This window comes from Phytobacter sp. MRY16-398 (assembly GCF_003925915.1).
Taxonomy (GTDB): domain Bacteria; phylum Pseudomonadota; class Gammaproteobacteria; order Enterobacterales; family Enterobacteriaceae; genus Phytobacter; species Phytobacter diazotrophicus.
In genome coordinates this window covers 747,718-805,388 of the sequence record NZ_AP018756.1, presented here as the reverse complement: position 1 = coordinate 805,388, position 57,671 = coordinate 747,718, and the positions used below count along the sequence as shown (strand labels likewise).

Annotated in this window: 52 protein-coding genes (2 of these 52 only partly in view); 25 read left to right on the top strand and 27 right to left on the bottom strand. The window is 52.9% G+C overall.

From position 1 onward, the window contains the following. Positions 1-565: the 5' portion of a tol-pal system-associated acyl-CoA thioesterase gene (gene exbB, locus MRY16398_RS03860; protein ID WP_039078076.1), read on the bottom strand. 170 nt of this gene lie to the left of the window's left edge; the window shows 565 of its 735 coding nt (coding positions 1-565); the start codon lies at positions 563-565; the stop codon falls past the left edge of the window. Positions 566-817: 252 nt separating this feature from the next. Between exbB and metC the strand changes: the two genes are divergently transcribed. Together metC and yghB are read left to right on the top strand one after the other, a co-directional pair. After that, positions 818-2,005, top strand: coding sequence for a cystathionine beta-lyase (gene metC, locus MRY16398_RS03855; RefSeq protein WP_039078077.1), 1,188 nt, complete (start codon positions 818-820; stop codon positions 2,003-2,005). A gap of 131 nt (positions 2,006-2,136) precedes the next feature. Next, entirely contained in the window at positions 2,137-2,796 is a 660-nt protein-coding gene (yghB, locus tag MRY16398_RS03850) for a DedA family general envelope maintenance protein YghB (protein ID WP_039078078.1), read from the top strand. A 39-nt stretch (positions 2,797-2,835) separates the two neighbouring features. Here the strand turns inward: yghB and MRY16398_RS03845 are convergent, their stop codons facing one another. Further along, a complete protein-coding gene (locus tag MRY16398_RS03845; RefSeq protein ID WP_039078079.1) occupies positions 2,836-3,735 on the bottom strand; it encodes an AraC family transcriptional regulator in 900 nt (299 codons plus the stop codon). 193 nt (positions 3,736-3,928) lie between these two features. Here MRY16398_RS03845 and yqhD point away from each other — a divergent pair, with 193 nt between their 5' ends. The 3 genes from yqhD to MRY16398_RS03830 all read left to right on the top strand — a co-directional run bounded on the left by yqhD (position 3,929) and on the right by MRY16398_RS03830 (position 7,682). Then, positions 3,929-5,092: an alcohol dehydrogenase gene (gene yqhD, locus MRY16398_RS03840; protein ID WP_079497102.1), complete on the top strand. Its 1,164-nt coding sequence runs from the start codon at positions 3,929-3,931 to the stop codon at positions 5,090-5,092. 101 nt (positions 5,093-5,193) lie between these two features. Then, on the top strand, positions 5,194-6,021 hold the full coding sequence (gene dkgA, locus MRY16398_RS03835; protein WP_039078081.1) for a 2,5-didehydrogluconate reductase DkgA: 828 nt from the start codon (positions 5,194-5,196) through the stop codon (positions 6,019-6,021). 206 nt (positions 6,022-6,227) lie between these two features. After that, complete coding sequence (locus MRY16398_RS03830; RefSeq protein ID WP_039078082.1) at positions 6,228-7,682, top strand: DASS family sodium-coupled anion symporter; 1,455 nt, start codon at positions 6,228-6,230, stop codon at positions 7,680-7,682. Positions 7,683-7,728: 46 nt separating this feature from the next. Here MRY16398_RS03830 and MRY16398_RS03825 read toward each other — a convergent pair whose 3' ends face one another. Continuing rightward, positions 7,729-8,199 (bottom strand): carboxypeptidase-like regulatory domain-containing protein, encoded by a 471-nt coding sequence (locus tag MRY16398_RS03825; protein ID WP_079497101.1) that lies wholly within the window; start codon positions 8,197-8,199, stop codon positions 7,729-7,731. A gap of 105 nt (positions 8,200-8,304) precedes the next feature. Here MRY16398_RS03825 and MRY16398_RS03820 point away from each other — a divergent pair, with 105 nt between their 5' ends. After that, positions 8,305-8,838, top strand: a complete 534-nt coding sequence (locus tag MRY16398_RS03820) for a DUF3828 domain-containing protein (RefSeq protein ID WP_079497100.1) — start codon at positions 8,305-8,307, stop codon at positions 8,836-8,838. Positions 8,839-8,934: 96 nt separating this feature from the next. Here the strand turns inward: MRY16398_RS03820 and MRY16398_RS03815 are convergent, their stop codons facing one another. The 5 genes from MRY16398_RS03815 to MRY16398_RS03795 all read right to left on the bottom strand — a co-directional run bounded on the left by MRY16398_RS03815 (position 8,935) and on the right by MRY16398_RS03795 (position 17,101). After that, positions 8,935-11,223, bottom strand: a complete 2,289-nt coding sequence (locus MRY16398_RS03815) for a YgiQ family radical SAM protein (protein ID WP_169038818.1) — start codon at positions 11,221-11,223, stop codon at positions 8,935-8,937. A 184-nt stretch (positions 11,224-11,407) separates the two neighbouring features. Then, positions 11,408-12,820, bottom strand: coding sequence for a cell division protein FtsP (ftsP, locus tag MRY16398_RS03810; protein WP_039078083.1), 1,413 nt, complete (start codon positions 12,818-12,820; stop codon positions 11,408-11,410). Positions 12,821-12,889: 69 nt separating this feature from the next. Further along, the gene (locus MRY16398_RS03805; RefSeq protein ID WP_039078084.1) at positions 12,890-13,627 is read right to left on the bottom strand and encodes a 1-acylglycerol-3-phosphate O-acyltransferase; all 738 of its coding nucleotides are present in this window, start codon (positions 13,625-13,627) and stop codon (positions 12,890-12,892) included. A 175-nt stretch (positions 13,628-13,802) separates the two neighbouring features. After that, on the bottom strand, positions 13,803-16,061 hold the full coding sequence (gene parC, locus MRY16398_RS03800) for a DNA topoisomerase IV subunit A (protein WP_039078085.1): 2,259 nt from the start codon (positions 16,059-16,061) through the stop codon (positions 13,803-13,805). Between the two features lie 173 nt (positions 16,062-16,234). Next, positions 16,235-17,101: an AraC family transcriptional regulator gene (locus tag MRY16398_RS03795; RefSeq protein WP_071194544.1), complete on the bottom strand. Its 867-nt coding sequence runs from the start codon at positions 17,099-17,101 to the stop codon at positions 16,235-16,237. A gap of 200 nt (positions 17,102-17,301) precedes the next feature. Here MRY16398_RS03795 and MRY16398_RS03790 point away from each other — a divergent pair, with 200 nt between their 5' ends. Together MRY16398_RS03790 and MRY16398_RS03785 are read left to right on the top strand one after the other, a co-directional pair. After that, positions 17,302-17,883 (top strand): NAD(P)H-dependent oxidoreductase, encoded by a 582-nt coding sequence (locus MRY16398_RS03790; RefSeq protein ID WP_039078087.1) that lies wholly within the window; start codon positions 17,302-17,304, stop codon positions 17,881-17,883. Positions 17,884-17,913: 30 nt separating this feature from the next. Next, the gene (locus tag MRY16398_RS03785; protein ID WP_039078088.1) at positions 17,914-18,228 is read left to right on the top strand and encodes a putative quinol monooxygenase; all 315 of its coding nucleotides are present in this window, start codon (positions 17,914-17,916) and stop codon (positions 18,226-18,228) included. A gap of 183 nt (positions 18,229-18,411) precedes the next feature. Here the strand turns inward: MRY16398_RS03785 and MRY16398_RS03780 are convergent, their stop codons facing one another. The 3 genes from MRY16398_RS03780 to uxuA all read right to left on the bottom strand — a co-directional run bounded on the left by MRY16398_RS03780 (position 18,412) and on the right by uxuA (position 20,423). Then, positions 18,412-18,750, bottom strand: coding sequence for a DUF1869 domain-containing protein (locus tag MRY16398_RS03780; RefSeq protein ID WP_039078089.1), 339 nt, complete (start codon positions 18,748-18,750; stop codon positions 18,412-18,414). A gap of 11 nt (positions 18,751-18,761) precedes the next feature. After that, positions 18,762-19,094: a DUF1971 domain-containing protein gene (locus MRY16398_RS03775; protein WP_039078090.1), complete on the bottom strand. Its 333-nt coding sequence runs from the start codon at positions 19,092-19,094 to the stop codon at positions 18,762-18,764. A gap of 258 nt (positions 19,095-19,352) precedes the next feature. Continuing rightward, positions 19,353-20,423: a mannonate dehydratase gene (uxuA, locus tag MRY16398_RS03770; protein WP_039078091.1), complete on the bottom strand. Its 1,071-nt coding sequence runs from the start codon at positions 20,421-20,423 to the stop codon at positions 19,353-19,355. Positions 20,424-20,748: 325 nt separating this feature from the next. On the opposite strand from uxuA, the gene uxaC reads away from it, so the two are divergent. After that, positions 20,749-22,155 carry a glucuronate isomerase gene (gene uxaC, locus MRY16398_RS03765; protein ID WP_125123856.1) on the top strand — a complete coding sequence of 469 codons (1,407 nt, stop codon included), beginning with the start codon at positions 20,749-20,751 and terminating at the stop codon, positions 22,153-22,155. A gap of 20 nt (positions 22,156-22,175) precedes the next feature. Beyond that, a complete protein-coding gene (locus MRY16398_RS03760) occupies positions 22,176-23,708 on the top strand; it encodes an MFS transporter (protein WP_110295737.1) in 1,533 nt (510 codons plus the stop codon). A gap of 48 nt (positions 23,709-23,756) precedes the next feature. Here the strand turns inward: MRY16398_RS03760 and parE are convergent, their stop codons facing one another. Genes parE through nudF form a run of 5 tightly spaced genes read right to left on the bottom strand, consistent with a single transcriptional unit; the run spans position 23,757 to position 28,169 of the window. Then, entirely contained in the window at positions 23,757-25,649 is a 1,893-nt protein-coding gene (parE, locus tag MRY16398_RS03755) for a DNA topoisomerase IV subunit B (protein WP_039078188.1), read from the bottom strand. 41 nt (positions 25,650-25,690) lie between these two features. Further along, positions 25,691-26,266 carry an esterase YqiA gene (gene yqiA, locus MRY16398_RS03750; RefSeq protein ID WP_039078094.1) on the bottom strand — a complete coding sequence of 192 codons (576 nt, stop codon included), beginning with the start codon at positions 26,264-26,266 and terminating at the stop codon, positions 25,691-25,693. Further along, on the bottom strand, positions 26,266-27,093 hold the full coding sequence (cpdA, locus tag MRY16398_RS03745; protein WP_039078095.1) for a 3',5'-cyclic-AMP phosphodiesterase: 828 nt from the start codon (positions 27,091-27,093) through the stop codon (positions 26,266-26,268). Before cpdA ends, yqiA begins: the two co-directional genes overlap by 1 nt. Before the next feature lie 24 nt (positions 27,094-27,117). Beyond that, positions 27,118-27,540 carry a DUF1249 family protein gene (locus MRY16398_RS03740; protein WP_039078096.1) on the bottom strand — a complete coding sequence of 141 codons (423 nt, stop codon included), beginning with the start codon at positions 27,538-27,540 and terminating at the stop codon, positions 27,118-27,120. Next, a complete protein-coding gene (gene nudF / locus MRY16398_RS03735) occupies positions 27,537-28,169 on the bottom strand; it encodes an ADP-ribose diphosphatase (protein WP_039078097.1) in 633 nt (210 codons plus the stop codon). The genes MRY16398_RS03740 and nudF overlap by 4 nt, the downstream gene beginning before the upstream one ends. Positions 28,170-28,374: 205 nt before the next feature. Between nudF and tolC the strand changes: the two genes are divergently transcribed. From tolC to MRY16398_RS03720, 3 genes are all read left to right on the top strand, one after another. Then, positions 28,375-29,820: an outer membrane channel protein TolC gene (gene tolC / locus MRY16398_RS03730; RefSeq protein WP_039078098.1), complete on the top strand. Its 1,446-nt coding sequence runs from the start codon at positions 28,375-28,377 to the stop codon at positions 29,818-29,820. Positions 29,821-29,979: 159 nt separating this feature from the next. Further along, a complete protein-coding gene (locus tag MRY16398_RS03725) occupies positions 29,980-30,654 on the top strand; it encodes a DUF1190 family protein (RefSeq protein ID WP_039078099.1) in 675 nt (224 codons plus the stop codon). A 5-nt stretch (positions 30,655-30,659) separates the two neighbouring features. After that, a complete protein-coding gene (locus MRY16398_RS03720; protein ID WP_039078189.1) occupies positions 30,660-31,820 on the top strand; it encodes a glutathionylspermidine synthase family protein in 1,161 nt (386 codons plus the stop codon). A 51-nt stretch (positions 31,821-31,871) separates the two neighbouring features. On the opposite strand, the gene ygiD is transcribed toward MRY16398_RS03720, so the two are convergent. Next, positions 31,872-32,660 carry a 4,5-DOPA-extradiol-dioxygenase gene (ygiD, locus tag MRY16398_RS03715; protein ID WP_039078100.1) on the bottom strand — a complete coding sequence of 263 codons (789 nt, stop codon included), beginning with the start codon at positions 32,658-32,660 and terminating at the stop codon, positions 31,872-31,874. 197 nt (positions 32,661-32,857) lie between these two features. On the opposite strand from ygiD, the gene zupT reads away from it, so the two are divergent. Then, complete coding sequence (gene zupT / locus MRY16398_RS03710) at positions 32,858-33,637, top strand: zinc transporter ZupT (protein WP_039078101.1); 780 nt, start codon at positions 32,858-32,860, stop codon at positions 33,635-33,637. A gap of 22 nt (positions 33,638-33,659) precedes the next feature. Here zupT and MRY16398_RS03705 read toward each other — a convergent pair whose 3' ends face one another. The 3 genes from MRY16398_RS03705 to ribB all read right to left on the bottom strand — a co-directional run bounded on the left by MRY16398_RS03705 (position 33,660) and on the right by ribB (position 35,359). Beyond that, positions 33,660-33,872, bottom strand: a complete 213-nt coding sequence (locus MRY16398_RS03705; protein ID WP_125123855.1) for a hypothetical protein — start codon at positions 33,870-33,872, stop codon at positions 33,660-33,662. A 219-nt stretch (positions 33,873-34,091) separates the two neighbouring features. After that, positions 34,092-34,526, bottom strand: coding sequence for an IS200/IS605 family transposase (gene tnpA / locus MRY16398_RS03700; protein WP_107224832.1), 435 nt, complete (start codon positions 34,524-34,526; stop codon positions 34,092-34,094). Between the two features lie 179 nt (positions 34,527-34,705). Further along, positions 34,706-35,359 (bottom strand): 3,4-dihydroxy-2-butanone-4-phosphate synthase, encoded by a 654-nt coding sequence (ribB, locus tag MRY16398_RS03695; protein ID WP_125123854.1) that lies wholly within the window; start codon positions 35,357-35,359, stop codon positions 34,706-34,708. Between the two features lie 489 nt (positions 35,360-35,848). Here ribB and ubiK point away from each other — a divergent pair, with 489 nt between their 5' ends. The 4 genes from ubiK (at position 35,849) to MRY16398_RS31215 (ending at position 38,993) form a co-directional block, all read left to right on the top strand. Next, entirely contained in the window at positions 35,849-36,154 is a 306-nt protein-coding gene (ubiK, locus tag MRY16398_RS03690; protein ID WP_039078104.1) for a ubiquinone biosynthesis accessory factor UbiK, read from the top strand. A gap of 183 nt (positions 36,155-36,337) precedes the next feature. Continuing rightward, positions 36,338-36,967, top strand: coding sequence for an OB-fold-containig protein (locus tag MRY16398_RS03685; RefSeq protein WP_125123853.1), 630 nt, complete (start codon positions 36,338-36,340; stop codon positions 36,965-36,967). 17 nt (positions 36,968-36,984) lie between these two features. Further along, positions 36,985-38,688, top strand: a complete 1,704-nt coding sequence (locus MRY16398_RS03680; RefSeq protein WP_232034374.1) for a flotillin family protein — start codon at positions 36,985-36,987, stop codon at positions 38,686-38,688. A gap of 245 nt (positions 38,689-38,933) precedes the next feature. After that, positions 38,934-38,993 (top strand): type I toxin-antitoxin system Ibs family toxin, encoded by a 60-nt coding sequence (locus MRY16398_RS31215; protein WP_115464832.1) that lies wholly within the window; start codon positions 38,934-38,936, stop codon positions 38,991-38,993. A 124-nt stretch (positions 38,994-39,117) separates the two neighbouring features. On the opposite strand, the gene hldE is transcribed toward MRY16398_RS31215, so the two are convergent. From hldE to MRY16398_RS03660, 3 genes are read right to left on the bottom strand one after another with little or no spacing between them, the layout of a single operon-like run. Continuing rightward, complete coding sequence (gene hldE / locus MRY16398_RS03670; RefSeq protein WP_039078107.1) at positions 39,118-40,551, bottom strand: bifunctional D-glycero-beta-D-manno-heptose-7-phosphate kinase/D-glycero-beta-D-manno-heptose 1-phosphate adenylyltransferase HldE; 1,434 nt, start codon at positions 40,549-40,551, stop codon at positions 39,118-39,120. 46 nt (positions 40,552-40,597) lie between these two features. Beyond that, a complete protein-coding gene (gene glnE / locus MRY16398_RS03665; protein WP_125123852.1) occupies positions 40,598-43,450 on the bottom strand; it encodes a bifunctional [glutamate--ammonia ligase]-adenylyl-L-tyrosine phosphorylase/[glutamate--ammonia-ligase] adenylyltransferase in 2,853 nt (950 codons plus the stop codon). Between the two features lie 20 nt (positions 43,451-43,470). Further along, positions 43,471-44,772 (bottom strand): CYTH domain-containing protein, encoded by a 1,302-nt coding sequence (locus MRY16398_RS03660; RefSeq protein ID WP_125123851.1) that lies wholly within the window; start codon positions 44,770-44,772, stop codon positions 43,471-43,473. 237 nt (positions 44,773-45,009) lie between these two features. Between MRY16398_RS03660 and MRY16398_RS03655 the strand changes: the two genes are divergently transcribed. After that, positions 45,010-45,630, top strand: coding sequence for a TIGR04211 family SH3 domain-containing protein (locus MRY16398_RS03655; RefSeq protein ID WP_039078109.1), 621 nt, complete (start codon positions 45,010-45,012; stop codon positions 45,628-45,630). A 116-nt stretch (positions 45,631-45,746) separates the two neighbouring features. Continuing rightward, positions 45,747-46,988, top strand: a complete 1,242-nt coding sequence (locus MRY16398_RS03650; RefSeq protein ID WP_125125628.1) for a multifunctional CCA addition/repair protein — start codon at positions 45,747-45,749, stop codon at positions 46,986-46,988. 11 nt (positions 46,989-46,999) lie between these two features. Here MRY16398_RS03650 and bacA read toward each other — a convergent pair whose 3' ends face one another. Next, the gene (gene bacA / locus MRY16398_RS03645; protein ID WP_125123850.1) at positions 47,000-47,818 is read right to left on the bottom strand and encodes an undecaprenyl-diphosphate phosphatase; all 819 of its coding nucleotides are present in this window, start codon (positions 47,816-47,818) and stop codon (positions 47,000-47,002) included. A gap of 106 nt (positions 47,819-47,924) precedes the next feature. Further along, positions 47,925-48,293, bottom strand: coding sequence for a bifunctional dihydroneopterin aldolase/7,8-dihydroneopterin epimerase (gene folB, locus MRY16398_RS03640; RefSeq protein ID WP_079497094.1), 369 nt, complete (start codon positions 48,291-48,293; stop codon positions 47,925-47,927). Positions 48,294-48,400: 107 nt separating this feature from the next. Here folB and plsY point away from each other — a divergent pair, with 107 nt between their 5' ends. Continuing rightward, complete coding sequence (plsY, locus tag MRY16398_RS03635; RefSeq protein WP_039078113.1) at positions 48,401-49,003, top strand: glycerol-3-phosphate 1-O-acyltransferase PlsY; 603 nt, start codon at positions 48,401-48,403, stop codon at positions 49,001-49,003. A 210-nt stretch (positions 49,004-49,213) separates the two neighbouring features. Next, entirely contained in the window at positions 49,214-51,010 is a 1,797-nt protein-coding gene (locus tag MRY16398_RS03630; protein WP_125123849.1) for a thiamine pyrophosphate-requiring protein, read from the top strand. A 47-nt stretch (positions 51,011-51,057) separates the two neighbouring features. Here the strand turns inward: MRY16398_RS03630 and MRY16398_RS03625 are convergent, their stop codons facing one another. Next, the gene (locus MRY16398_RS03625; RefSeq protein WP_071194532.1) at positions 51,058-52,284 is read right to left on the bottom strand and encodes a zinc-dependent alcohol dehydrogenase; all 1,227 of its coding nucleotides are present in this window, start codon (positions 52,282-52,284) and stop codon (positions 51,058-51,060) included. A 200-nt stretch (positions 52,285-52,484) separates the two neighbouring features. After that, entirely contained in the window at positions 52,485-53,498 is a 1,014-nt protein-coding gene (gene tsaD, locus MRY16398_RS03620; protein ID WP_125123848.1) for a tRNA (adenosine(37)-N6)-threonylcarbamoyltransferase complex transferase subunit TsaD, read from the bottom strand. A gap of 237 nt (positions 53,499-53,735) precedes the next feature. Here tsaD and rpsU point away from each other — a divergent pair, with 237 nt between their 5' ends. The 3 genes from rpsU to rpoD all read left to right on the top strand — a co-directional run. Further along, a complete protein-coding gene (rpsU, locus tag MRY16398_RS03615) occupies positions 53,736-53,951 on the top strand; it encodes a 30S ribosomal protein S21 (RefSeq protein WP_001144069.1) in 216 nt (71 codons plus the stop codon). 239 nt (positions 53,952-54,190) lie between these two features. After that, complete coding sequence (gene dnaG / locus MRY16398_RS03610; RefSeq protein ID WP_125123847.1) at positions 54,191-55,936, top strand: DNA primase; 1,746 nt, start codon at positions 54,191-54,193, stop codon at positions 55,934-55,936. Between the two features lie 158 nt (positions 55,937-56,094). Beyond that, positions 56,095-57,671 carry the 5' portion of an RNA polymerase sigma factor RpoD gene (gene rpoD / locus MRY16398_RS03605; RefSeq protein ID WP_039078118.1) on the top strand. 271 nt of this gene lie beyond the right edge of the window, so the window shows 1,577 of its 1,848 coding nt (coding positions 1-1,577); its start codon is at positions 56,095-56,097; its stop codon lies beyond the right edge, outside the window.

Sequence of the window (57,671 nt, the reverse complement as noted above, 5' to 3'; positions counted from 1 at the left end):
TTGCCGCCACCAGACCGATCGCGGTGGCCAGCAACGCTTCCGCGATACCCGGTGCAACCACGGCAAGGTTAGTGGTCTGCGTCTGGGCAATACCAATGAAGCTGTTCATGATGCCCCATACGGTGCCAAACAGCCCCACGAACGGGGAAATAGCGCCAATTGTCGCAAGGTAACCATTGCCACGGCCCATATGACGGCCCGTAGCGGCAACGCGACGCTCAAGGCGGAAACCCGTGCGCTCTTTAATACCTTCGTTATCTTCGCTACCCGCGGACAACTCCAGCTCATTTTGGGCTTCGTTAATTAACTGTGTGCTGAGGCTTCTGGCATGGAAAGCGGAGGCGATGTCACTGGCCTGATCCAGCGAACGGGCATCAGCCAGCAATTGCTGTTCACGTTTAAGACGGCGTTTATGCGCAATCATCTCAGCACTTTTACTAAAGAAGATTGCCCAGGTGACCACTGATGCCAGAATCAACCCGATCATCACAATTTTTACTACGATGTCGGCATGTTGATACATACCCCAAACGGAAAGATCCGCCTGCATCAAATTATTACCCACTGTGTATCTCCACGACGCATATCACAAAATCTGAGCATAATAATATCAAAACATCGTCGAATTGATAGTAGTTCTCATTAGTATTTACATACTGCCGCAATATTCCCGCTTTTTCCTTGCGCTCACGCAGTAAAAAAGTTTCATCGCCGAATATTCATAAAATTTTATGCTTTATCAGAACAGGCACCGATGCATCGTCTGGCATTCATGGTAGTCTGGACATCCAGACGTATAAAAACAGGTTAGGCGAACATGACGGCGAAGCATATTGATACCGCTCTGGTGAACGCGGGGCGCAGCAAGAAATACACGCAGGGTTCGGTGAATAGTGTCATTCAACGGGCTTCCTCCCTGGTTTTCGACACTGTCGAAGCGAAAAAGCAGGCCACGCGTAATCGCGCAAAAGGCGAGCTTTTTTACGGGCGTCGCGGCACGCTAACCCATTTCTCGTTACAGGACGCCATGTGTGAGCTGGAAGGCGGCGCAGGATGTGCCCTTTTCCCGTGTGGCGCCGCGGCAGTGGCAAATACCATTCTGGCGTTTGTAGAACAGGGCGACCATATCCTGATGACCAATAGCGCCTATGAACCAAGCCAGGATTTTTGTACGAAGATCCTCACCAAGCTCGGCGTGACCACCAGTTGGTTTGACCCGATGATCGGCTCAAGCATTGTGCGTCTGATTCAGCCCAATACGAAAATCGTGTTCCTCGAATCCCCTGGCTCCATTACCATGGAAGTTCATGACGTACCGGCAATTGTGCAGGCGGTCAGAAGCGTGGCGCCAGAGGCGATCATTATGATCGACAATACCTGGGCGGCAGGCATTCTCTTTAAAGCCCTTGAATTCGATATCGACATTTCCATTCAGGCCGCCACCAAATACCTGATTGGCCACTCTGATGGGATGATCGGCACCGCGGTTTCCAACGCCCGTTGTTGGGATCAACTGCGTGAGAATGCCTATCTGATGGGGCAAATGGTCGATGCGGATACGGCGTATATGACCAGCCGTGGCCTGCGTACCCTTGGCGTACGTCTGCGTCAGCATCATGAAAGCAGTCTGAAAATCGCGAAGTGGCTGGCTTCGCACCCGCAAGTCGCGCAGGTTAACCATCCGGCGCTGCCCGGGAGCAAAGGTCATGAGTTCTGGAAGCGCGATTTTAGCGGTAGCAGCGGCCTGTTTTCCTTCATTCTGAACAAGCGTCTTAACAATGAAGAGCTGGCGGCCTATCTCGATAATTTCTCATTGTTCAGCATGGCCTACTCCTGGGGTGGGTATGAATCATTAATTCTGGCAAATCAACCGGAACAGATCGCGGCTATTCGTCCTGATGGCGGCGTGGATTTTAGCGGTACTCTGATTCGTGTTCATATTGGTCTGGAAGATGTTGATGATTTAATTGATGATTTGGCCGCAGGTTTCCAGCGTATCGTTTAAATTGTTAACTGCTGGTTGAAAATTCTGATTACGCTAGCAGAATACTCTGTATTAATTGCGCCTGGGATCAAGGTGTTTCGGGCGATAAGCAGGTACAATAGCCTTCTCTAAGCGGTACCACAGGAAAGTCCATGGCTGTAATTCAAGACATTATCGCTGCGCTCTGGCACCACGACTTTGCAGCGCTGGCGAACCCACATATTGTTGGCGTCGTCTATTTCGTGATGTTTGCCACACTCTTTTTAGAAAACGGATTGCTTCCGGCCTCGTTTTTACCTGGGGACAGTTTGCTTTTATTGGCTGGCGCACTGGTGGCGCGTGGTTGCATGGACTACCTGTCGACACTCCTGATCCTGACGTCTGCCGCCAGTCTGGGCTGCTGGTTAAGCTACCTGCAGGGACGTTGGCTGGGGAATACGCGAGTGGTGAAGAGCTGGCTGGCGCAGTTGCCGGAGAAATATCACCAGCGCGCAACCTGCATGTTTGACCGTCACGGTTTGCTGGCGCTGCTGGCCGGGCGCTTCCTGGCTTTCGTGCGTACTCTGTTGCCAACCATGGCCGGCATTTCAGGCTTGTCCAGCCGCCGCTTTCAGCTTTTCAACTGGCTCAGTGGCCTGCTGTGGGTCGGCATGATCACCACGCTGGGCTATGCCATTAGCATGATCCCCTTCGTCAAGCGCCATGAAGATCAGGTGATGACATTCCTGATGATTCTGCCGCTTTTCCTGCTGGTCGCCGGGCTGGTGGGTACGCTGGCCGTCGTGATTAAGAAAAAATACTGCAGCGCCTGATACCTTTCCTTTTTCCTTCTCCCAAAAGGAGAAGGAAAATCATCCTGCTTGCATCATGCGAATTCTCGCAGCATCTTCCCCCGGCGTGACGCCAAAATAGCGTTTAAACTCGCGGCTGAATTGCGACGGGCTCTCATACCCCACACGAATGGCCGCAGCACTGGCTTTCATACCATCATGGATCATCATCATTCGCGCTTTGTGCAGGCGGTAGCTTTTAAGGTACTGCAACGGCGAGGTGCTGGTCACCGACTTAAAGTTATGGTGAAACGCCGAGACGCTCATATTGGCTTCCGCCGCCAGTTCGTCGACGCTCAGGTTTTCCGTGTATTGGCTCTCAATGCGTTTCAGCACCCGGCTGATTAAGCTGAAATGGGTCTGGCGGCTAACCAGCGCCAGCAGTGCGCCGCCACGCGGTCCAGTGAGCACGTGATAGAGCAGCTCGCGAATGATCTGTTTTCCCAGAATACGGGCATCCAGCGGGCGTTCCATCACGTCGAGTAAACGCTCCGCAGCACACAGGATCTCTTCGGACAGGGTGGCAGAGTTGATGCCGCTTGCCGCCATCGCAGGCTGGAAAGATTCATCTTCGCCAATATCCATCAGCAGTTCCTGTAGCTGCAGAATGTCGACGTTAAGGCGTAACCCCGCCAGCGGAACCTCCGGCGTTGCATAGGTCTCACACTCAAAGGGTAAGGGTACGGTAAGCAGTAAATATTCATTGGTATCGTAGCGAAATACGCGCTCGTTGATATAACCAATCTTATGGCCGGAGAAGAGAAAAACGATCCCCGGTTGATACATCACCGGCGTGCGGGTTCCCGGTTCAGTACCGTAAAGTAAACGGATATCCGGAAGCAGCGTACTGAGATAGTTTTCATTATTTTTCAGTACTTTTACTTTATGCGTTAGCGCCTGGCAAATCTCGTCACGGTTCATAGCTCGCCGCTCCTTCACTGTTTTTCGACCGCTACAGTGTGCAATCTTTTGTGCGGTTTCTCCAGCAAGCTGGAGAAACAGGCAAGACATCGGCAGAAATGTGCATTGAGAGGTAAGCCCACCACGGCCACAATTATTGCCATCGGGCAGCATACTGCCTGCTCATCTATCACCCACATAAAGGGAACGAGCAATGAACAACTTTAATCTCCATACCCCTACCCGCATCCTGTTTGGTAAAGGCGCGATTGCCGATTTGCGTGAACAAATCCCGGCAGACGCTCGCGTCCTGATTACCTACGGTGGCGGTAGCGTGAAGAAAAACGGTGTGCTGGATCAGGTGTATAGCGCGCTGGAAGGTCTGGATGTGCGGGAATTCAGCGGTATCGAACCCAATCCGTCTTACGAAACTCTGATGAAAGCCGTCAAAATCGCGCAGGATGAAAAAATTACCTTCCTGCTGGCGGTCGGCGGCGGCTCAGTGCTGGATGGCACCAAATTCATCGCTGCAGCGGCGCATTACGCAGAAGGCGTAGATCCGTGGGAAATTCTGCAAACCTACGGCAGCAAAATCACCAGCGCAATCCCGATGGGTTCCGTGCTGACGCTGCCGGCAACCGGCTCCGAATCCAACAAAGGCGCGGTTATCTCCCGTAAAACCACTGGCGATAAACAAGCGTTTATGTCTGAACACGTTCAGCCGATTTTTGCCGTGCTGGATCCGGTTTACACCTACACTCTGCCGCCGCGCCAGGTCGCTAACGGTGTTGTGGACGCCTTCGTGCATACCGTCGAGCAATATGTCACGTACCCGGTAAACGGCAAAATCCAGGATCGTTTCGCTGAAGGCATTCTGTTGACGCTGATTGAAGAAGGTCCGAAGGCGCTGGAAGAACCGGAAAACTATGATGTCCGCGCCAACGTCATGTGGGCGGCCACCCAGGCGCTAAACGGCCTGATTGGTGCGGGGGTGCCGCAAGACTGGGCGACCCATATGCTCGGCCATGAGCTGACGGCAATGCACGGTCTTGATCATGCCCAGACGCTGGCGATAGTGCTCCCTGCCCTGTGGAATGAGAAACGCGACACCAAGCGCGCCAAACTGCTGCAATATGCAGAACGTGTCTGGAATATCACGGAAGGTTCTGAAGACAGTCGTATCGATGCCGCTATCGAAGCAACCCGTGGTTTCTTTGAGCAGATGGGTGTGCCGACGCGTCTGTCCGGTTACGGTCTGGACGGCAGTTCTATCCCTGCATTGCTGGCAAAACTGGAAGAACATGGCATGACAAAACTCGGTGAACATCAGGATATTACTCTTGAAGTCAGCCGTCGCATTTACGAAGCGGCACGCTAAGCTTTTTACTCCGCTGCCTTTCGTTTTTGGACTTTTCGTCCAGACTTAATGCACACAACCTTACCGGGACTTGTCCCGGTAAGCTCATACAGGAGGAATGCATGACACATCCAACCGTGATTAAGCTTTCGGACGGCAACCTGATGCCGCAGCTGGGTCTTGGCGTGTGGAAAGCGGGCAATGAGGAAGTGGTTTCCGCCATTCACAAGGCGCTGGAAGTGGGCTATCGCTCTATTGATACCGCTGCCGCGTATAAAAATGAAGACGGCGTCGGCACGGCATTAAAAAGTGCAGGCGTTGCGCGTGAAGACCTGTTTATTACCACAAAACTGTGGAATGACGATCAGAAACGCCCACAGGAAGCATTGCAAGAAAGCCTCGATAAACTGCAGCTCGATTATGTTGATCTCTATCTGATGCACTGGCCGGTTCCGGCTATCGATCACTATGTTGAGGCCTGGAAAGGAATGATCAAACTCCAGGAACAGGGGCTGGTGAAGAGCATTGGGGTATGTAATTTCCAGATTCATCATCTGCAGAAGCTGATCGATGAGACGAACGTGACCCCGGTTATCAACCAGATTGAACTGCACCCTCTTTTGCAGCAGCGCCAGTTGCATGCCTGGAACGCCACGCACAAAATCCAGACCGAATCCTGGAGCCCTCTGGCACAGGGCGGCGAAGGGGTATTTGACCAGAAAATTATCCGCGAGCTGGCGGATAAATACGGCAAGACCCCCGCACAGATTGTGATTCGCTGGCATCTGGACTGCGGTCTGGTTGTGATCCCGAAATCCGTCACTCCGGCGCGCATTGCCGAAAACTTTGACGTCTGGGATTTCCGTCTCGATAAAGACGAGCTGGCCGAAATCGCTAAACTCGATCAGGGTAAACGTCTTGGCCCTGACCCGGATCAGTTCGGCGGCTAATGTCTTTTACTCTCCACCCGCCCGGCGTCCATGCCGGGCTTTTTTTTTCTCTGAAATCAGAAACATCAGGAAACAATTTAACCCTATTCTTATTGTGTATTTGTTCACATTTGTAGCGCAGCATAATTTATGCTGAAACCACATAATCACTTGTAATGATTATTTATTCGCGATGTTTTATTTACACCATGAATAGGGATGACTTTATGGCCGAAAAAACCACGTCAGGAGTCCGATGGCTCCCTTTAATTATTATCGTTGCTATCGCCACCGGCCTCTGGCAAATAGCCCCTCCGGAAGGACTCAGCGCCCAGGCCTGGCATTCAGCTATTGTCTTTGTCGCAACCATTGCCTCGATCGTCGCGAAAGTGCTGCCTATTGGCGCTGTCGGCATCATCGGTATTACCGTGTTCGCCCTCACCTACGCTGCGGGTGATAAAACCGCTAATGGCGCTATCCTCACGGCATTAAGCGAGCTGAACAGTTCACTTATCTGGCTTATCGTCGTCGCCTTTATGATCGCCCGTGGTTTTATCAAAACCGGGCTTGGTCGACGCATCGCACTACAAATGATCCGCCTGCTCGGTAAGCGCACGCTTGGGCTGGCATATGGTCTGGCGTTTGCCGATCTGATCCTCTCCCCCGCCATGCCAAGTAATACCGCGCGTTGCGGTGGGGTCATCTACCCGATTGCCGACTCACTGGCCCGCAGCTTTGACTCTCGTCCGGAAGATGAATCGCGTAGCAAAATCGGTACCTTTCTTATTACCTGTATTGGCAACGTTAACGATGTCACCGCCGCGCTGTTTATGACCGGCTATACCGGTAACTTGCTGGCGGTGAAGCTGGCGGCAAACGCAGGCGTCACGCTGACCTGGGGCGGCTGGTTTATCGCCGCGCTGGCTCCCTGCGTTGTCTCCTTGCTTATCGTGCCGGTGCTGGTTTACTGGATAACGCGTCCCGAAATCAAACATACCCCGGATGCCCCCGTCCTGGCGCAGCGTGAGCTGGCATTGATGGGGAAAATGAGCCGCGGCGAATGGCTGATGCTCGGCACCGTCCTGCTTCTGCTAATACTGTGGATCTTCGGCGATGCGCTGGGGGTGGACCCGACAACCGCATCTTTTGTTGGCCTGTCGGTATTGTTACTTTCCGGAGTACTGAGCTGGGAAGATGTGAAAAGCGAGAAAGGGGCCTGGGATACGCTGATCTGGTTTGCGGCGCTGCTGATGATGGCGAACCAGTTGAAAAAACTGGGCTTCACCACCTGGTTTGGCGGCGTGATTGGTGAAAGCATCGGAAACGCAATGGGCGGCACCAGTTGGGTGATTGTACTGTTGCTGCTGAATGCCGCCTATTTCTATACCCACTACTTTTTCGCCAGCGGTAATGCGCAAATCGCCGCACTGTACGCCGTCTTCCTCGGCGTGGGTATTCACCTGAATATTCCCGCCGCGCCAATGGCGCTGATGCTGGCGTTTACCAGTAGCCTCTATTGCTCACTGACGCAGTACACCCACGCACGCGGTCCTATTCTGTTTGGCGCCGGTTACGTGCCAACAGGCACCTGGTGGCGAACAGGGTTCTTGATTAGCCTGTTCAATCAGGCTGTGTTTATGACCATCGGCCTTGTCTGGTGGAAAATGCTGGGGCTGTACTAATTAGTCCTTTTAGCCCGGCCTGAGTGCCGGGCTGATTTCCACCGACTCACTCAGCCGTGCGGGATGCCTGTATTTCTTTATACGGCACCCGCTGGCAGATATCCGGCGTTGTGCCCTCTTTATCCGTTGGCAGTTGCGTTTCAGGTAGCGTACACAGTACACCCACTTCCGATGGACCCGAGCCGTAAGGTCCACTCAACCCATATGAGAGCAACACATCGTATTGCTGCCCCTGCGCACTGATAAGCAAGCGGGAAAGGTTAATCTTGTCGATTGGCCCAACGGGTAAAAAGAACGACCATTCATGCTCGCCTGCAAAAGCGAAGAAGCCCTTGCTATCGGTTACGGTGCTGGCCCCTGGACGATAGCTTTTCAGCGTAATAGTGGCCGCAGGTATAGGTTTTCCGCTGCTATCCACCAGGCGGCCTTCCAGTGCGGGTTGAGACTGGGTGTATGCCACACACCCGCTTTGCAATAGCGCTAAAAGCGCGATACCCGGCCAGAATCGTGTTGCCATCACTCGCTCCTTGAATTCAGATAAACATCTCTTCGTATATGAAGACTTACGCCTGCACAAAGGCAATGCTACTCTGGGTACAGTGCCCCACAAGAAGAATCGACTATGCGAAAACTATTGGTATTGCTTTTTATTTGCAGCTTTTCCGCGTTTGGTGAATCTCCTCAGCGTAGCGTGGAATTGCTTTATCAGCACTATAAGGATAATCAAGCCGGGGTCATTTTTGATGCTTCCGGCAAGGATCAGGTGATTTCCAGCCGGCTCATGAAAGAGGTCGCAGAGGATCAGAGGCTGACGGCGGAGGGAGATGTAGGCTATTTGAATTACGATCCTATCTGCGGTTGCCAGGATTATGACAACCTGGTGCTGGAGCAGGTCGATATCGTGCCCCATGATAGTCAGCACGTTGACGCGGTGGTCCGCTTCCGCCCATTCAGCGATGGGCCGGAGACCGTTACACAGACGCTCTCTCTGGTGGATGAAAACGGCCGCTGGCTGATTGACGACATCGTCAATGAAACCCAGAGCTTATACCAGGGGATTAAAGAGTATAACCGCGAGCGACAGCAGGAAGCGCTGAGCGATAAAGCGGACGAAAAACATGTCACCAGCACACCTTCTTCCCAGCCTTCTCCCTAGCAGAGTGGCAGGCAAGTTAGCGCGTTCCCGGATGCGGCGCAAGCGCCTTATCCGGGCTACAGCCCCTCTCCCGAAGAGTAAGGGGTAGGTGAATCGTTAGCTCGCCTTACGCTTCACCGCTTTTTTTGCGTTATCGTTTTTCATTACGCCGCTTTTCACCGCGCCACTCTTCACAGCACCCGTTTTCACAGCATCACTTTTCACTGCGCCGTTTTTCGCAACGCCACGCTTTGCGGTTTCGCTGCGTGTGGAGCCGTTCTGACGCTGATGAACAATCGGGGTGTGTTTGGTCAGCGCCGGACGGGTATTACGATTCTGGCGACGTGCTTCACGCATTTCATCCAGCGTCGGGGCCGGTACCAGACAATCGCGACGTGAACCAATCAGGTGCTTTTTACCCATCTCTTCCAGCGCCTGACGGATCATCGGCCAGTTCGCCGGATCGTGGTAACGCAGCAGCGCTTTATGCAGACGACGCTGTTTGTCGCCCTTCGGCACCACCACATCTTCACTCTTATAACCAATCTTACCGAGCGGGTTTTTCCCGGTGTAATACATGGTCGTTGAGTTAGCGAGCGGTGACGGATAGAAGTTCTGCACCTGGTCGAGGCGGAAACGGTGGCGCTTGAGCCACAGCGCCAGATTGACCATATCCTCATCGCGCGTACCAGGGTGAGCAGAGATAAAGTACGGGATCAAATACTGCTCTTTACCGGCCTGCTTCGAGAAGGTATCAAATAGCTCTTTGAAACGGTCATAGCTCCCCATGCCCGGTTTCATCATCTTCGACAGCGGCCCTTCTTCGGTATGTTCCGGGGCAATCTTCAGATAGCCACCCACGTGGTGCGTCGCCAGCTCTTTGATATAACGCGGATCTTCTACGGCGATGTCGTAACGTACCCCGGAGGCGATCAGGATCTTTTTGATGCCTTTCAGATCGCGTGCGCGGCGGTACAAATTGATCGTCGGCTCATGGTTGGTATCCATGTGCTGGCAAATATCCGGGTACACACAGGACAAACGGCGACAGGTTTGTTCCGCGCGCGGCGACTTACAGCGCAGCATGTACATGTTGGCCGTTGGGCCACCCAGATCGGAGATGACGCCGGTAAAACCCGGAACCGTGTCACGAATTGCTTCGATCTCGTTAATGATTGAATCTTCCGAACGGCTCTGAATGATGCGCCCTTCGTGTTCGGTGATCGAACAGAAGGAGCAGCCACCAAAGCAGCCGCGCATAATATTGATGGAGAAACGGATCATTTCGTACGCCGGAATACGGCTGTTACCGTAGGCCGGATGCGGAACACGCTTGTACGGCAGGGCAAAAACACTGTCCATCTCTTCGGTAGAAAGCGGGATAGCCGGCGGGTTAATCCAGATGTAGCGATCGCCATGTTTTTGCATCAGTGCACGAGCACAGCCGGGGTTGGTTTCATGATGCAAAATACGCGAAGCGTGGGCATACAGCACTTTGTCGCTTTTGACCTTCTCAAAGGAGGGCAGCAGCACGTAGGTTTTTTCCCACGGTTTCGGACGCGGTGGCTGAACAACGACAGCTTTCGCTTCGGCTTTCTTCGGCTCGACAGGTTTGTTATCCGCGCACGGCAAATCTTCACCGTAGGGATGCGGAATCGGGTCGATTTTACCCGGCATATCAATAATACGTGAATCCACGCCGCTCCAGCCCGGCAGCGCTTCTTTCACCATGATCGCGGTGTTACGGACATCGCGAATCTCTGAGATAGGCTCGCCCTGTGCCAGACGGTGCGCCACTTCCACCAGCGGACGTTCACCGTTACCGAACATCAGCATGTCGGCTTTGGAGTCCACCAGCACCGAACGGCGCACGGTATCGGACCAGTAATCGTAATGGGCGGTACGGCGCAGGCTCGCTTCAATGCCACCGAGGATCACCGGCACATCTCTCCAGGCTTCTTTGCAACGCTGGGTATACGCAAGCGTCGCGCGATCCGGACGTTTACCCGCCACGTTATCCGGGGTGTAGGCATCGTCATGGCGCAGCTTACGATCCGCCGTATAGCGGTTGATCATCGAGTCCATGTTGCCTGCGGTCACGCCGAAGAACAGGTTTGGTTTACCCAAACGCATAAAGTCGTCTTTGCTGTTCCAGTCCGGCTGGGCAATGATGCCAACGCGAAAGCCCTGGGCTTCGAGCATACGACCACAGATAGCCATACCGAAGCTCGGGTGATCGACATACGCATCGCCGGTAACCAGAATGATGTCGCAGCTATCCCAGCCGAGTTGATCCATTTCATCGCGGGACATAGGTAAAAACGGAGCCGGACCAAAGCAGGCCGCCCAGTACTGGGGCCATGAAAAAAGGTCGCGATCCGGCTGGATCAGGGATATTGCGCTCATCTTGCTTCCAAAAAAGTGGCAAAAAAATAAACAAAGGGCGTGGATTATACGCTGGATCAATACATGAAATGAAGGAATATGTGTGGGGTTTTCGCCTCAGAACCCGAAGAGGATATAGCCCGGATAAGGCGTTTACGCCGTCATCCGGGAACGCTGTCGGGCGACAGAGTAGCATCCATATCGACTAGGCCGCCGGATTCACCAGCAACTGCCCGATCGAGCCGCGATCCGCCATCTCCAGGGTCTGACTGCCATACTGGAACGGGAAATGCGGCCATGACGGTTGCCCGTAATAGACCAGCAACTCCACCTGGCCATCAACCCACACGGTATCTTTCCAGCCACGATCTTCCGGGAACGGCATTGCGCCATTGACGTTACGCACCTGGAACTGTACGCCTTCCATATGGAATGATTGCGGCATGTCCGCACGCACTGTCCAGCGCTCCCAGGAGCCCTGCTGAGCGGTAATGTCGATACGCTGCGGATCCCACAGTTGCCCGTTGATCCCCGGATCGCTGCCCAGTGTAATATCGCGGCTGCGCACAGGCGTACCGGTCATGATGTCCGATGGCAAAAGCCGCATCGGTAAAGTATCGGTGACCAGTGGCAGCAGCCCGGTAGGCCGCAGCGTCAGTACCAGGGTGGAAATCAAAATACTGGAGGGCTCAAAAAAGCCGCGCAGACGATCCATGATGCCAGCCGCTTCACCACAGGTGACAGAAACCTCATCACCGTTGGTCATATCAACCAGCACCTCACGACGTTCACCCGGCGCCAGCGCCAGTTGCTTGATCGACACAGGAACAGGCAAAAACCCCTGATCGCCGGAGATCACATGCAGGGGACGTCCGTCACTCATCTGCAACTGATAACGACGAGAATTTGAGGCATTGAGCAGACGTAAACGCACCCAACCGCGCGACACCTCGACAAACGGGCTTTGCGCGCCGTTGACCATCAGGGTATCGCCGACAAAGCCGCCGCTGCCTGGCTCGCTGTATTCCGGCGTACCAAAATTATCCAGCCGTTTATCCTGGATAATAATCGGGAAATCATCCACACCGTAGTGGTTCGGAATGGGCAGCGATTTACTGACGTCATCTTCCACCAGCCACATTCCGGCGAGGCCATTGTAAACCTGCTGTGCGGTACGGTTCGGCGTGTTGGCGTGATACCAGAGCGTGGCGGCACTTTGGCGAATCGGCAGCACTGGCGCCCAATCATTATTCGCAGTCATCATCCGCGCGGCGCCGCCAATTAATGGCCCAGGCACTTGCAGCCCGCTCACCGTCATAGAGACATTTTCTGCCAGACGGTTGCTGTAAATCATTTTGACGTCATCGCCGCTCCAGACCCGGATAGTCGGCCCAAGATAACGCCCGTTAACCCCCCAGACCTGCGCGCGCGTTCCGGTAGCAAATGACCAGTGCGTACGCTGAAGAGTCAGGAAAAGCGGCTGCCCGCGACGGGATTCAATTAACGGAGGTATCGGCAGCGGCGGTTGCTGCCCGGCGGCGTTCGCCCTCAGCGGTATCGCGCCTGCGCAGAATGCAGCCCCGGATACCTGAATAAATTGACGCCGACTGAGTGACATAGTTGCTCCGTGTAAAAACTGAATAAACCGCGCGGGAAATCATTTCCCGGCATCAATATAGCAAAAGGATTAGACCCTTCCTGTGGCCTCGCGCTCAGCCACTTCTTTGTCCAGCTCATCGATTTTCGTTTTCATCAGCTCATGGCAATGCGCGGCCAGTTCACGAATCTGATCTTTACCGTAACCGGTGGTATCGATGGGGGGCAGCATTTCGACAATCACCAGCCCGTTTTTCAGGCGGTTAAGATTGATTTTATTCGACGTACCAGAGACACAAACCGGAATAATCGGCACGCCAGCGGCGATGGCTGCGTGGAACGCCCCTGTTTTGAACGGCAGCAACCCACGCCCACGGCTGCGGGTGCCTTCCGGGAACATCCAGACAGAAATATTGCGCTTCTGAATATGTTTCACCACCTGTGCAATGGTGCCGTGCGCCTTTGCCCGGTTATTACGATCAATCAGCAGGTTGCCCGTTAACCAGTAAAGCAAACCAAAAAACGGCACCCACAGCAGACTCTTTTTGCCGACGGTGACGGTTGGCGGTTGAACGATGTTAGACGCGGTGACCATATCGTAGTTGTTCTGGTGATTCGCGATATAGATAGCCTTGCCATGCTGCTCGTAACCCTGCGGGAAACGCTTTTCGACCTTTAAACCAAATACCGGAGCCAGGCGGCCAAACATATGCCCGAAGGTAGCAACATGCTTCGGATTACGTGGGCTGAACAGGCAGTAAAGAGAACCAAAGACACACACCAGAATGGAATAAATAACAACGATGATGAAGCGAACAATAAATAGCATAGCTACCTCGAAAACCCATCCCTATGTGCATAAACACTAGCCTGCAACACTCAGGCCTGGTTAGATGCGGGGTCGTAAAAACGTATTGTTAATCGCAACTCTGGAATAAACAACGCTTTTACGGGAAAAATTAGTCATTCCCCCAACGATGTGTGGGGGGATGAATGCAGAACAATTACTCTTCGCTGTTTCCGACGCTGGGGCGGGACGGTGAATCAATCTCAACGCGGTCGATACGCTGCAAGCCGCGCATCAGCGTCCCGCGACGGCCACGTTCTCCCTGCACTTTCTGCAGTTCTTCCGGGCGCAGTTTGATTTTACGTTTACCCACATGAATCGTCAGCGTGCTCTGCGGCGGTAGCAGGTAGAGATGCGCCAGGCCGTCTTCGCCTTTGGCGGCTTCCGCCGACGGAATGCCGATTATCTTGTTGCCTTTGCCTTTTGACAACTGCGGCAGATCGCCCACCGGGAACATCAGCATGCGGCCTGCCGTGGTGATCGCGAGCAGCATATCCGCGTCGTTTTCAATTTCCAGCGGCGGCATCACACGGGCGTTGTCCGGCAGACTGATCAGCGTCTTACCCGCACGGTTGCGCGCCACCAAATCGTTGAATGTGCAGACAAAACCGTAACCGGCATCGCTCGCCATCAGCAGTTTCTGGTCTTCGTTGGTCATGACCATATGCTCAACAACGGCACCCGGCGGCAGGGTCAGTTTACCGGTTAACGGCTCCCCTTGCCCACGCGCGGAAGGTAACGTGATCGGGTCAATGGCATAGCTGCGCCCGGTCGAGTCGATAAAGACCACCGGCTGATTGCTCTTGCCCTTCGCCGACGCTTTCCAGCTATCGCCCGCTTTGTAGCTTAAGCCCTGTGCATCAATGTCATGGCCTTTGGCGCTACGTACCCAGCCCATTTGCGACAGTACGATAGTCACTGGCTCAGACGGCTGCATATCGTGTTCGTTCATCGCTTTCGCTTCTTCGCGTTCATGCAGCGGTGAACGGCGGTCGTCGCCAAAGGCATCGGAATCCGCCTGCAGCTCTTTCTTGAGCAGATTATTCATCTTGCGCTCAGAGGCAAGGATAGCCTGCAGTTGATCGCGCTCTTTTGCCAGTTCGTCCTGCTCGCCGCGAATTTTCATCTCTTCGAGTTTGGCGAGGTGGCGTAATTTCAGTTCGAGAATGGCTTCGGCCTGGGTCTCGCTGATGCCAAACCGCGACATCAGAACCGGCTTCGGCTCATCTTCGGTGCGAATAATATGAATCACTTCGTCAATATTGAGGAATGCTACCAGCAGGCCTTCAAGGATATGCAGGCGCTTGAGCACTTTCTCCAGACGATAATTCAGGCGACGACGTACCGTATCGCGACGGAAAGTCAGCCATTCGGTGAGGATCTCCAGCAGGTTTTTCACCGCCGGACGTCCGTCCAGACCGATCATGTTGAGGTTAATACGGTAGCTTTTTTCCAGATCGGTGGTGGCAAACAGGTGGTTCATAACCTGCTCCATATCCACGCGGTTGGAGCGCGGCACAATCACCAGACGGGTCGGGTTTTCGTGGTCGGACTCATCGCGCAGGTCATCCACCATCGGCAGCTTTTTGTTGCGCATCTGGGCGGCAATCTGCTCCAGTACGCGCGCGCCGGAAACCTGGTGCGGCAACGCGGTAATCACCACGGCGCCGTCTTCTTTTTTCCACACCGCACGCATACGTACGGAGCCGCGACCGTTCTCGTAAATTTTACGGATTTCAGTTCGCGACGTGATGATTTCTGCTTCGGTCGGATAATCCGGCCCCTGAACGATATCCAGAATCTGGTCGAGGGTGGTTTTCGGCTGTTCAATCAGGGTGATCGCCGCTTTTGCCACTTCACGCAGGTTATGCGGCGGGATATCGGTCGCCATCCCGACTGCAATCCCGGTGGTGCCGTTTAGCAGAATGTTCGGCAGGCGCGCAGGCAGCATCTTCGGCTCCTGCAGCGTACCATCAAAGTTCGGAACCCAATCCGCCGTCCCCTGCCCCAGTTCACCCAGCAGCACTTCGGCGTATTTGGACAAACGGGATTCGGTATAACGCATTGCGGCGAAGGATTTCGGGTCGTCCGGCGCCCCCCAGTTCCCCTGCCCGTCAACCAGCGGGTAGCGATAGGAGAATGGCTGTGCCATTAAGACCATGGCTTCGTAACAGGCGCTGTCGCCGTGCGGGTGATATTTACCCAGTACGTCGCCCACGGTACGGGCGGATTTTTTGAATTTGGCGCTGGCGCTCAGCCCCAATTCAGACATAGCGTAAACAATGCGACGCTGAACAGGTTTCAGGCCATCACCGATAAACGGCAACGCACGGTCCATGATGACGTACATGGAATAGTTCAGATACGCGTTTTCCGTAAATTCATGTAGCGCAAGGCGCTCTGCCATATCGCTCATTAAGTGTGATTCCTCAACATGTGCGTCCGCCTTTTCGGCGGCAATATTGCCGCAGATACTACCCTATCTGTGACGTTAAGGCATAGTGATGCGCGTACAAAACCTATCGCGCCGGGGGACTTTCGCCTGTTCAGGCATCTGGCGGCCACCGAAGGCTGGTGACCGCGTCAGGCTTACACGAGAGGAAGGTAAATATCGGTCTTGAGTTCGTGCTCAGGCACCTGATGCACAAAATTCAGATAGTGGAAAAAGACCGGGAAATCGCGCACGGTTTCACCACTCTCCGGCAGCCAGTGCCGAAAGAGGTGATACACGCTCTCTCCCACGGAGTCGAGCGAGCCATGATGACGGATGACCGCGCAGCGCCCGCCGGGGATTTCGCCATTTTCGACGCCAAACGTATTTGCCGGTACTGCCTGCTCCACGGCCGCACAAATATCAAAGCGGAACGCGTCGGCAGGCACTGACTCGGGATCGTCCCATGCAATACCGTATGTCGGATAACGCTCAACCGGCGAAAGACCGCTACTTCGCCGCCACTCAATAAATGTCGCGGCGCTGGCATTCACCTGCGCCGGGTCGCCCCGGTGTTTTAGCATCGCCACTGGCGTGGTCGGAAACAGGACTATGTTGATCTCTTTCATCGTTCGCTCCTGAGAAACGTTTTTCGGTACGCGTCGGTGCCAGTTCACCCAGTCCGGTTCACGACGAAACTGACGGGGACTGGCGCCTAACGCCGTTTTGAAGGCGCGACTGAACGACTCCGGATTTTGAAAACCCGCATCCAGGGCGATATCGATAATTTTATCGTGCGGATTAAACGCCAGCCGCCATGAGGCGTGACGCAGCCGCAGCCACTGGATATAGCGATAAAGCGGCATTCCGCTCCAGGCTGTAAACATCCGGTGAAAGTGAAAAGGCGAGCAGTGCGCAATCGCACTCAATGCCTCCAGTAATAAGGGCTCATCCAGATGACGTTCAATGTAGTGACAAACCATTCTGAAACGTGCTGAATAAACCGCCTTACGCGTGTCGTTCATCGCATCCTCCTGAGGCGCTACTTTGGCGGTTCGACGAAGGTTAATCCTGACCGATCTTGCGCAATACACGCAGTCGTTTCAGTCCCACTCCGAAAGCGATTATTGCTTTAAATGCAAAAGTCTTTGCACGCTTTGCCAGTTTTGTCATTGACGCATGCGGGATAAAATTACCGGCATTAACGTTTTGCTAAGGACAAAAAATGAGCAATATCCTGATTATCAACGGCGCAAAAAAATTCGCCCACTCTAATGGTCAACTCAATGACACCCTCACCTCTGTCGCCGAAAGTTTTCTGCGTGATAACGGACACGCAGTAAAAAGCGTACGTACCGACGGAGATTATGATGTTAAAGAAGAAGTGCAGAATTTTCTCTGGGCCGATGTGGTTATCTGGCAGATGCCAGGCTGGTGGATGGGTGCTCCCTGGACCGTAAAAAAATACATGGACGATGTGTTTACCGAAGGCCACGGCTCGCTGTATGCCAGCGATGGGCGAACCCGTTCTGACGGCGCGAAAAAGTACGGTTCCGGTGGTCTGATTCAGGGGAAAAAATACATGCTTTCTCTGACCTGGAACGCACCGCTTGATGCCTTTACCGATGAAGAGCAGTTCTTCCATGGCGTCGGCGTTGACGGTGTTTATCTGCCGTTCCACAAAGCGAATCAGTTCCTTGGGATGGAAGCTCTGCCGAGCTTTATCGCGAATGACGTGATCAAAATGCCAGATGTGCCGCGTTATATTGAGGAATATCGCAAGCATCTTGCGGAGATTTTTGCTTAACTGTGAAGCTGGACTTAGAAGGAGTTAACCATGTTGACAGTGATTGCTGAAATTCGTACCCGTCCTGGCCAGCACCATCGCCAGGCGGTCCTTGATCAATTCGCAAAAATTATCCCGACTGTGTTGCAGGAAGAGGGTTGCCATGGCTATGCGCCGTGGGTTGACCATGCCGCAGGCGTCAGTTTCCAGACGAGCGCACCGGACTCCATTATCATGGTGGAAAACTGGGAGAGCGTGGCGCATTTAGAAGCGCATCTGCAAACGCCACATATGAAAGCCTGGAGCGAAGCCGTGAAAGGCGATGTGCTGGAAACGCATATCCGCATTCTGGAACAAGGGGTCTAATCTCCTCGTTGTCCCCCGATCTTGTCTCAGGGTTTCCCGGATGCGGCGTAAGCGTCTTGTCCGGGCTATACAAGGGATCGGCGATACGCGTTGCCATTAACCCTGTGAGATAAAAGCTATAAATTTTCATCTCACAGGGGTAAATCACGATAACAGCATCCTTCATGCGACATCAAAAGCGATTCACCATCCGCAGACGTTGGTCTCTTCATCAGACTCATAGCCACGCACGATGTTGATCAGATCTTTGACCGCATCCGCCGCCACAGTGGCATCGTGCAGCTCTGCCAGCGCAGAGAAATCTTTATCCACTGACACGCCGTTGTTGTTATTGGTCACCGTCAGGATAAAACCCTTCTCGCTTGCGCTCTTATCCGCCAATTTTTCAACCAGCTCAGCCACCGCCGCGACGGCGATATCCGGCACATACAGCGCCATCGGTTTCAGATACACTTTTTCTGCCGTTGTTTTGCTGCCACGGTTTGTGACGGCCAGCGAATAGCCTTTGTTTTCCGTTGTCATGACATCCCCCCTCAACCTTCAATCAGTACTTTGGGATCGACCCAAAAATCGACGTTGAATACCGTATCGTCTGATAGCGCTTCAATGCGGTGCCACTTTTCTGCCGGAAATACGCCAAACTGTCCGGCTTCGATGGTCATCGTTTCCACCGGTTGCGGGCTGGTTTCATCGGCATAGCCGTAATAGCGAATCGCCCCCTGCATAACGCACAAGCGTGGATTTACCCCCTGGCGCGTACCGGCATCCAGATGCCGCTGCCAGATAGAGGCGGGGGCGGTCTCTTTAGTCCATAACGGTGTTGAGCGCACGTGCACATAATGTGTTGGTATAACAATGCGTTGCATGTTTCATCCTTAATAAAATATGCGTCGGTTGAAACGATATATTGCAAATAAAATACACCTTTAAAGTGAGAATAAAAGCGTTGAAGCGGCGTTGTACGCCATGAGGAGTAGAGGGGGAGTAGACCGGGAAGAAGAGAGATAACGGTTATGAAAAAGCGCAGCCGGGACATCCGGTTGCGCCGTAAAACGCCTTATTCAGGCGTGCCTGATTTCAGAACCGCAGGGATCTGGCGAGGCAATACCGCCAGTTTCAGAACATTACGCCGACTGTTTTTGCAACGCTTCCCACAGGCCCACAAGGTAAGTGACACCCAGCGCGCGATCGTATAATCCGTAGCCCGGACGACCGGTTTCCCCCCAGATAAAACGGCCATGATCCGGGCGAATATAACCCTCGAAACCATTGTCGTGCAGCGCTTGCATCACTTTGTACATATCCAGAGAGCCGTACTGTGACGGATGTGCGCACTCATAAAAGTCTTTATCCTTAATAAGTTTAATATTACGCACATGGGCAAAATGAATACGCTTGCGACGGGTAAATTCAGCCAGAATCTCGTAGACATTATTTTCAGGGTCTTCGGCAATTGAGCCCGTACACAGGGTGATACCATTGGCTTCTGAATCGACGGCGTTACAGAGCCAATCCAGATCCTGACGATTTTTGACAACGCGCGGCAGGCCGAAAATAGAGTACGGCGGATCGTCCGGATGGATTGCCATTTTGACACCAACGTCTTCACAAACCGGAATGACTGCCTTGAGAAAATAAACTAAATTTTCCCGTAATTTTTCGTCGTCGACACCTTTATAACTGGCGAATAATTTCTGTACCTGCGCCAGACGTTCAGGTTCCCACCCAGGCAGTGCAAAGCCGTTTGAATTACTGAGCACCTCACTCACCACCTCTTCCAGGCTTTTATCAATATCCTTTTTCTCAAAGGCCATGGTCAGGGAGCCGTCTGGCAGAACATAGTTCATGTCAGTCTTCATCCAGTCAAAAACAGGCATGAAGTTGTAGCAAATGACCTTCACACCAAACCGCGCCAGATTGCGAATGGTTTGCTTGTAATTTTCAATGTAACGGTCGCGACTCGGTAGGCCAATTTTGATGTCATCATGAATATTAACGCTCTCGATGACTTCCATTTTCAGGCCGGCGGCAGTGGCCTGGCCGACCAGCGCTTCAATCTTATCTTCGGGCCATATTTCACCCACCGGGATGTCGTACAACGCACCGACAACCCCTTCTACGCCCGGAACCTGACGAATATATTCCAGAGAAACTTTGTCCTCTGTTGACCCAAACCACCGCATTGTCATCTGCATAGAACAACCTCAACCCGAATGAGCAAAAATATCTACCATACTAGTAGATGATGAGCAGTACAGTAAAACGATGGGCTTTAATAATCAATAGATTTTCTGAATCAATAAACGAGGTTAAATATATTGAACAATATGTTAAGCGCCCGTTAACAATCTAACTACAAGCACAGTTAAAACACTATTTCAAAATTTGACCCCCTTCACATAATTAAAAACTTATATGGTATGGTAGTAGACTGTGCGGTTTTTAGGTATACCGTAAATACAGCTCAGTTATTGCATTTATAAAAAAACCTTCGGTAAAAATTTCAGGAGCAAGTCGATCATGACGTTGATTAACGACGATTTTATGATTAACAGTAAAGCAGGAAAAATACTATATACGCGCTATGCGAAGAAACAGCCGATACTGGATTATCATTGTCATCTTGAAGCCCGGGACATTTTCGAAAACAAACCTTTTCGCGATATCACCCAGCTCTGGCTTGAAGGTGATCACTACAAATGGCGAGCTATGCGCGCCAATGGCATTCAGGAAAAATATATTACAGGCAATGCTTCTGCTGAGGAGAAGTTTGAAGCCTGGGCTAAAACGATTGAATCCAGCTTTGGCAATCCGTTATATCACTGGACACATCTTGAACTCGCCACCTATTTTGATATTCACACCCCGCTAAACCGTAACAACTGGCGTGAAGTGATGAATGAATGTAACAATAAACTAAAAAATAGTGATTTTTCACCTCGCGCACTTATTTCGCGGTCAAATGTTGAAATTATTTGCACGACGGATAAGCCCCTGGATGATTTGAAATACCACCAGCGTCTTAAAAATGAGAAAGGGTTCGCTACGCGCGTATTACCGACATTTCGCCCCGATGAGTTATTCGAAACAGATCCTATCCGGTTTAGCCAATTTGTCACTCAACTCGCTGAAATAAGCTCAGTCAATATTACGCATTTTTCATCATTCATTGCTGCGATTGCCGCGCGTATCGATTTCTTCCATGAGGTTGGCTGTCGTATTTCCGATCATGGCCCGGTAGAAGTGAGCTATCAGCGCGTCAGCGATGAACAAGCAGAGGCGCTTTTTGCGGCCAGAATGGCGCAACAAACACTTTCCGCGGAAGGGATGCAGGCATGGAACAGCATTATCTTTGTGAAACTCGCTGCTCTCTATAAGCAAAAAGAGTGGGCAATGCAGATTCATTTCGGTGCTATCCGAAATAATAATATGCCGCAATATCACGCTATTGGTATTAATAGTGGTTTTGATTCAATTGCCGACCAACAAAACCTGGCTGCGAATTTAAATGCCCTGCTTAACGCAATGGCGGAAAATAATGGTCTGCCTAAAACCATTCTCTATAATTTAAACGCTGGCTATAACGATATTGTAGCCTCGGCATTGGCTAATTTTCAGAGTGGCGAAGAAGGGATTAAATCACCCATGCAGTTCGGTTCTGGATGGTGGTTTAACGATACCCAACGCGGCATGAACAATCAATTAATGACTCTGGCCGACCAGGGATTACTTGCCAATTTTATTGGCATGCTTACGGATTCCCGTAGTTTTGTGTCTTATACCCGCCATGATTATTTCAGACGTATTCTTTGCAACCTTATAGGCGGTTGGGTGGATCGGGGCGAAGTACCAGAAGATATGGATATTTTATCCAGTATGATCAAAGGGATTTGCGCTGACAACGCCCGTTCTTATTTCAATTTCTGATTTTATAATCGAGATAAAACATGAAGAACTCAGAAAGAAAAATTACCATACCTGTCAGTATCGGTTATGGCCTTACCGATATTATGGGTGGTGGTGCTTTTACCGTCATTGGCGCATGGCTATTATTTTATTACACAACGTTTGTGGGCCTCTCGCCATTAGAAGCTGCTTCCATCGTAGCTATAGCGCGTATTGTCGATGCTATTATCAGTTTGTTCATGGGAACATTCACAGACCATTTTTATAAAAATAGGCTGGGTAAGAAATTTGGCCGTCGCCGATTTTTCCTGCTGATTGGTTCACCGTTAATGCTGGTTTATGCTCTTCTTTGGCTTAATGGCATGAACTACTGGTTCTATCTCAGCGTATATCTTGCCTTTGAAATTATCGCTGCCATGGTGCTTATCCCGTGGGAAACGCTGCCCTCTGAAATGACCAAAGATTTCAACGCCAGGACAAAACTATCCACCGGGCGTATGTTTCTTTCTGCAACGGGAACCTTTCTCGCCACATTTATTCCGGGGCTGCTGATTGGCTACCTCGGCGAAAAGAGTGCGGAAGCCTATCTGATAAACGGCATCGTATTTGCCGTGGCTTTTATGGTTTGCGTATTTATCTCGTGGAAAGTGACCTGGGAGCGCGAATTAACGCCGGAAATGCTTGCCGAACTGGAAAGCGATCGCTCAGCTTCACGGGTCAATATTCTGGGCCTTTTTAAGGACTACTTGTCAACGCTGAAAGTGAGAGCCTTCCGTAAACATCTGGCCATCTATCTGCTCTCGTTTACCGCCAAAGACATTTACAATACCGTTTTCGTCTTTTTCTGCGTCTACTGCCTGCAAGTTTCCTCCGCATTTGCGGGAAGCCTGCTGTCGATGAGTATCATCGGTCTGCCCGTTACGCTGGTGGCCGGTTTCGCTATCATCAAATTTGGCCCATCAAAACTTTATGTTTTTGCCTACAGTACGATGATGCTTTGCCTTGGCGGTATTCTGCTGATTTATCTCTTCCCGACGGAGCAAAAAGCCCTGTTGCTGATTATCCTGGCCGGTTTGTACCAGGTCGGTCGCTGTGTTCTGGAATTTACCCCGTGGAATGTCTTCCCGTTTATTCCGGATATTGATGAGATGATTACGCGTCAGCGCCGTGAAGGTCTGTTTGCAGCGGTGATGACCTTCTCTCGCAAAACTACCGTCGCTATTGCGACCTTTGTTGTCGGTTTTATTTTGCAGGAGGGCGGTTTTGTAAAAGGCAGCCAGGTCCAGCCAGAACAAGCAGTGCATACCATTGCCATGACACTGTTTATTGGTACCGCAGGTTTGCTGGTTCTCGCCTTATGGCAGGCTCTGACCTTCCATTTGAATAAACAGACCCACAAAGTATTTGTTGATGAAGTAGATAGACTGAAAAAGAATGGTTCACGTGCCGCAGTAACACCTGAAACACGCAGCATTGTGGAAGATCTGACTGGGGTAAAATATGAAAAACTCTGGCCGGAAATGGCCCCTGAAACACAGCCCCTCTCGCCGAAACAGAAAGCGATAATGGACTAACTGAGGCAAGCACTCTTCAGGCCACCAGGCCTGAAGAGTCTCAGTGGCTTAAACTTCAATATCCGCCATATCACCTTTTTCCTGCAGCCAGTTGCGACGATCTTCCGAACGTTTCTTGGCCAACAGCATATCCATCATTGCATTCGTCCGCTGATCATCGTCATCACTGATGACGAGCTGCACCAGTCGGCGAGTGTTAGGATCAAGCGTCGTCTCGCGCAACTGCATCGGGTTCATTTCACCCAGGCCTTTAAAGCGCTGCACGTTTGGCTTGCCTTTTTTGCGCTTAAGCTGCTCCAGCACACCCGTTTTCTCTTCTTCGGTCAGGGCATAGTAAACTTCTTTGCCCAGATCGATACGATACAACGGCGGTAGAGCAACGTAGACATGGCCGTTCTTCACCAGCGTGCGGAAATGTTTCACAAACAGCGCGCACAGCAGCGTCGCAATGTGCAGACCATCCGAGTCAGCATCCGCCAGAATACAGATCTTGCCGTAACGCAACTGGCTCAGATCGTCACTGTCCGGATCGATACCGATCGCCACAGAGATATCATGCACTTCCTGCGAAGCCAGCACCTCATCAGAGGAGACTTCCCAGGTATTCAGGATCTTACCTTTCAGCGGCATGATCGCCTGATATTCACGATCGCGCGCCTGCTTGGCAGAACCGCCCGCCGAATCACCTTCCACCAGGAACAGCTCGGTACGGTTGAGATCCTGAGCGGTACAGTCAGCGAGTTTGCCTGGCAGCGCCGGGCCACTGGTGAGCTTTTTACGCACCACTTTCTTCGCGGCACGCAGGCGACGCTGGGCGCTGGAAATCGCCATTTCCGCCAGCATTTCTGCGGCCTGCACGTTCTGGTTCAGCCACAGGCTAAAGGCATCTTTCACTACGCCGGAAACAAAGGCCGCACACTGGCGCGATGACAGACGCTCTTTGGTCTGCCCGGCGAACTGCGGATCCTGCATCTTCACCGACAACACATATGCGCAGCGTTCCCAGATATCTTCCGCCGAGAGCTTCACGCCGCGCGGCAGAATATTGCGGTATTCGCAAAACTCACGCATCGCGTCGAGCAACCCTTGACGCAAACCGTTTACATGAGTACCGCCCTGCATGGTAGGGATCAGGTTGACGTAGCTTTCCGTCAACAACTCACCGCCTTCCGGCAGCCAGAGCAGTGCCCAATCCACGGCTTCGGTTTCAGCCGCAAAGTTGCCAATAAACGGTTTTTCCGGCAGCGTCGGCAGGCCATTTACCGCTTCGGCAAGATAGTCATTCAGACCGTCCTGATAGCACCAGCGCTGCTCGGCGTTGTTCACCTCATCTTTAAAGGTGATTTCCACGCCAGGGCACAGCACGGCTTTCGCTTTCAACAGATGGCTCAGGCGGGAGACGGAAAAACGCGGGCTGTCGAAGAACTTCTCGTCCGGCCAGAAGTGGACGCTGGTACCGGTCGCGCGTTTCGCGCAGGTCCCGACAACCTTGAGGTCGCTGACCTTCTCGCCATTTTCGAAAGCGATATTGTAAATCTGACCGTCACGCTTCACGTTCACTTCCACGCGACGAGACAGGGCGTTGACCACAGAAATCCCTACGCCGTGCAAGCCACCGGAGAACTGATAGTTCTTGTTGGAAAACTTGCCGCCAGCGTGCAGACGGCAAAGAATCAGCTCGACCGCAGGCACCCCCTCTTCCGGGTGAATATCCACCGGCATACCGCGACCATCATCAATGACCTCAAGAGATTGATCGGCGTGCAGAATGACATCCACGCGCTTCGCGTGGCCTGCCAGCGCTTCGTCCACGCTGTTATCAATAACTTCCTGACCAAGATGGTTGGGACGGGTGGTATCGGTATACATCCCCGGACGGCGGCGAACCGGCTCAAGCCCGGTGAGTACCTCTATGGCATCAGCGTTATAGGATTGCGTCATGGTGTGTTCGTAGATAGTGACCGCTTCGTTTCCCGGCGGGCTCAATGGAGCCCAAGGAAATCGACAATCTGTGTGAAATGATTCTCAAAGCCCACAAATGCATGGTTACCGCCCTCTTCTACCGTCTGACGACATGCGTCGTAATACGCCACGGCCTGGCGGTAATCCAGCACTTCGTCCCCTGTCTGTTGCAGCAACCAGATTAAATCCGGCGCGTCCAGCGGGTCGACCTGCATCACTTTGAGCTCGTAAATATGGCGAGACTCTAGCACATATTGCTCCCCGGTGTAGGGGTTCTCGTTGTTACCGAGGAACTCTGCCAGCAATTCAAACGGGCGAACGGCAGGATTCACCACTACCGCTGGCAGCGTAAAACACTGAGAGAGCCAGGTTGCGTAGTAGCCCCCAAGGGACGAACCGACAATACCCAGCGGCTGCCCGCCATGTTGCATCACCAACGATTCCAGCAGTTCCGCAGCCTGCGCCGGGTAAGCGGGCAACTGGGGAACGACAACGTTGATATCAGGGTAATGTTCAGCCAGCCAATGACGCAACTGCGTCGCTTTCGCAGAACGCGGCGAGCTGTTAAAACCATGCAAATAAAGGAGCGTGGCCATCAGTATCCTTCTGACGCGGTATCCGGGTTGAACCGCGTGCATTGCAAACGACAGACCTCAGTTTGCAGGCTTCCGTCCGGGTACAGATCCAACCAGCGCCAGCCCGGCGCGATTGTGTCGAGAGTGAAATTGGCACAATGCGGTTTAAACTGCACGCAGGTCGATGGCGTCGCTAACAGGCGGCGGCCATTCCAGTTGAGGTCCAGCTCCTGGTGAATATGCCCGCATAACAGGTAGCGAACATGTGGGAAACGCGCCAGCACGTTATCCAGCTCTGCGGCATTGCGCAGGCTGTGTTGATCCAACCAGCTACATCCCGAAGGCAACGGGTGATGATGTAACAATAGCAGCGTATGACGTTCAGGACTGGCACTCAGTTTTTTTTCCAGCCAGTCGAGCTGGAATTCACTCAACTCACCGTGCGGAACGCCAAATACCTGGCTATCAAGCAGGAGAATTTGCCAGTTATCGCCAGTGATTACCCGTTTGGATGAGGATATTCCTGCTTCCTGCAGTGCGGTATACATCGCCGGTTGAAAGTCATGATTGCCTGGCAGCCAGACACAAGGCGCGCCAAATCTTGCGATGCCCTCAGCAAAATGCTGATAAGCCGCAGCGGTCTGATCCTGCGCCAGGTCGCCCGTAGCGACAATCAAATCACACTCACGCTGCTGGGCCTGAATGGCATCCAGTACGGCCTGATAGCTTTCCCAGGTATTCACACCTAACAACGTTTCATGTTTTTCGGCAAACAGGTGAGTGTCTGTAATTTGTAATATCCTGACTCTGGCCCCACCAGCCAGAGGAAGGTTTAACAGGCTTTCCAAATGGTGTCCTTAGGTTTCACTACGCTAACAAACCGGAATCGCCATTGCTCCATGTGCTAAACAGTAACGTAGCCAGTCGGCCAGAAACTGATTAATTTGATGCTTTTCGTCGCGTTGATGCAACTTTTTATTCGGATAATCATAACGCGCTTTAAAACGAAAGATCTGCTGACTCGAACACACTTCGGCTACCATCGCGTCGTGATACAGGCGCACTGTCATTGATGGCAGGCTCCAGTAGCTGACTGCGGGCAGGGTCTGTTCGATTTCCACAAGCGTAGTGTAGCGGGTGGACTCGACAATCGTTAACCGGTATTGCGCATTCGCCACCTGATAGCTCACTGTTTCGCCTGCCTCGTCGTTACGCGGCAACAGGCGGCGGAGCTGCGCGAAATTGGTCTCGCACAGGCGCATCATTTCAGGGAAGTCAGGTGTATAACGCTTCATTTTTTCCACTCGTTTCGTAAGCTCTCATAATGCAGTTGCAGCCATTGCAGGGCGATGACAGACGCTGCGTTGTCGATTTTCCCCTCTTCTACCAACTGATAAGCCTGTTCCCGGCTCACCACATGAACACGAATATCTTCGTTTTCATCCACCAGACCGTGAATACCTTCGGCCTGCGTGGCGTCCACTTCGCCAACCAATATGGATAAGCGCTCGCTGGTGCCCCCAGGGCTTGCCAGATAGCTCAACATCTTTTTTACCCGCCCCACGGTCAGCCCGGCTTCCTCTACCGCCTCACGTCGAACGACATCTTCAACAGACTCGCCCTCTTCGATCATGCCGGCCACCATCTCCAGCAACCATGGGCTTTCGCTGGTATCAAACGCAGCAATGCGAATCTGTTCGACTAACACCACTTCATCCCTTACTGGGTCAAAGGGTAGCAAGACTGCAGCGTGGCCGCGTTCAAAAATTTCGCGCCGTACCTCACCGCTCATCTCACCATTGAACAAACGATGACGAAAACGGTAGAGTTCGAGCGAAAAAAAACCGCTATAGAGCGTTTCCCGTGCAATAATTTCTACATCGTTTTTTGTGAAAGTCACAGCAGAGGTTTCTGGCTTACTCATGCGGATATCCTGTTATTAATTAATGTTGATTTTGTGGTTTTCAAGCCTGTTTGACTGCCGTTTAAAGCGCCATGTGATAGATTGGGGCAAATTTACGTCGGATGGCACTTTACGCCAACCTTCAGCGGTGGCGCTCTCTGTTAGAATCGGCGAATATTTCTGAATTTAGATCAGCGCTATTCATGCTTCACAACAAGGAATGCAAATGAAGAAATTGCTCCCCATTCTTATCGGCCTGAGCCTGACAGGTTTCAGTGCTATGAGCCAGGCAGAAAACCTGTTGCAGGTTTATCAGCAGGCGCGTTTAAGCAATCCCGATCTGCGTAAATCCGCCGCCGATCGTGATGCAGCTTTCGAGAAAATTAACGAAGCGCGCAGCCCGTTACTGCCACAGCTGGGTTTGGGTGCGGATTACACCTACAGCAATGGCTATCGCGACAGCAATGGTGTAAACTCCAACGCCACCAGCGGCTCCCTGCAGCTTACGCAAACCTTGTTTGATATGTCCAAATGGCGTGCGTTGACGTTACAGGAAAAATCCGCAGGCATCCAGGATGTGACGTACCAGACCGATCAGCAAACGCTCATTTTGAATACTGCCACCGCTTATTTTAACGTATTAAGCGCGATTGACTCGCTCTCTTATACCGAAGCGCAGAAACAGGCTATCTACCGTCAGTTAGACCAAACTACCCAGCGTTTTAATGTGGGTCTGGTTGCGATTACCGACGTACAGAACGCCCGTTCACAGTATGACACCGTACTGGCTAACGAAGTGACCGCCCGTAACAATCTCGACAATGCCGTCGAGTCACTGCGTCAGGTCACCGGTAACTACTATCCGCAGTTGGCATCACTGAACGTTGATGGCTTCAAAACAGACAAACCTCAGGCGGTGAACACACTGCTGAAGGACGCAGAAAGCCGCAACCTGACGTTGCTGCAGGCACGTCTGAGCCAGGATCTGGCGCGTGAGCAGATTCGCCAGGCGCAAGATGGTCACCTGCCGACGCTCGATTTGACCGCGTCTACTGCGGTATCGAATACTTCTTACAGCGGCTCCCGTACCAACAGCGCCCAGTATGACGACAGCAAAATTGGTCAGAATAAAGTGGGCCTGAGCTTCTCCCTGCCGCTGTATCAGGGCGGGATGGTGAATTCGCAGGTGAAACAGGCACAGTACAACTTTGTTGGCGCAAGCGAGCAACTGGAAAGCGCACACCGCAGCGTTGTACAGACCGTTCGTTCCTCTTTCAACAACGTGAATGCCTCCATCAGCAGCATCAATGCGTATAAACAAGCCGTTGTTTCTGCGCAAAGTTCTCTGGATGCGATGGAAGCAGGTTACTCCGTGGGTACACGTACCATTGTGGACGTGCTGGACGCAACTACCACGCTGTATAACGCGAAGCAGCAACTTTCCAGCGCGCGTTATAACTATCTGATTAACCAGTTGAATATTAAATCTGCTCTCGGCACCCTGAATGAACAGGATCTCCTGGCGCTGAACAACACACTGGGTAAACCTATCTCTACCTCGCCAGAAAATGTGGCGCCGGAAAACCCAGAGCAAGAAGCTCGCGTTGAGAAGATGGCAAACGGACAGGCTCCTCAGACACAGCCGGCCAGCGTGCGCAAAACAACGCATTAATTCTTTTTTCCCATTATTATCGTACGGGGGCATACAGCCCCCGTTTTTACGTAAGGCAACGTAAAGATCCCCCCTGCTGACCCGCCTCCTGCTTCATTTTCAGACACTCATCCACTATCCTGACCTTTTATTAATACCTGTGGGTCTCGGAAGACAAATATGAAACGGACAAAAAATATTAATCATGCGATGTTTCGCAAAAGCTGGGGCGCGCGTCACCTGACGCCCGTAGCGCTGGCCGTGACTGCCGTCTTTATGTTGGCAGGGTGCGAACAAAACGATGAAACAGTAAAAATGTATCAAAATGCCGATGACTGTGCTTCGGCGAACCCGGACAAAAGCGCCGAATGTAAAACCACCTATGACAATGCGCTGAAAGAAGCAGCGCGTACCGCGCCGAAATATGCATCGCGCGAGGATTGCGTCGCTGAGTTTGGCGAAGGTCAGTGTCAGCAAGCTCCTGCTCAGGCAGGTATGGCGACGGAAAACCAGGCGCAGGCACAACAGTCTGGTGGCAGTTTCTGGATGCCGCTGATGGCGGGTTACATGATGGGTCGCCTGATGGGCGGCGGCGCGGGTTATGCCCAGCAGCCGTTGTTCAGCTCCAAAAACCCGGCCAGCCCGGCCTATGGTCAGTACACCGATGCCAGTGGCAAAAGCTATGGTGCAGCCCAGCCTGGCCGTAGCGCAACGGTTTCGAAAACCGCGATGGCACCAAAACCTGCAACGACCTCCACCATCACGCGTGGCGGTTTTGGTCAGTCCGTGGCCAAACAAGCCGCCTCTATGCAGCGTAGCGCCAGCGGCACCTCAACCCGTTCAATGGGCGGCTGATGACCATGGAAAGAATCAACATTGTCGAACGTCCCGACTGGCGCGAGAAAGCTACCGAGTATGGTTTCAACTTTCACACCATGTATGGCGAGCCATACTGGTGTGAAGATGCCTACTACAAACTGACGCTCGCCCAGGTGGAGAAACTGGAAGAGGTCACCGCCGAGCTCCATCAGATGTGTCTGCAGGTTGTGGACAAGGTTATCGCCAGTGATGAACTGCTGGCGAAATTCCGCATTCCAAAGCACACCTGGGGCTTTGTACGTCAGTCCTGGAAAACCGGGCAGCCGTCGCTTTATTCACGCCTTGACCTGGCGTGGGATGGTACCGGCGAACCGAAGCTGCTGGAAAATAATGCCGATACACCAACCTCATTGTATGAAGCGGCATTTTTTCAATGGATTTGGCTGGAAGATCAGATAACCGCCGGCAAGCTGCCGGAAGGCTGCGATCAATTCAACAGCCTGCAGGAAAAACTTATTGAGCGTTTTGCAGAGCTACGCGAACAGCATGGCTTTAACCTGCTGCATTTCGCTTGCTGTCGCGATACCGTTGAAGACCGAGGTACCGTGCAATATCTGCAAGACTGCGCCGCAGAAGCGGATGTGGCCAGCGAGTTTCTCTATATTGAAGATATTGGCCTGGGGGAAAAAGGGCAGTTTACAGATCTGCAGGATCAGGTGATCAGTAATCTGTTTAAGCTGTACCCTTGGGAGTATATGCTGCGCGAAGACTTCTCGACCAAGCTGGAAGATGCAGGCGTTCGCTGGCTGGAACCGGCATGGAAGAGCATTATTTCGAACAAAGCGCTCCTGCCAATGCTGTGGGAGATGTTCCCCAACCATCCGAACCTGTTACCCGCCTGGTTTGCTGAAGATGCTCACCCGGAAATGGAAAAATACGTCATTAAGCCTATCTTCTCTCGCGAAGGGGCAAATGTGTCCATTATCGAAAATGGCAAAACGATCGAAGAAGTCGAAGGCCCATACGGCGAAGAAGGGATGATCGTCCAGCAGTTCTGTCAGTTACCCAGGTTTGGCGACAGCTACACGCTGATTGGCAGTTGGCTTATCAACGATCAACCTGCGGGTATTGGTATTCGTGAAGACCGGGCGTTGATCACCCAGGATCTGTCACGTTTCTATCCGCATATTTTTGTTGAGTAACGTGCGACAAGGAGCCCTGGGTGCGCATACGCTTTCCGGGGCTACAAAGCCTTAGCCTACCTGCACCGACAGCATACTCAGGCTGCCCATTTCCAGACCGTCTACCGGAATCGAGATATTCTCCACCCCATCCCACGCCCCCAAAACATAGAGCAGCGGCAGGAAATGGTCCGGTGTAGGGTTAGAAAGTGAACCACCTTCATGCTCCATATAATTGACCAGCGGATGCTGTTCGGTCGGCCCTTTCCATGTCAGGTTATTCTTCACAAATTCGTTGAAAGCGGTCGCCCACGGATAAGGCGAGCTATCGCCATGCCAGCGTGCCGTACGCAGGTTATGCACCACGTTACCGCTCGCCACCAGCATTATGCCTTCATCGCGCAGTGCCGCCAGCTTACGCCCTACTTCCATATGCCATGCCGCCGGTTTGGTACTGTCGATACTCAATTGCACCATCGGGATATCGGCATTCGGATACATTTTGATCAACACGCCCCAGGAACCGTGGTCAAAACCCCAGGCTTCTTTATCCAAAGTAACCGGCACGGGTGACAGCAGTTCAACCAGATGCTGGGCCAGCGCAGGCGAACCCGGTGCCGGGTAATGGGTGTCGTACAATGCCTGAGGAAATCCCCCAAAGTCATGGATTGTCTGCGGCGCTTCCATCGCGGTTACCCCGGTACCACGCGTAAACCAGTGCGCTGAGACAACCACAATAGCTTTAGGACGCGGCAGTGTTTCGCCAAGCTGAGCCCAGGCGCGGGTATAAACGTTATCTTCCAGAACATTCATCGGGCTGCCGTGGCCCAAAAACAGTGCTGGCATGCGAGGTGCAGACATGATGATATCCTTACTGAGTGTGTCATATTTAATGAACACACATTACGCTTATTCATCGGGTGATGAACTCAGATAAGCATGATGAAGATATTCAGAATTTTTGAATGTAAGAATTGCGTAAAGGTGATGCGGCGGCCTCGCTTTGGAACCCATTAATATTTAACATTAATGAGAATCATTATCATAAGGAGTGATACATGTCAGCCCCACTGATTCTGACGTTACTTGCTGGCGCTGCTACCTTTATCGGCGCCTTTCTGGGGGTTCTTGGCCAGAAACCGTCAAACCGTGTACTGGCATTTTCGCTGGGATTTGCCGCCGGTATTATGCTGCTTATCTCCCTTATGGAGATGCTGCCAGCCGCACTGGCTACCGAAGGCATGTCACCCATGCTGGGCTATGGCATGTTCGTCATCGGCCTGTTGGGCTACTTTGCCCTTGACCGTATGCTCCCCCATGCACACCCGCAGGATTTAATGCAGGGTTCGTGCTCGCAGCACCCGGTCCCCCGCAAGATCCAACGTACGGCGATCTTATTGACGCTGGGCATCAGCCTGCATAACTTTCCGGAGGGGATCGCCACCTTTGTGACGGCCAGTAACGACCTTGAACTCGGTTTCGGTATTGCCCTGGCGGTAGCCTTGCACAATATTCCAGAAGGTCTTGCGGTTGCCGGACCGGTTTATGCGGCAACGGGTTCAAAACGAACGGCAATTTTTTGGGCGGGGATATCCGGCTTTGCCGAGATTCTCGGTGGGGTTTTAGCCTGGCTGATTCTGGGAAGCCTGGTCTCACCGATGGTGATGGCGGCGGTCATGGCAGCGGTTGCCGGCATTATGGTCGCGCTCTCTGTTGATGAACTGATGCCGCTGGCTAAAGAGATAGACCCCAACAACAACCCAAGCTATGGCGTGCTTTGCGGGATGTCAGTAATGGGCCTTAGCCTGGTTGCGCTGCAAACGATGGGATTTGGTTAATACAATCAGGCGTTGCTCGCGCCTATTGAGCAACGCCGCTTTCAGAAGCCGCTTCGGGTTTCGCCTGCCCTTGCTCATTTGCTTGCATGGACTGGATGATCTTTAACGCGCGCTGATAGCCTTCCTGTTGTGCATCACGATCCTGGCGAAATGCCCTGCAATTCCGGCGCAGGTACATGATATGCGCGAACATCACGAGCACAACGACAAAAAAACCGCACCAATAAATCAGCATACCCCTTCCTTATCACGCTCCACATGTGGTTGCGCGAGCGATTACGTCATGGGTACCACTTTATAAGTAGCAAGCCGTTGTCGCCATTAGCGAGATCAACAAAGCGGATAAATGAGGTATTTTCAGTAAGGTACTCACGGGGAAGTAAAAGACCACCTTCTTAGAAGGTGGCTTTTTAGAATGCCCCCTATAAGGGGGGCTACTGTCTCATTCCTGTTACTACTCTAGCAATTCCATCTGCTGTTCATGCATTTGTTCCTTTTTCTCCTGATGCCTCACATATCTCCTGATAATTTCTTCATTCACTCCCACCGTATCGACAAAGTAGCCACGGGACCAAAAATGGTTACCCCATAGTTTCTTTCTTATATGTGGAAAACGATTGTAGAGCCTGATTGCACTGCGGCCTTTCAGATGCCCCATCAGGGTTGATATCGAGATTTTCGGCGGGACTATTACAACCAGATGTACATGATCTGGCTGAACATTTAACTCCAGAACCTCACAATCTTTTATTCCGCATAGGATGTAGATTGTCCTGTAAAGTTCCTTGCCCAGATTATCTTTCAGGATCCTGAAACGGTACTTTGGCGTCCATACTATGTGGTATTTGCAACGCCAATATACATGTGATGAACTCCTGTAAAGCCCCATGTCGGTTTGTCTCCTTTTACTTGTGGTGAGTAAGCAGAGATATTCCGGCATGGGCATTCTTCAGGCTATAGCCTTACAGGATCAATCACCACCTCCCCAGGAGGTGGTTTAGGGGTGACAATAAAAAAATCCGAAGTCGGTGCCCGGCTTCGGATTTTTTTTCATTGCATGGCTATCACTTAGCTGGCTTTACGCTCATGCTCCAGACGATAAGCCACCAGATCTTCGATGGTGACAACAGCCATGTTGTACTCTCGAGCAAACTGGATACACTCCGGCGCGCGCGCCATGGAGCCATCATCGTTCGTCAGTTCACACAGCACACCGGCCGGTTTGAACCCTGCCAGGGTCACCAGGTCAATCGTCGCTTCGGTATGACCACCGCGCGTCAATACACCGCCCTGCTGCGCACGCAGCGGGAACACGTGGCCCGGACGATTCAGGTCAGAAGGTTTAGCGCCATCGGCAATGGCAGCACGCACGGTAGTAACACGATCGGCAGCCGAAACACCGGTAGTAACCCCCGTAGCCGCTTCGATGGTAACGGTAAAGCCGGTACCGTAAGCGCTGGTGTTGTTTTCAACCATCATCGGCAGATCAAGTTGTTTACGACGATCTTCGGTGATGCACAGGCAAACAATGCCGCTACCGTGACGGATGGTCAGCGCCATCTGCTCAACGGTCATGGTTTCAGCGGCAAAGATCATGTCGCCTTCATTCTCGCGATCTTCATCGTCGAGAACCATTACACCGCGACCTTCGCGCAGTGCAGTTAAAGCATTTTCAATACGTTCGAATGGCGTGCCAAAAGAAGAAAGCAGCGTCTGATTCATGGTAAAAGACCTCAATAAAGTTATGGTTACCAGAATCAGGGCAGTCTTAGGAGTATAAAAAAATAACGCGAGCAGGCCTCCAGGCCCAACTGAATCGTTACTCTCTCCCATCCGGACTTTAACCGTCGGCCCCGGAATTACACCGGATCTGCTGACCTTTCGATTTGCATCGAAAGCGCTCGCGGGCTTTCAATCTGTCCTTCATCTTTCACGCCGCTGCTGCGTTGGCTTCCTTCACTCATCCCAGTTACATAGTTGACTATGTTCCTGGAGTTCGCTCAGTTGCCGCCTTGCCGCTACGCGAAATCTATTGGACATCGCTGATTTACCGCCGGTGGGGAATTTCGCCCCGCCCTGAGAATAAGCGGGATAACTATAACGCTATTGATTACCTTCGGCAACGCGTAACCTTCAAACAAATCTGGTTTATCGTTATGGCATATCACACTACAATAATTGTCAGAACCTATCCGAACAGGGAACATACAAATGATTGACCCGAAAAAAATTGAACAGATTGCGCGTCAGGTCCACGAATCGATGCCAAAAGGGATTCGCGAGTTCGGGGAAGATGTTGAGAAAAAAATCCGCCAGTCTCTGCAGGCGCAACTGACTCGCCTTGACCTCGTCAGCCGCGAGGAGTTTGACGTACAGACACAGGTACTGCTCCGTACACGTGAAAAACTAGCGCTGCTCGAGCAACGTCTGAACGAACTGGAAAATCGCAATGCGTCAGCAGAGGTGAAACCAGCTCCGGCAATTCCTCCGGTTGATTCGCCAGACACAGGCGTTTAAGCCAATTCTGACATCCCCCGCATAGCCAACCGCAAAGGGGTAATCGATAAGGTTTTCATCGATTACCCTACGATATTCCGGGAGTCCATCTGTCTTTTTGTTACTTCCCCATTTATGATAATATCGCCTTCAATACTAACGAAAATATGCGTCTGATTTAAAAAAATAACCCAAGGAGAATATATGGATATTTTTCCTGAATACTACTCGCCCTACTTTTTCGCCCTCGCATTTGTGGCGCTTATAGGTATTGTGGAAATTGTCTCACTGTTCTTTGGGAATGTTATTTCAGGTGTTATTGATTCACATCTGAGTGATTATGACGGCGTCGCCTCAGGCCATTTGAACCAGTTTTTCCATTACCTTAATTTTGGCCGCGTTCCCGCACTGGTTGTCCTTTGCCTTATCGCCGGTTGCTTCGGCTTGTCTGGCATTTTTTTACAGCATATGAGCGTGACACTGCTGCAAACCCCGCTTCCCAATATAGTCCTGACCCCTTTTTGCCTTATTTTTTCAGGTATTTGCACACACTATACCGGTAAACTTTTAGGGCGCTGGCTACCGGGAGATGAAACCAGCGCGATCACAGAAGATGATTTTATTGGCGCTATGGCCATTATCACGGGTCACAGTGCGGAGCCTCAACGCCCTTGCGAAGGAAAATTTAAAGATAAGTTTGGGCAGGTACATTATTTACTTCTGGAACCCGAAGAAGGAAAGACGTTTAAACGAGGCGATAAAGTCCTCATTATTTGTCGGTTGTCCGCCAGCCGTTATTTGGCGGAACTGAACCCCTGGCCGAATGAATTGTAAAAACAAAAGGAAGTATTATGGAAAATCTCTTGAATCTATTTCCCTCATGGATGAGTTATGCCCTGATAGCCGTTTTTATCTTATTGGTCATCGGGATTATTTTTGCCCGGTTATACCGTCGGGCCTCGGCTGAGCAGGCGTTTGTACGAACAGGTTTAGGTGGGCAGAAAGTGGTAATGAGTGGCGGCGCGATTGTGATGCCTATCTTCCACGAAATTATTCCGATTAACATGAACACCCTTAAACTTGAGGTGAGCCGTTCTACGGTTGACAGCCTGATCACTAAAGATCGTATGCGCGTTGATGTCGTTGTTGCCTTTTTCGTACGCGTAAAACCGTCGATTGAGGGGATTGCCACTGCCGCACAGACATTGGGGCAGCGTACATTGTCACCAGAAGATCTCCGCGTGCTGATTGAAGATAAATTCGTTGATGCCCTGCGTGCTACGGCCTCCCAGATGACCATGCATGAGTTACAGGACACTCGCGAGAACTTCGTTCAGGGTGTGCAAAACACCGTTGCGGAAGATCTGTCGAAGAACGGTCTGGAGCTGGAAAGCGTCTCGTTAACCAACTTCAACCAGACGGAAAAAGTGCATTTCAACCCGAACAACGCCTTTGATGCCGAAGGTCTCACCAAACTGACTCAGGAAACTGAGCGCCGTCGCCGTGAACGTAACGAAGTCGAGCAGGACGTTGAAGTCGCAGTCCGTGAGAAGAACCGCGATGCCCTGGCGCGCAAACTTGAGATTGAACAGCAAGAGGCATTTATGACGCTTGAGCAGGAGCAGCAGGTGAAAACCCGCACCGCCGAGCAGAATGCCAAAATCGCCGCCTTCGAAGCAGAGCGCCATCGTGAAGCCGAGCAAACACGTATCCTGGCGGAACGACAAATTCAGGAAAGTGAAATCGAACGTGAACAGGCAGTACGTTCCAGAAAAGTTGAGGCTGAGCGTGAAGTTCGCATTAAAGAGATCGAGCAACAGCAGGTGACGGAGATTGCCAACCAGACGAAATCCATCGCCATCGCGGCGAAGTCAGAGCAACAGTCACAGGCGGAAGCAAAAGCCAACGACGCGCTGGCGGAAGCCGTTCGTGCCCAGCAAAACGTAGAAACCACGCGCCAGACCGCAGAAGCCGATCGTGCAAAACAGGTTGCGCTGATTGCCGCAGCTCAGGATGCGGAAACCAAAGCGGTTGAGCTGACGGTACGCGCCAAAGCCGAGAAAGAAGCGGCAGAATTGCAGGCTGCAGCCATCGTCGAACTGGCGGAAGCAACGCGGAAAAAAGGGCTGGCGGAAGCCGAAGCGCAGCGCGCGCTGAACGATGCGATCAACGTGCTTTCCAACGAACAAACCAGCCTCAAATTCAAACTGGCACTTCTGCAGTCTCTGCCTGCGGTTATCGAGAAATCCGTTGAGCCAATGAAGTCCATCGAAGGTATCAAGATCATTCAGGTAGATGGGCTGAACCGCGGCGGAGCGGCAGGCGAAGTGACCACAGGTACGGTTAACGGTGGCAATCTGGCGGAGCAGGCGCTCTCTGCCGCCCTCGCCTACCGAACCCAGGCACCGTTGATTGATTCGCTGCTTAATGAAATTGGGATTTCCGGCGGCTCGCTGGCAGCCATGGCAACGCCGTTAAATTCATCACCTGCGGTCGGGCCAAATGAAGAAATCGCGATCACAACGGTAAAAGAAGAAACGGTAAAAGAGGAATAGTTTCTTCCCACCTTATGTAACCCCATCCCTGGCCCATAAAGCCGGGGATTTTTTTATTCTGAACACGCCTTTTCAGTACGTAACGTTCGGAACGGGGGCCGTTTTGCGTGAACGATCCAGTAATAAAACATCCGAGGGGAAAAGCTCTTGTCCCTGTAGAAGCACTCACCAACAATCGCTGGGTCAGCAAGGGGCTGAAACGGGAAAGCCCCTCCCGAGGAAGGGGCTTTAATAAGGAAAGGGTTATGATGAAGCACATCATCATACTGATTGTTCTGTTAACGATAAGTTTCGCCGCTTACTAACAGCCAATCAGAGGGGGGAGAAATCCCCTCTCACCCTTGTTCCTTTAATTTAGGTCGAAAAAGCAGCACCGTCAACAGCGAGGAGAGCCTCATAACGAGATGTTCGATGCATCTCCCGCATTGCTTACTTCTCGCTGTCTTTCTGGATTTTCCTGATGATGTTGGTGGTCGAACAGCCATCTTCAAAGTTGAGCACCAGCACTTCACCGCCGTTGGCCCACACCTCTTCGCTCCCGGCGATCTCCTCCGGCTTGTAGTCCCCCCCTTTCACCAGCTTATCCGGCAGAACGGAGGCAATCAGACGCTGCGGCGTATCTTCTTCAAACGGGACCACCCAGTCCACGGCTTCCAGCGCGCTGAGAACAATCATACGTTGCTCAAGCGGGTTAACCGGGCGCGAATCCCCTTTCAGCCGTTTAGTGGAAGCATCGCTGTTCACCGCAACGATCAGACGATCGCCGAGCTTACGGGCATTCGCCAGATATGACACATGGCCCGCGTGCAGGATGTCGAACACGCCGTTGGTCATGACCACTTTTTCGCCACGTTTGCGTGCTGCCGCCACGGCGTCGCGCAGTTCTTCTTCGGTCATCACACCAAAACCCGTCTCCGAACGCCCGCGCACCGCGTTTTCCAGCTCGACAGGCGAAACCGTTGAAGTCCCGAGTTTACCCACCACAACGCCAGCAGCAGCGTTCGCGAAGAAGCAGGCTTCTTCCAGCGAATTACCCGCAGCAAGCGTAGCAGCCAACACACCAATCACTGTGTCACCTGCACCGGTCACGTCATACACTTCCTGCGCCTGCGTCGGCAGATGCAGTGGTGCTTTGCCCGGCTGTAGCAGCGTCATTCCCTGTTCAGAACGGGTGACCAGCAGCGCGGTCAGGTCGAAATCGGCAATCAGCTTCATGCCACGTTCAACAATATCGTCTTCGTCTTTGCATTTGCCGACCACGGCTTCAAATTCGGAGAGATTCGGCGTCAACAGGGTGGCACCACGGTAGCGTTCAAAGTCGGTCCCTTTCGGGTCGATCAGTACAGGCACGCCTGCACCGCGCGCCAGCGTGATCATCTGCTGAATGCTCGTCAGCGCCCCTTTGGCGTAATCGGAGAGCACCAGCGCGCCGATGCTGCTCAGCGCCTGATTAATCCGTTCATGCAGCGGCTCAGGATCCACACCATCAAAGCCCTCTTCGAAATCGAGACGAATCAGTTGCTGATTACGCGACAGTACGCGCAGCTTAGTGATGGTGGGGTGAGTTGGAACAGAAACGAAGTCGCATTTCACGTTGACGTCCGCCAGCGCTTTGCTCAGTGCACGCGCCGCATCGTCAATACCGGTCAACCCAACCAGACGCGCGCCCGCGCCCAGAGAAGCGATGTTCATTGCTACGTTCGCCGCACCACCCGGACGCTCTTCAATGGTTTCGACCTTCACCACTGGCACCGGCGCTTCCGGTGAAATACGGCTGGTTGGACCGTACCAGTAGCGATCCAGCATCACATCGCCTACGACCAGCACTCCCGCTTGATTAAACTCTGGCAGCGTTACTTTCATTCCTGTCTCCTGAGAGATACAAAATTTGCGCGCGATAATAGCACACTTACGCGTCCTCGCACGGCTCCACCAACCACTTGTTCCAGCAGGCTCGCACCATCGCGCGTTCAGCGACAAAACATGCCTCCGGAACATGCCCTGGCAGCTCCTGTAGCGCCAGGTGATGCAGCTCATCACGCAACGTTGTATAGGCGGTGGTAAGTGCCTGCGCTTCCTGCTCTTCCATAATGCCGTTTTGCGCCAGCCCTTCCAGAATGCGGACATTGTCCGACCAGCGCGTCAGTTTCGGTTTTGCATGGGCATAACGCAGCACCAGATACTGGGTGATAAATTCGATATCGGTAATTCCACCCTCATCGGCTTTAATATCAAAGCGATCCTTGTGCTTATTGCTCAAGTGGGCGCGCATTTTTTCGCGCATCTCGCGCACCTCGGTTTGTAACGTTGCACCATCACGCACGGTCATGGTGATATCGCGGCGGATGGCATCAAATTGCGCGTTCAATTGTGGATCGCCATAGACAACACGGGCGCGAACCAGCGCCTGATGTTCCCAGGTCCAGGCTTCGGTGCGCTGGTAGTCGGCAAAGGATTCGGTTGAGGTCACCAGCATTCCCGCCGCACCGGACGGGCGCAAGCGCGCGTCCACTTCATACAGGATCCCGGATGAGGTGCGCGTACTGAACAGATGCATCACGCGCTGGGCAAGGCGCAGATAAAATTGGCGGCCATCGATTTCCCGCTCGCCGTCAGTCATCACGTCCACCGGACAGTCATGAAGGAAAATCAAATCCAGATCGGAACTATAGCCCAGCTCCCAACCGCCCAGTTTGCCGTAACCGACCACTGCAAACCCACGGCCTTCACGGTCGCGTAAGTGTTTCGGTTGCCCATAACGCGATACCATCAGGCTCCACGCCTGTTGTACCACGGCTTCAATGATGGCTTCGGCAAGCCATGTTAAGTGATCGCTCACTTTCATCACGGGGAGTGTGCCTGCCAGATCTGCTGCCGCCACACGCAACAATTGAGCCTGTTTAAACTGGCGTAACGCCTCCAGTTGCTGCTCTTCATCGTCATCCGGCACACGCAGCAGATACTGACGTAGCTCATCCCGGTAGGCATTCATCGCCGTGGGCTGATAAAGGGTATTCGGATCGAGCAACTCATCCAGCAATAACGGATAGCGCGCCAGCTTACTGGCCACCATCGGCGAGGCGGCACAGAGTGAAATCAGATGTTTACGCGCACCAGGAAACTCGCTGAGCAGCTCAAGATACGTCGTACGCGTGACAATTCCCGTTAACAGCGGCGTCACGCGAGACAACGGTACAGGGGCATCCTCACGGGAGCAGACATCACTCAACAGATGCGGCATCAGATGGTCGAGCACCTGGCGGCCGCGCGGGCCAATGGTGCGCTTATCCAGCTCTTTGCGAAAATCAGCAATCATCGCGACCACGCGGCGGCGATCATCGTCAGAAAGGTGCGCCAGCACAGGCGTGCTGTCATCTTCCTGAAACGCATCCTGCCACAACTCACTCCATTGTCCGCAGAGCGCATCCCCCTGCTCTTCGGCTTCGTCATCGCCAATCAGGGTGTTGAATATCCCTCGTACGGCAGACATCTGCTTTTCAAGCTCAGCGGTCAGCTTTTCCCAATCAGCAACCCGCATCCCCCAGGCCAGACGCGCGCGATTGAGTTCGTCTGTCGGCAGCGTCTGCGTTTGTTCGTCGTTAATGCTTTGCAGCAGGTTTTCCAGACGGCGCAGATACAAATAGGCCTGGCGTAACGCCGGTGCATCGCCAGGCGGCAGCAAACCCAGCTTATCGATAGCGTCCAGCGTCGGTAACAGTGAACGGGACTGCAACGACGGCTCGCGCCCACCGCGTATCAACTGGAACACCTGAACGATAAACTCAATCTCACGGATGCCGCCCGCGCCCAGCTTAATGTTATCTTTCAGACCACGGCGGCGCACTTCGCGGGCAATCATCCCTTTCATGTTACGCAGAGACTGAATAACGCTGAAATCGATATAGCGACGGAAGACGAACGGCCGCAGCATGGCCCGTAATTCGCCAGCGTAAACATCGTCCTTATCGCCCATAATGCGGGCTTTCACCATCGCATAACGTTCCCAGTCGCGCCCCTGCTCCTGATAATAATCTTCCAGCGCGGCAAAACTCAGCACCAGCGGACCGCTGTCGCCAAACGGGCGCAGCCGCATATCCACGCGATAGACAAAGCCATCCTGCGTCGGCTGGTCGAGCACTTTGATCAGGCGCTGTCCCAAGCGAGTAAAAAACTGGGCGTTATCAAGTTCGCGTCGCCCACCGCGCGTTGAACCGTTTTCCGGCCAGGCAAAAATCAGATCGATATCGGACGAAAAGTTAAGCTCCCCGCCACCCAGCTTGCCCATGCCCAGGATCAGCAACGGCTGCGGTTCCCCCTGCTGATTGCACGGCGTTCCCCACTCGCGACAGCAGGCATCGTAAAGCCAGTCGCGTGCAGCGACGATCAGGGTCTCCGCCAGTACGCTCAACTGCTGCAACGTCTCCTCTTCTGCCACCAGCGCCAGCGACTGCGCCCAGGCAATGCGCACCATCATATGGCGACGGAACAGGCGCAGCGCACGCATTAATGATGCCTCATCTCCCACACCTTCCAGCGATTCGCGAAGGGTTTGCGCATACTGCTTCCACTCGTCCGCCTGTGGCGGTGCGCTTTCCAGCTCAGCCAGCCAGTCAGGATGCGCGGCAAGGCTATCCTGCACAAAATCACTGAAAGTAAGCACTAACTGCGCTTGTTCACTAAGCGGTGTTTCACTGAATGACTCAGGCAAGCGGGCCAGTACTGTTTGCCAGTGCTGCTGTAACTGTGGAGAGTGCGGCATCATCGGGGGGTTCCTTGACCGGGTTAGCGTTGTCCACTGTGCAGCCAGAAGGGCTGCTGACAGATTGCTTCGTTACGGAAATGTTCGATTTCAATACGCTGGCGTGTCTCAATGGCGTGGAGCAAGCCTTGCCAGTTTTCCAGCCAGGCATTTGCCTGCGCCGCATCGTAATAGCCAGCAAGCAACAGCACATTGTCTATTTCTCGTGCCAGACGTGGCAACTGGTCGCGATAACTGTCTCCCAACGGATGCGCGAACGTACTTTTGAGTTCAGCGGCGCAGCGGGACAAATGGGTATCGGCAAAACGTTTGAAGGAGTCGGCAAATTTCGCCTGCGCTTTGTCATCGAGGAAGGTGCGCCAGCCCTGGGAAACCAGCCACTCTGTCAACAGCAGTTTCGCCGTTGCCGCCTCTGCGCTCCATGCGGCCGTCGCTGCGGAGACATCTGACGTCAACGTTGCTTCCGCCTGAGTCAGCAAATCGCGCAGGCGTGCGCTCGCTTTACGCGGCACAATGCCGCCGAACAACATAAGAGTATGGCGAATGAGCGTAATCGCAGACTGTACGTCCGCTTTGGCCCGGGTATCGCCGCGAACCCACAGTTCTTCATGGTACTGCCACTGCGAAAGTCCCAGCTCCAGCGCGGCGGTAAAAGCCTGCTCCGTTGTGGCTTTCGGTTGAACTTTGAGTATGGGCGTCGGGCGGCGATGACGTTCGGCATTACCCTGCGCCAGATGATAGCCGCGTGCGGCCTTACTCAGGCTTCCCTGACGCAGCCCTGACTGGGTCACGAGCTGACGGGCCAGTTTGAGGATATCCGCCGGATCGCCGCTTAGCAGTTCAAGCTCAAGCTCACAGATAGGCTCAGCCAGCTCGCCGGCTTTAACTTCACCCAGGTCCAGCCCAATCTCAATACGGCTTTCACCGACGTTAACCAGCCATTTCTCCCGGTAGAAATCGGTGCTAAAGAGCGGCTGTGTCTGCGCCTGGAGATCTTCTGGCAGCGCGCCATCCGGCCAGACTTCCTGCGGAAAGCGAGCCAGATCCAGCTCCGGTTTATCCAGCGCGATATTATATTCAGGACGTTGATGTAACCCGCCGACAACGCGTCCGGCGATTTTCATCGTCATTTCGTACTGACCGTCGAAGCCGCGGATACGCAGCCCCATATCATGACGACGCAGCCAGTTATCTGCCGTTTCGTAATAGATGTTGAGTAACTGGGTGGGCGCTACGCGATCGTCGGTGAGCGAATGAAGATGGTTACGAAGCGTTTCAACGCTGTCGGGATGTACGTAAAATTTTAATTCGATTTCCTGAGCCATGGCTTTGCACTTATGGTTATGTCACATCAGTCAAAATTTCGGCGAACTAACGCGCCCGATGTTTGTCAGTAGATAGTATTTTGTGTCAGATTGCCATGCAATGCGCGATATCATGGGTGTAAAAGTTCACTTATGCGCTTTGTTCGACCCGGATGATTCCGATTGATGCCGCCTGCCAGCTATCGTCAGACTGTTGGCACTGTTTTTATTCACGCTTAAAGATAATAACGACGCCTGATGCTTAAATTACGCCTGATTGGAATGACCTTATTTGCGCTTAGCGTTTCCACATTGGCCCATGCCGAAGAAAAACGTTACGTCTCTGATGAATTGAACACCTGGGTTCGCAGTGGCCCGGGAGATAACTACCGCCTCGTGGGCACGGTAAACGCCGGCGAGGAAGTGGTGCTGTTGCAAACCAATGAAGCGTCTAACTACGCACAGGTACGCGACAGCAGTGGCCGTACGGCCTGGATCCCTCTTAAAGAACTCAATACTCAGCCCAGCCTGCGCACGCGCGTGCCGGAACTGGAAAACCAGGTGAAGACCCTGACCGATAAGCTCAACAATATCGACAATACCTGGAACCAGCGCACGGCGGATATGCAGCAAAAAGTGGCCGGTAGCGATGGGGTCATTAACAGCCTGAAAGAAGAAAATCAGAAGCTTAAGAACGAGCTTATTGTCGCGCAGAAGAAAGTGAACGCCGCTAACCTGCAACTCGACGACAAACAACGCACCATTATCATGCAGTGGTTTATGTATGGCGGCGGCGTATTGGGTGCGGGTCTCTTCCTGGGCCTTGTGCTGCCGCATTTAATCCCGCGCCGTAAACGCAAAGATCGCTGGATGAACTAAGCTGATTAGCCATCTTCTCTACACTTACGTATTATCTGTCGGCAAAAATAAGAACCTGTCTCAATTTCCGTTAAGGCAGGTTAATGAAAAGTCACAGATGTGAGGAGTCAGGCGGCGTGAAGAGTTATCTGGTCGGTGGCGCAGTTCGCGATGCGTTACTGGGCCTGTCGGTCAAAGACAAAGATTGGGTGGTGGTTGGCGCCACGCCAGCAGAGATGCTCGACGCGGGCTACCAGCAGGTAGGCCGCGATTTTCCCGTGTTTCTCCATCCACAAACTCACGAAGAGTACGCTCTTGCCCGTACTGAACGAAAATCAGGTTTCGGTTATACCGGTTTTTCCTGTTATGCCGCGCCGGATGTGACGCTTGAGCAAGATCTGTTACGCCGCGACTTAACCGTCAATGCGCTTGCGCAGGATGATAACGGCAACATAATCGATCCCTATGGCGGTCAGAACGATTTACACCGCCGCCTGCTGCGCCATGTTTCCCCCGCGTTTGCCGAAGATCCCTTGCGTGTTCTGCGTGTGGCGCGTTTTGCCGCCCGCTATGCGCATTTAAGTTTTCGCATTGCTGACGAAACCATGACGCTCATGCGCGATATGACCACCGCAGGTGAGTTGGCGCATCTGACTCCTGAACGCGTCTGGAAAGAGACGGAGAACGCCCTCAAGACCCGTAATCCACAGGTCTTTTTCCAGGTGTTGCGTGACTGCGGGGCGCTAAAAGTGCTGTTCCCGGAAGTGGACGCGCTGTTTGGCGTACCCGCGCCGGCAAAATGGCATCCTGAAATCGATACCGGTCTTCATACCCTGATGACCGTGAGCATGGCTGCGATGCTCAGCCCTGAGGTCGATGTGCGTTTTGCCACTCTCTGCCACGACCTGGGAAAAGGGTTAACCCCACCGGAACTTTGGCCACGCCATCACGGGCATGGCCCGGCGGGCGTCAAACTTGTCGAGGGCGTCTGCCAGCGATTGCGCGTACCGAACGATATCCGCGATCTGGCCAAACTGGTGGCGGAATTCCATGATCTGATCCATACCTTCCCGATCCTGCAGCCAAAGACCATCGTTAAATTGTTCGATTCGATTGACGCCTGGCGCAAGCCGCAGCGGGTTGAGCAAATCGCCCTGACCAGCGAGGCCGACGTGCGCGGACGTGCGGGGTTTGAGGCGTGCGACTACCCGCAGGGACGTTTGCTGCGTGAGGCCTGGGATGTCGCAAAAGCGGTCTCCAGCAAAGCGGTTGTTGAGGCAGGTTTCAAAGGCATTGAAGTGCGTGAAGAGTTAACGCGCCGTCGCATTCAGGCCGTGGCCGACTGGAAAGAACAACGTTGCCCTCAGTCAAAAGACTGAGGGCATATTATTTAGATAAAGATGAAGTAGACCGCGGCAGCGACAATAAAGCGATAGATCGCAAACGGGATAAACGAGATACGTTTGATCAACTCCAGGAAGGTTTTGATCGCGATGAGAGCGACGATAAACGCCGTCACGAAGCCGACGGCAAACATCGGAATGTCACCCACGGTCAAGAACTTAAGACTCTTATACAAATCCAGTACGGTGGCGCCCATCATCATTGGCACCGCCAACAGGAACGAAAACTCCGAAGCCGCATAACGGCTCACGCCCATGAGCATACCACCTGAAATTGTTGCCCCAGAACGGGAGAACCCCGGCCATAGCGCCAGACACTGGAAGCAGCCAATCATAAATGCCTGGCGCAAGGTGATATCGTCCACCCCTTCGGCGCGCGGCACTTTTGGTTTGAGGCATTCCGCCGCAATCAGCAGTACCCCACCCACCACCAGCGCATACATCACGTTAATGGGGTTAAAGAGAGATTTAATGGCATCGTGGAAAACAAGGCCGAGAACAACGGCGGGAACCATGCCCAGCAGGATATGAATGAGCGTCAGGCGACCTGAGCCTGTGCCTTCATGGGGGGTACGACCAAAGTGAATACCAATCAATCCAAACAGGCGACGCCAGAACATCACCACCACAGCCAAAATCGACCCTAACTGAATCACAACTTCAAACGTTTTTGCGGTATCTCCCTCAAAACCCAGTAAATGCCCCACAAGAATCATGTGGCCCGTACTGGAAACCGGTAAAAACTCCGTCAATCCTTCGACAACACCCAAAATTGCTGCCACCAGCAGCGAGTGCATATCGCTCATCAAATAAACCCCTAAACAGACATAAAAAACGGCTTACCACAAGGGAAGCCGCGTATGGCCATGACGTATGACCAGAAGACTAGCGCTTGGTTTAATAATTATGAATTTAAATAATTTTTTTCAGATTATTGCCACGCTCAATGATGACGCCAACGTTGGCGGCCCGGGCGACAGCCCCTGGCTTGCTCAATTTGATGCGCACCCATGGAGAGTTAAAACGGCTCAGCAGTAAATCAGCGACCTCTTCGGCGACCCGTTCCACCAGCGCAAAACGGCTTCCTTCGACATGCGCAATCACGGTTTCTGCTATGTCTGCATAGCTCAGACAATCATTAACATCGTCGCTCTTTGCCGCCTGGCGGTTATCCCATGCCATTTCGATATCGAACACCAGCTTTTGCTCAATCGTCTGCTCCCAGTCATACACACCGATAGTGGTGATTACCGAAAGTTGCTCTATAAATACAATGTCCATCACGCCCCACCTGCTTTTTGGCTAACCTGGATACCACTTTCCATAATTTATGCGTATTATCCACTGATGCAGATAATAAAACGACATTTTCACAATGGAACAGCGTTATGAGTGCAATCGCGCCTGGAATGATCATCCTCGCGTATCTTTGCGGCTCAATATCCAGCGCCATTCTGGTCTGCCGCATCGCAGGTCTGCCTGACCCACGTGAGAGTGGCTCTGGCAACCCAGGGGCGACCAACGTATTACGAATTGGCGGCAAAGGAGCAGCCGTAACGGTACTGATTTTTGACGTGCTAAAAGGCATGCTGCCGGTATGGGGAGCCTATGCGCTTGGCATCACCCCCTTCTGGCTTGGCCTTATTGCTATCGCCGCCTGCCTTGGGCATATCTGGCCTGTTTTTTTCCATTTTCAGGGCGGAAAGGGCGTAGCTACTGCCTTTGGTGCGATTGCGCCCATTGGCTGGGACTTAACGGGCGTGATGGCGGGAACCTGGCTGCTGACCGTCCTGCTTAGCGGTTACTCTTCGTTAGGTGCGATTGTCAGCGCGCTGATTGCGCCCTTCTATGTCTGGTGGTTTAAACCCCAGTTTACCTTTCCGGTTGCCATGCTCTCCTGCCTGATCCTGATACGTCACCACGACAACATTCAGCGGTTATGGCGTCGTCAGGAGACAAAAATCTGGCACAAACTGAAGAAAAAAAAGTAGACGGATCCCCTCCCGGATAAAAAGTATCATATCCGGGAAAATGCCCTGTTCATCCCTTTCATTGCCTGAATGGACTGAATTCTGCCGTTACGCCTGTATCGCATCAGGCGTAACGGCACGCTAAGCCACGTCCCGTGCCCCTCCCCCATATCCTGATGATGTCGTCTATCCTTAACGCTCGATTAACTTTTTGAGCCAGGGGGCAACACAGTGACAAAAATGACCAGTGATTTTTTCATTGAGAGCCTGAAAGCCTGGGGTGTCAGCCGAATTTATGGCTACCCCGGTGATGGCATCAACGGTGTGCTCGGTGCGCTGCAACGCGCGAATAAAGCGGGCAATGGCATTGAGTTTATCCAGGTACGCCATGAAGAAATGGCGGCGTTTATGGCAGCAGGACATGCCAAATTCACCGGCGAGTTGGGCGTGTGTCTCTCAACCGGAGGCCCTGGCGCCACCCATCTGCTGACCGGCCTGTATGACGCGAAAATGGACCATGCTCCGGTGCTGGCCATCGCCGGTCAGGCAGAGGCCACCGCACGCGGCGCCAGCTATCAGCAAGAATTAAACCTCGATCGTGTTTTCGCCGACGTGGCGAACTTTGTACAAGAAGCCGCCTCCCCCAGCCAGGTACGCCACCTTGTCGATCGCGGCGTACGTATCGCAGTGGCGCAAAACGGCGTAACGGTCCTGATATTGCCGAAGGATATTCAGGACGAACCCTGGCAGGCGCCGCCGCATACCCATGGTTTCACCCACTCAGGAGCGGGCTATCAACGTCCGAAAATCGTGCCTTATGAGGCCGATCTGCAACGTGCCGCGGATATTCTTAATAGCGGAAAGAAAGTGGCGATACTGGTTGGGGCGGGTGCCCGTGGCGCAGCACTGGAAGTGGTGCAACTGGCCAATCTGCTTGGTGCTGGCGTGGCAAAAGCGCTGCTCGGCAAAGATGTACTACCGGATGACGCGCCTTTTGTCACCGGCGCGATCGGTTTGCTGGGTACGAAACCGTCTTACGACATGATGATGAATTGCGACACGCTGCTGATGATTGGTACTGGTTTTCCATGGACGGAATTCCTGCCGAAAGAGGGGCAGGCCCGTGCGGTGCAGGTCGATATCGATCCGGCAATGCTGGGGCTACGCTACCCGGTCGAAGTTAATCTTCATGGCGATGCAGCGGAAACCCTGCGCGCACTGCTGCCGCTGCTGACGCATAAAACTGACCGTAGCTGGCAAGAGGAAATTGCCAGAGGGGTGAAATCATGGTGGGAGACCCTTGAGGAACGAGCGATGGCCGACGCCAAACCGGTTAACCCGCAACGCGTCGTCTGGGAAATGTCACCGCTGCTGCCGGACGATGCCATCGTCACGTCCGATTCCGGCTCGTGTGCCAACTGGTTTGCACGCGATTATAAAGTGAAGCAGGGCCAACGTGCCTCACTGTCTGGCGGCCTTGCCTGTATGGGTGCCGCTGTACCTTACGCCATCGCCGCAAAATTTGCCTACCCGCAGAAAGTGGTGGTCGCGCTGGTCGGGGATGGTGCCATGCAAATGAACAACATGGCAGAACTGATCACCATTCAGAAATACTGGCAAAGCTGGAGCGATCCGCGCCTGATCATTTGTGTCTTCAATAATCAGGATCTTAACCAGGTGACCTGGGAGCAGCGCGTAATGGAGGGCAATCCGCGATTTGAGGCAACCCAGGACATTCCCGATGTGGGTTATGCCCGCTTCGCCCAGTCGCTGGGGCTCAAAGGTATTTTCGTGAATGATCCACAACAGTTACCGATTGCCTGGCAGCAAGCCTTGTCAGCAGAGCGCCCCGTTGTACTGGAAGTGAAAACCGATCCGGAAGTGGCGCCGCTACCGCCGCATATCACCCTGAAACAGGCAAAAGCCTTTATGGCCTCAATGGCCAAAGGGGATCGCTCTGCCGGGAAGATTTTCGCCGACACGGCAAACCAGTTGATGAGTGAAATATTGTCGGGCAAAAAATCGTAGCGACAAAAAACAGGCCGGGCGTGTCAGAAGCCCGGCCTGCCGGGGAGTTAGTGTGAAGGCAGCAATTCCGTTTTAATCCACCCGGTCTCACGCTTATCAAAATGTTGATAAGCGGATACCACATCTGACAATGGCTCCACCTGAGTCAGCACCTGGGTGGGGTCGATAGCCCCCACGCGCACCAGTTCCAGCAGGTGCGGAATAATCGCGTGGTGATTACAGTTACCCATTTTCATGGTCAGATTCTTATTCATCGCCATCCCAATGGGAAAGGTCTGCGCGGCGGGAGGGTAAACGCCGATAATGCTCAGTGTCCCCGCTTTTTTCAGCCCCTGAATCGCCCATTCCAGTGCCTGGCTCGGCGCATCGCCCGGAACCCAGTTTCCGTCCTGGACATGCTGATGCTCCGCATTGTCCGGCGCCACCTGTTGCACTTCCTGACGGTATTGCTCTGCTTTCTGCTCGGCTTGCTGAGCCGCCGGGCCATGGTGAGCGTGCTCACTATCAACACCAACGGCGTCAATAGCAATATCAACACCCAGCCCACCGGTGAGTAATGCAATGGCTTCCAGCGGATCTTCTTTATCGAAATTGACGGTAAAGGCCCCCTGTCGGCGCGCCATCGCCAGTCTGTCATCATGTGAATCGACGGCAATGACACGTCCGGCGCCCATCAACAGTGCGCTGGCAATCGTAAACTGACCAACAGGCCCGCAGCCAAACACCGCCACCGTGTCACCGCGCGTAATGTCTGCTATCTCCGCGCCAAACCAGCCCGTCGGAAAGATATCACTGACAAGAATCGCCTGTTCATCACTGACCTCCTGCGGGACTTTTACCAGTGTATTAGAGGCAAAGGGTATACGCGCCTTTTCTGCCTGTAAGCCGTTGACAGGACCGGTCGCTTGCGGGCCGCCAAAGAAACAGGTACCGGCCTGTGGGCCGTTCGGATTGGCATTATCACACTGCGCGGTGTTACCGCTGCGACAGGGAGGGCAGTAGCCACAAGAGAGCGTCGAGCAAACCACCACCCGATCGCCGACATCAAAATTACGCACCTGGTCGCCCAGTTGCTCAATAATGCCGACGCCTTCATGGCCGAGGATGGTGCCCGCTTTCATATCGCTAAAGGTGCCACGGATAAAGTGCAGATCGGTACCGCAAATGGCCGAGGCTGTAAGACGAATAACCGCATCAGTGGGTTGTTCAATCTGTGGTTCGGCGACGTCATCAAGACGAATATCGCCAGTAGCGTGCCAGACGAGAGCTTTCATAATGTCTCCTCTTTCGGTGATGTAGAAGAGGCGTCATAACTGAACATCCCTGCCGGCTATGGCAGCCGATTTTGACTCGCAAAGGGGAAAGTATAGTCAGTGATCTGTGGAGATGCGGACGATAGCGGCAAGGAAATGGGAAGATAAAAAGAGGGAAACCAAACGATAACCCCGGTAAGCGTAGCCACCGGGGGAATAGATTACGCAGCGGGTAATTCCGCCAGCGGCCAGCGCGGGCGCACAGTTACGCCAAGTCCGGCAACGCCACCAGCTTTCAGACGCACCATTCCGGCATAAGCAATCATTGCACCATTATCGGTACAAAATTCCGGGCGAGCATAGAACACCTCACCACGGCGTTTTTTCATCATCTCAGCCAGTTTTGTGCGAAGCGTACGGTTTGCACTAACGCCACCCGCCATAACCAGACGGGTAAAACCTGTTTGGTCCAGCGCACGTTTACATTTGATCATCAGCGTATCGACCACCGCGTCTTCAAATGCACGGGCGATATCGGCACGCGTTTGCTCATCCGGTTCATTTTCACGAATGGTATTCGCCGCGAAGGTTTTCAGGCCAGAGAAACTGAAATCAAGACCGGGCCTGTCCGTCATAGGACGCGGGAAAACAAAGCGCCCTTCCGTCCCCTGCGACGCCAGTTTCGATAACATGGGCCCACCAGGGTAATCAAGACCGAGCAATTTGGCCGTTTTGTCAAACGCCTCACCGGCGGCATCATCAATGGATTCGCCAAGCAACTGGTACTCGCCAATCCCCGTCACGCTAATCAGTTGCGTGTGTCCGCCGGAGACCAGCAGCGCCACAAACGGGTATTGTGGTGGATTATCTTCCAGCATGGGCGCCAGCAGGTGGCCTTCCATATGGTGAACCGGAATGGCCGGAACATCCCATGCAAATGCCAGCGCCCGGCCGACCGTTGCGCCGACCAGCAACGCGCCGACAAGACCCGGACCTGCGGTATAGGCAACCGCATCGATATCTTTTGCCGCCAGCCCTGCCTCTTTGAGCGCCGCCTGAATCAACGGTACGGTTTTACGTACATGATCGCGGGAGGCCAGTTCAGGCACAACGCCGCCGTAGTCGGCATGCAGTTTTACCTGACTATACAATTGGTTGGCTAAAAGGCCGTTCTTGTCGTCATAAATAGCGATGCCGGTTTCATCGCAGGATGTTTCAATTCCCAGTACACGCATGGCTGTTTTTTACCTCGCTTCAATGCCGCGCAGTGTAGGATCAATGCCCCTTGTTGTAAACTTTACTCACCCCCTTGAAGGAGTTCGTGTATACTCCCCACCCTTACAAAAGTCCCTTTCAAAAAAGGCAGCGGTGCTTTACAAAGCAGCAACTGTTGAAGTAAAATTCCGCACCATTTTGAAATAAGCTGGCGTTGACGCCAGCGGCAAACCGAATTTATCAAAGGTGAGAGGCACATGCCGGTAATTAAAGTACGTGAAAACGAGCCGTTCGACGTAGCACTGCGTCGCTTCAAGCGTTCCTGCGAAAAAGCAGGTGTTCTGGCGGAAGTTCGTCGTCGTGAGTTCTATGAAAAACCGACTACCGAACGTAAGCGCGCTAAAGCTTCTGCTGTGAAACGTCACGCGAAGAAACTGGCTCGCGAAAACGCACGCCGCACTCGTCTGTACTAAGTCTTCTGAGAGTTTAGCTCTCAGTTTCAGACCGAGTTGTAGTTGTAAGGCCGTGCTTCCGAAAGGAATGCGCGGCTTATTTTCGTTTATGCATTAGCAAGTACACAAAATCATTCAGGATGCATCAAGGCGGCAAGAGCGTGAATTCCCTGAGCTTACTGTAGTCAGTCAGTGACAGGAGTGAACGATCGTAGCCAACGCAGAGGCAGTTCGACTGACAAAGTGTAATTATGGGGCATATGGCTGGACGAATTCCACGCGTTTTCATCAATGACCTGCTGGCTCGCACCGACATCATCGATCTGATCGATGCGCGTGTGAAACTGAAAAAGCAGGGCAAGAACTGGCACGCATGCTGTCCATTCCATAACGAAAAAAGTCCTTCCTTCACCGTAAACGGTGAAAAACAGTTTTATCACTGCTTCGGCTGTGGGGCGCACGGCAACGCGATCGACTTTCTCATGAACTACGACAAGCTCGAGTTTGTGGAAACCGTCGAAGAGCTGGCCGCCATGCATAACCTGGAAGTGCCCTATGAAGCAGGCAACGGGCCAAGTCAGATAGAGCGCCACCAGCGGCAAAGTCTCTATCAGTTGATGGATGGCCTGAATGCGTTTTATCAGCAATCCCTGATGCAACCTGCCGCTGAACCGGCGCGCCAGTATCTGGAAAGGCGCGGTTTAAGCAGCGATGTCATCGCCCGTTTTGCGATTGGTTACGCCCCTCCCGGCTGGGACAACGTTTTAAAGCGTTTTGGTGCAAATCAGGAAAATCGTCAATCTTTGATTGATGCGGGCATGCTAGTCACTAACGATCAGGGACGCAGTTACGATCGTTTTCGCGAACGGGTGATGTTCCCCATCCGCGACAAGCGTGGTCGGGTAATGGGATTTGGTGGCCGAGTGCTGGGTAACGATACCCCCAAATATCTCAACTCACCAGAGACCGATATTTTCCATAAAGGCCGCCAGTTATACGGGCTTTATGAAGCGCAGCAGGACAATGATGAACCGCAGCGGCTTTTAGTCGTGGAAGGTTACATGGATGTGGTTGCGCTGGCGCAATATGGCATTAACTACGCCGTTGCGTCACTCGGAACTTCGACCACAGCAGACCATATTCAACTGTTGTTTCGGGTAACGAAAAACGTCATTTGCTGTTATGACGGCGACCGTGCAGGCCGCGATGCCGCATGGCGTGCGCTGGAAACCGCATTGCCGTACATGAGCGACGGACGTCAGCTACGCTTTATGTTCCTGCCGGACGGTGAAGACCCGGATACGCTGGTGCGTAAGGAAGGTAAAGCAGCATTTGAAGCGCGGATGGAGCAGGCGATGCCGCTCTCCACGTTTTTGTTTAACAGCTTACTGCCGCAGGCGGACTTAACCACGCCGGACGGGACAACGCAACTTGCCGCGCTGGCGCTGCCGTTGATTTCTCAGGTTCCGGGTGAAACGCTACGTATCCAGCTCAGGCAGTTACTGGGTAACAAAATTGGCATCTTTGACGACACGCAGCTTGATCGTTTAATGCCAAAACAGGCGGAAAATGCCACGGCCCGCCCGGCGCCTCAGCTAAAACGCACAACCATGCGTATACTGATAGGATTGCTGGTCCAGAGCCCGGAACTCGCGCCGTTAGTGCCTCCGCTGGAGGGGCTGGATAAATCCAGAATGGCTGGGCTTGGCTTATTTACAGAACTGGTCAACACTTGTTTGTCACAGCCTGGATTAACCACAGGGCAGCTTCTGGAACAGTATCGCGGAACAAAAGAAGCCGCAACCCTTGAAAAACTGGCGATGTGGGACGATATAGCAGATAAAGACATTGCAGAAAAAACGTTCAACGACGCGCTCAATCATATGTTTGATTCGATGCTTGTACAGCGGCAAGAAGAGTTGATAGCTCGTGACCGCACACATGGTTTAAGCAGCGAAGAACGCCGGGAGCTCTGGCAACTAAACCAGGAACTGGCGAAAAAGTAAATTCAACGGCTTAAGTGCCGATAATCGTTCGGGAAGCGCCCGACAGCCGCATTGAGAGGCAGCGGCAAAAATATAAGTAAGCCCTCGTTACACCAAGTTGGCGGTTTTATTTCGCTGACCGACACCAACCCTCTTGAATTAAGTGTGGATACCGTCTTATGGAGCAAAACCCGCAGTCACAGCTGAAACTTCTTGTCCAACGTGGTAAGGAGCAAGGCTATCTGACCTATGCCGAGGTCAATGACCATCTGCCGGAAGATATCGTCGACTCCGATCAGATCGAAGACATCATCCAAATGATCAACGACATGGGCATTCAGGTGATGGAAGAAGCACCGGATGCCGATGATCTACTGCTTGCCGAAACCGCCAACAACACTGATGAAGATGCAGAAGAAGCGGCTGCACAGGTTCTTTCCAGTGTTGAATCTGAAATCGGTCGTACAACCGATCCGGTGCGCATGTACATGCGCGAAATGGGTACCGTTGAACTGTTGACCCGCGAAGGCGAAATTGACATCGCTAAGCGTATCGAAGACGGGATCAACCAGGTTCAGTGCTCCGTTGCCGAGTACCCGGAAGCCATTACCTATCTGCTGGAACAATATGATCGTGTTGAAGCGGAGCAGGCTCGCCTGTCTGATTTGATCACTGGCTTCGTCGATCCGAACGCGGAAGAAGATCTGGCACCTACGGCGACTCACGTCGGTTCTGAGCTCTCTCAGGAAGAGCTGGACGACGATGAAGACGAAGATGAAGACGAAGATGGCGATGACAGCAGCGACGATGACAACAGCATCGATCCTGAGCTGGCGCGCGAAAAATTTGCCGAGCTGCGTACACAGTACGAAAAAACCCGTGACACCATCAAAGCGAAAGGCCGTAGCCACGCTGATGCCGCAGCCGAAATCCTGCAGTTGTCCGAAGTCTTCAAACAGTTCCGTCTGGTACCGAAACAGTTCGATTACCTGGTAAACAGCATGCGCACCATGATGGATCGCGTGCGTACCCAGGAACGCATTATCATGAAGCTGTGCGTTGAACAGTGCAAAATGCCGAAGAAAAACTTCATTACGCTGTTTACTGGCAACGAAACCAACGAGACCTGGTTCAATGCAGCCCTGGCGATGAACAAGCCGTGGTCTGAAAAACTGCATGAAGTGTCTGAGGACGTTCAGCGCGGCCTGCAGAAACTGCAGCAGATTGAAGAAGAGACCGGCCTGACCATCGAGCAGGTAAAAGACATCAACCGTCGTATGTCCATCGGTGAAGCAAAAGCGCGCCGTGCGAAAAAAGAGATGGTTGAAGCGAACTTGCGTCTGGTTATCTCTATCGCCAAGAAATACACCAACCGTGGTCTGCAGTTCCTCGATCTGATTCAGGAAGGCAACATCGGCCTGATGAAAGCGGTAGATAAGTTTGAATACCGTCGCGGTTACAAGTTCTCCACCTATGCAACCTGGTGGATCCGTCAGGCGATCACCCGTTCTATCGCGGATCAGGCGCGCACCATCCGTATTCCGGTGCATATGATTGAGACTATCAACAAGCTCAACCGTATCTCCCGCCAGATGCTGCAAGAGATGGGCCGCGAGCCGACCCCGGAAGAGCTGGCCGAGCGTATGCTGATGCCGGAAGACAAGATCCGTAAAGTGCTGAAAATCGCCAAAGAGCCGATCTCCATGGAAACGCCGATTGGCGACGATGAAGATTCGCATCTGGGTGATTTCATCGA

Coding starts and splice junctions, on each gene's coding strand:
- MRY16398_RS03775 (WP_039078090.1), bottom strand. CDS start 19,094: ATGCAACGCATTGTTATACCAACACATTATGTGCACGTGCGCTCAACA.
- MRY16398_RS03785 (WP_039078088.1), top strand. CDS start 17,914: ATGTTGACAGTGATTGCTGAAATTCGTACCCGTCCTGGCCAGCACCAT.
- plsY (WP_039078113.1), top strand. CDS start 48,401: ATGAGTGCAATCGCGCCTGGAATGATCATCCTCGCGTATCTTTGCGGC.
- MRY16398_RS03680 (WP_232034374.1), top strand. CDS start 36,985: ATGGAAAATCTCTTGAATCTATTTCCCTCATGGATGAGTTATGCCCTG.
- dkgA (WP_039078081.1), top strand. CDS start 5,194: ATGACACATCCAACCGTGATTAAGCTTTCGGACGGCAACCTGATGCCG.
- MRY16398_RS03625 (WP_071194532.1), bottom strand. CDS start 52,284: ATGAAAGCTCTCGTCTGGCACGCTACTGGCGATATTCGTCTTGATGAC.
- MRY16398_RS03845 (WP_039078079.1), bottom strand. CDS start 3,735: ATGAACCGTGACGAGATTTGCCAGGCGCTAACGCATAAAGTAAAAGTA.
- folB (WP_079497094.1), bottom strand. CDS start 48,293: ATGGACATTGTATTTATAGAGCAACTTTCGGTAATCACCACTATCGGT.
- dnaG (WP_125123847.1), top strand. CDS start 54,191: ATGGCTGGACGAATTCCACGCGTTTTCATCAATGACCTGCTGGCTCGC.
- MRY16398_RS03815 (WP_169038818.1), bottom strand. CDS start 11,223: ATGAGCGCAATATCCCTGATCCAGCCGGATCGCGACCTTTTTTCATGG.
- tolC (WP_039078098.1), top strand. CDS start 28,375: ATGAAGAAATTGCTCCCCATTCTTATCGGCCTGAGCCTGACAGGTTTC.
- MRY16398_RS03830 (WP_039078082.1), top strand. CDS start 6,228: ATGGCCGAAAAAACCACGTCAGGAGTCCGATGGCTCCCTTTAATTATT.
- MRY16398_RS03685 (WP_125123853.1), top strand. CDS start 36,338: ATGGATATTTTTCCTGAATACTACTCGCCCTACTTTTTCGCCCTCGCA.
- MRY16398_RS03660 (WP_125123851.1), bottom strand. CDS start 44,772: ATGGCTCAGGAAATCGAATTAAAATTTTACGTACATCCCGACAGCGTT.
- uxaC (WP_125123856.1), top strand. CDS start 20,749: ATGACGTTGATTAACGACGATTTTATGATTAACAGTAAAGCAGGAAAA.
- MRY16398_RS03740 (WP_039078096.1), bottom strand. CDS start 27,540: ATGAAGCGTTATACACCTGACTTCCCTGAAATGATGCGCCTGTGCGAG.
- hldE (WP_039078107.1), bottom strand. CDS start 40,551: ATGAAAGTAACGCTGCCAGAGTTTAATCAAGCGGGAGTGCTGGTCGTA.
- zupT (WP_039078101.1), top strand. CDS start 32,858: ATGTCAGCCCCACTGATTCTGACGTTACTTGCTGGCGCTGCTACCTTT.
- uxuA (WP_039078091.1), bottom strand. CDS start 20,423: ATGCAGATGACAATGCGGTGGTTTGGGTCAACAGAGGACAAAGTTTCT.
- tsaD (WP_125123848.1), bottom strand. CDS start 53,498: ATGCGTGTACTGGGAATTGAAACATCCTGCGATGAAACCGGCATCGCT.
- MRY16398_RS03725 (WP_039078099.1), top strand. CDS start 29,980: ATGAAACGGACAAAAAATATTAATCATGCGATGTTTCGCAAAAGCTGG.
- metC (WP_039078077.1), top strand. CDS start 818: ATGACGGCGAAGCATATTGATACCGCTCTGGTGAACGCGGGGCGCAGC.
- MRY16398_RS03720 (WP_039078189.1), top strand. CDS start 30,660: ATGGAAAGAATCAACATTGTCGAACGTCCCGACTGGCGCGAGAAAGCT.
- bacA (WP_125123850.1), bottom strand. CDS start 47,818: ATGAGCGATATGCACTCGCTGCTGGTGGCAGCAATTTTGGGTGTTGTC.
- ygiD (WP_039078100.1), bottom strand. CDS start 32,660: ATGTCTGCACCTCGCATGCCAGCACTGTTTTTGGGCCACGGCAGCCCG.
- MRY16398_RS03780 (WP_039078089.1), bottom strand. CDS start 18,750: ATGACAACGGAAAACAAAGGCTATTCGCTGGCCGTCACAAACCGTGGC.
- rpsU (WP_001144069.1), top strand. CDS start 53,736: ATGCCGGTAATTAAAGTACGTGAAAACGAGCCGTTCGACGTAGCACTG.
- ribB (WP_125123854.1), bottom strand. CDS start 35,359: ATGAATCAGACGCTGCTTTCTTCTTTTGGCACGCCATTCGAACGTATT.
- MRY16398_RS03760 (WP_110295737.1), top strand. CDS start 22,176: ATGAAGAACTCAGAAAGAAAAATTACCATACCTGTCAGTATCGGTTAT.
- tnpA (WP_107224832.1), bottom strand. CDS start 34,526: ATGGGGCTTTACAGGAGTTCATCACATGTATATTGGCGTTGCAAATAC.
- parC (WP_039078085.1), bottom strand. CDS start 16,061: ATGAGCGATATGGCAGAGCGCCTTGCGCTACATGAATTTACGGAAAAC.
- yqiA (WP_039078094.1), bottom strand. CDS start 26,266: ATGGCCACGCTCCTTTATTTGCATGGTTTTAACAGCTCGCCGCGTTCT.
- ftsP (WP_039078083.1), bottom strand. CDS start 12,820: ATGTCACTCAGTCGGCGTCAATTTATTCAGGTATCCGGGGCTGCATTC.
- MRY16398_RS03790 (WP_039078087.1), top strand. CDS start 17,302: ATGAGCAATATCCTGATTATCAACGGCGCAAAAAAATTCGCCCACTCT.
- MRY16398_RS03805 (WP_039078084.1), bottom strand. CDS start 13,627: ATGCTATTTATTGTTCGCTTCATCATCGTTGTTATTTATTCCATTCTG.
- glnE (WP_125123852.1), bottom strand. CDS start 43,450: ATGATGCCGCACTCTCCACAGTTACAGCAGCACTGGCAAACAGTACTG.
- yqhD (WP_079497102.1), top strand. CDS start 3,929: ATGAACAACTTTAATCTCCATACCCCTACCCGCATCCTGTTTGGTAAA.
- MRY16398_RS03825 (WP_079497101.1), bottom strand. CDS start 8,199: ATGGCAACACGATTCTGGCCGGGTATCGCGCTTTTAGCGCTATTGCAA.
- MRY16398_RS03705 (WP_125123855.1), bottom strand. CDS start 33,872: ATGCTGATTTATTGGTGCGGTTTTTTTGTCGTTGTGCTCGTGATGTTC.
- MRY16398_RS03820 (WP_079497100.1), top strand. CDS start 8,305: ATGCGAAAACTATTGGTATTGCTTTTTATTTGCAGCTTTTCCGCGTTT.
- parE (WP_039078188.1), bottom strand. CDS start 25,649: ATGACGCAATCCTATAACGCTGATGCCATAGAGGTACTCACCGGGCTT.
- nudF (WP_039078097.1), bottom strand. CDS start 28,169: ATGAGTAAGCCAGAAACCTCTGCTGTGACTTTCACAAAAAACGATGTA.
- MRY16398_RS03655 (WP_039078109.1), top strand. CDS start 45,010: ATGCTTAAATTACGCCTGATTGGAATGACCTTATTTGCGCTTAGCGTT.
- ubiK (WP_039078104.1), top strand. CDS start 35,849: ATGATTGACCCGAAAAAAATTGAACAGATTGCGCGTCAGGTCCACGAA.
- yghB (WP_039078078.1), top strand. CDS start 2,137: ATGGCTGTAATTCAAGACATTATCGCTGCGCTCTGGCACCACGACTTT.
- MRY16398_RS03795 (WP_071194544.1), bottom strand. CDS start 17,101: ATGAACGACACGCGTAAGGCGGTTTATTCAGCACGTTTCAGAATGGTT.